Below are 41,775 nucleotides of genomic sequence, written 5' to 3'. Positions count from 1 at the left end.
GGGGGGGGCTCGTTCGGATGGGTTGCGCAGGACCGGCAAAATGCCAATACCCTACTTGCCGTCGTCCTGCTGCAGGCTGTCCTGTTCGCTGAGGCGCGCCTGCCTGCTGGCCATGCGTGCGGGCTTGTCGGGATCGGGAACGGCCGTGGGCATGGGCTCGTCGACATGACCGCCCCACCAGCCGCCCACAAAGTTGAGCGTGTGGAACACGTTGATCACGGCGCCGGGATCAACGTCGCACACCAACTTGATAATGTCCTGGCTCTCGTAGGTCGAAACAACGGTGTTCAGCAGGTACATCTTTTCGCGGCTGTATCCGCCGACGACCTCGGCGCAGCTAATGCCGTGCTGAAAATGGTTTACGTAGGCAGTCATGACCTCGTCTGCCTTGCGCGTCGTAATCTGCAGCGTCACGCGATCGTAGCGACGATAGAAACTGTCGATGGTCTTGGTCGAAATAAACTGGAACACGATGGAATACGCCGCCTTGTCCCAGCCAAACATAAAGCCAAAGATCGCCAGGATAAAGCAGTTGAAACCAAAGATGACGCCCCAGATGGTCTTGCCCGTGTGGTTGGAAACCCACAGCGCGATAAAGTCGGTGCCGCCGGTGGATGCGCCGGATTTAAGTGCGATGGCAGCGCCCAGACCCGAGACCACGCCGCCAAAAATGATGAGCATGATCTTGTCGCCCAAAAATGGAGCGAAGTGAAAGACGTTGAGGAACAGCGACGAGAGCACGACCTGCATCATCGAGAAGATGACGAAGCGCTTGCTAATGCCGCTCCAGCATAGGAGCGCCACGGGGATGTTGAGCGCGAGCATACCGAGCGAAATGTCGATGTGAACGCCGCCCAGCGAGGTAACGCGATCGAGCAGGACCGCAACGCCGGTGAGGCCGCTCGGAAGCAGGTCGGCGGGCTGAATGAACGCCTGGATCAGGAATGTCTGGAGGACGGCAGAAATTGTGACCGCCACGGCAGTAATGGCACGGCGGACGATGGTGAGGCGGCCGAGCATGAGCACGCGGTCCGTGAGCTGATCGATGGCGTTCGCCACGTAGGCTCCTTTCGAAGGCAGATGTGGTTGTGGGGCATGCCCGCGATTGTAGCATGGAGCGTGCGGGGGCGCTTCAATTCAACCTCCCTCGACAACCAAAACGGGACCAGCAACCCCCACGACCAAAGGGCAAAATTCCAAGTGAGTAGACTTTTTACGATCTGCCGAGCACACCCAAAACCGCCACCCCTGTGACCTGCGGTTTTACAAAGGAAGATATGCATTGTGCTCGGCCTGCGCCAAAAAGTCTACTCACTTAGTCCGAATCGAAGCCAAACGGATCAAAATCGAAACCAAATTGAGCCAGTCCACCGCAAAAAACGTTTGAACCCGTGCTTCTCGCGGCGGATTGACACTACAAAGCGGCCAAAATGTCGGTCAGATTATCAATAACGGCATCGGCTCGCGATTGATCGAGGTTGACGCCCTCGTGCGGACGCAGTGCCAGGACGCGGGCGCCGGAACGTTTGCCAGCCTCGATCCCCAAAGGCGAATCCTCGATAACCAGGCACTCGGCAGGCTCCACCCCCAGCGCCTCCATGGCACGCAGGTAGATCTCGGGGTCGGGCTTAAACGCGCTGCACTCGTGACCGCTGATGGTGTAGTCCAGCACGCCGGCGATACCGGCAATCCCCACCAGCTCGTCGATCAGCTCGCGATAGGACGAGCTCGCGATGGCGCACTTCACGCCGCGCTCGTGCAGCTTGCGCATCACCGGCTCCGTCTGCTCATTGAGCAGCTCGGCATACGGAACGGGATGGTCCGGGCTGTAGACCTGCTTATACTCCACGCGCAGGCGCTCGCGCAGCTCAACATCGTCGGGCACCAGCGCCTCCCAAATGGCAGGCTCGTTAGACCCCGAAAGATCGGGGATCTCGTCAAAGTGGAACCCCTTCTCTTCCATAAACGCCACGCGGCGACGGTTGTAGAACCACTCGGTATCGACCAGCACTCCGTCCATGTCAAACAGCACTGCCTTGATCATACGCATCTCCTCCCACCTGCCAAAAAGGGACAGGTTTATTTTGGTAGGTTTTATCCGGGGTTTTATGGCGCGACAGACACGCCTTCCCCAGAGCAAAAAAGGGGATGGGGCACAAACCCCATCCCCTCTCAATCAACCCGTAAGGTCTACTTACTTGTGATTAGTAGGAAAGCTTCCACATGTAGCGACGCATGGTCAGCGGGTGCTGACGGGCCTCGGCGATCTGGTTGCCGTACTCGCGCATAACGGCGAGGTGCAGCAGCGGGTTGAAGTAGGTGACGACGCTCGCGGGCACGGCGTCAGCCAGGCCGTAGTCCTTGGAGTCGATCAGAGCGACCTTGGCGCCCATGCGCTCAAGGAAGGTGAGGGCGCGGGCGTCCATCGGACGGGTAGCGCCATCGGACATGAAGAAGACGTAGGGCTTACCCTCGGTGGAAACCTCGAACGGGCCGTGGAAGTACTCGCCGGTGTTGTAGGCGGCGGCGTCGATCCACTGCATCTCGGTGAACAGGAAGGCGGCGTGAGAATAAGCCATCTTCTCGGAGGCACCGGAAGCCATGAAGTAGATCATCTTGTCGTCCTTGAAGTCCTCGGCGAACTTCTTGGCGAGCTTCTTGCAGTGCTGAGCGGCGTTCTCGCAGAGATCGAAGACGTTGGTGAGGCCGGTGATCATGTCCTCGTAGTGGTCATAGCCCTCGGTCTGCTGAAGGATCTCGACAGCAAGAGCGATGGCATAGCCGGGCTTCTCGCACTTGGCAGCGTAGTTGGCGTGGAAGCCGTGAACGATGACGTGGTCGGCGTCGACGGTCAGAGCGGAGCCAGCCTTGTTGGTGAGGGAGACGACCGGGCAGTTGTGCTTCTTGGCGGTCTTGTTGGCCTCGACGGTCTCGGGCGTGGAGCCACCGAGGGAGCAGGTGATCACGAAGGTGTGCTCGTTGACCCAGGAAGGCGTGTCGTAGTTGAACTCGTTAGCGGTGAAGATCTGAACGTTCAGCTTGTCCGTGTTGTTGGCCAGGAAGTACTTGGCGGGGTAAAGGTCGGACATGGAAGCGCCGCAGCCGACGAAGGCGACGCTGTGGATCTCGTGGTTGGACAGGACGTCAGCGACGATCTGCTTAGGGAGGTTAAGGTCGATCTCGTACATCTGACACATTCCTTTCGATTTTTGCGGCGCCACATTGCCGGGCGCTCGCAGGGTTACCGTGGTTTGGACCGAGTCGCCGGCCCGTTGAGGATGTGACAAAGAGACTGTCCCTTTGTCACATTTTGGGGATGGAAGCCTGCCTGGGGTATGGGATGCCAGGCAGGCCCCCGGGGGAAAGCGGTTAGACGCTTGGTCGCGACTAGGCCAGGATGCCGGCCGCGGAGAGGGCGATGCCGCCCACAATGGCGATCACGAGAAGCCAACCGGTGTTGACGTTCTTCTTGATGAGCCAGTACATAAGGCCGGTGAGGCCGAGGGAGATCATCTGGGGCATCATGCCGTCCAGGATGTCCTGGATAACGACGGTGCCCTCAGCGAACTGCAGCTGGGTGGTAGCGCCGATCAGCGTAGCGATCATGCCGCCCACGGACATAAGGCCCACGATGCCGCAGACATACATGAGCTTCTCCATGAGGTCGCCGCCCTGAAGCTTGCTCAGGTACTCGTGGCCGCCCTGATAGCCCATCTTGGCTGCGAACCAAGTGATCAGCACAGAGGGGACGATGGAGATGAGCATGGCCAGGATCGGGCCCATGATGGAGCCCTGCTGAGCCAGCTGAACGCCCAGGCCAAAGGCGATAACGCGGATGGTGCCCTGGAAGAAAGAGTCACCGATGCCGGAAAGCGGACCCATGAGGGAGGTCTTGACCGCGTTGATCGAATCGGGATCGAAGTTCTCGGGATCCTTGGCGTACTCCTCCTCCATGGAGGCGGAGAGGCCCAGGATGAAAGCGCTCGTCTGCGGGGTGCAGTTGTAGAACGCCATGTGACGGTGGTAAGCCTCTTTCTTAGCAGCGAGCTGCTTGGGGTCGGACTCATCCGGATAGAGGCGATCGAGCGTGGGAACCATGCCGTAGAGGAAGCCCATGTTCATCTGACGCTCGTAGTTCCAAGAGGCCTGGATGGCCCAGGAGCGCCAGAAGAACTGGCTGACCTTCTTGTTCAGGGACACGTCCTTGGTTGCGGTTGCCATAGTGTGTTCCTCCTTAGTCTTCGTCGTCTTCGAGCGGATCGTAGTCGGAATCGACACCGGCGGCTGCATGGGAACCGTTGAACTTGAAGCCCATGAAGACGACAGCCAGGCACACACCGATCAGAGCGACCGCGATGACGGACAGGTTGAGGTAAGCGGCGAGCAGGAAACCGATGAACAGGAACGGAGTCATACCCTTCTTGATCATCATGGTGAGCAGCAGGGCCAAGCCGTAGGCGGTCATGATCTTGGTCGAAACGTTAAGACCAGTGGACAGCCACTCGGGAACCATGTTGACGATGGCCTGAACCAGGTCGGTGCCAACAAAGACGGCGAGGAAGATCGGCAGGAAGTACATGACGGCGTACAGACCGGAGCCGGCGCAGATGTGCATACGGTAGGCGGTCTTGAACTTTCCGTTATCGATCGCGTTATCTGCCACATGGGTGAGGGCGGCGATGATGGAACGGAACACGATGCCGAGGAGCTGACCCAGGACGGCGACCGGGATGGCGATCGTCATGGCGGTCTCGGCGGAAGCATCGGTCAGGCACGCAAAGGCAGCGGCCACGATGCCGCCCAGGACCATATCGGGCGGAACGGCAGCGCCGACCTGCACCAGGCCCATGGACACGAGCTCGACGGCGGCACCGACGGCAAGGCCGGTGGGCACATCGCCCAGCAGCAGACCGACGAGCGTAGCGCCAACGAGGGGCTGCTCGAAGTTAAGACGACCGAGCAGGCGGGAGTCCCACATGCAGAACACGCCGACGAGGCCGACGAGCACCGCACTGATGAACGTATTCATACCCTTCTCCTTTCAGTCAGGCAAAAGCCTGGTTGATTACAGCTTGGCGTCGATGTCGACGCTCTGATACGTAGGGGTCTGCTGGACATAGAGCTTGATGCCCATGTCGAGCAGCTGGTTGACGTCGGCCTTCTGGGTGGCGTCGAGGAAGACGGAGCTGTCCTTGCCGCCAATCTGATCGGCACCGTCGTGGTTGGCGGTGGCGCCCAGGTTGATGGCGTCGAGCTTGTAGCCCTGGCAGAACTGCAGCATCTCGGCCGTGTTGCCAAAGACGAACATGACGCGCTCACCGAGGGTGTTGAGCTTGTCCATCTTGGCGAGGGCACGCTCGACGGTGAAGACGTTCAGGCGCACGCCCTGGGGCTTGGCCAGCTTAAGAGCGCCCTTCTTGATGTCATCGTTGGCGGCAGCGTTGTCGACGACGATGATGCGCTCGGCCTGAACCTTGGTGGTCCAGGTAAAGACGACCTGGCCGTGCAGCAGACGGTAGTCAAGACGTGCGAGGACGATCTTGGCGGGACCGGAGCTGTGACGGGATGCCTTGGCCTTCTTGGCGGGAGCCGCGGCGGCCTCGACCGGTGCGTTGGGGTTGGTCAGACCGGTGCGGGCCTCGTTGATGAGGGCTGCGAGCTCGGCACCCTTGACGGGAACGGGGCTCATAGCAAGCGTGAGCGCCAGCGGGATGTTGAAACCGCTGACAACCGTGAACTTCGTGCCGTTCTTGGAAAGCTCGACCATGTTGTTGTTGACCGAGCTGCCGAGCATATCGGTCAGCACATAGACGGTGTCGTCCGCGTTGAACGTGGCGATCATGGCGTCCACCTTATTGGTGATGGGCTCCTTGTCGTCACGAGCAAGCGACACAACGTGGACGTTCGACACGTCGCCGAGAACCATCTCGAGCGTGTCTTTGGCGCCTGCGGCCAGGCCGCCATGAGATGCGAGAATGATCTGATTCATCTTGCCTCCTCCTTTTCGTTATGGTCATTATAACGTCTTATACGTTGCGGATATTGCTAATTAGTATAAAGACCGTTCGCGGGTGAAAAACGACCGTTGACGGGTTTAACGTACTCGTAACGTTGGCGCAGGGAAGGCCGGCGCTGGCCAGGCGGTGCCCGATCAGACGCCGCGCCAATCCCTTATCGCACGAAGTACCAGGGGCTTTCCTGCACGGTGGGCTCCAGCGCGATGCCGGTGCGCTCCTTAAACAGATCCATGTCCTGCGATTTTTCGGTCCACCACGCATTGGGCTTAAAGGTCATGCTCTCAATGACATGACCGACAAACACACTGTTGCGCAGCTTGGAGAAGTCGGTGTTCATAATCAGGATGGACGCGAGCACCAGCACGATGCCCAGGACTTTGATCGCGCCGGCGGGCTCGGCATAGACACCAATGCCCACCAGTACGGTGACGACCGTCTCGAATGACATTACGACGGGAACTTTCGACGTCTCGAGCCCCATGGATAGACCCTGCATATATAAGATATAAGCCACGGCCGTGGGGATGAGTCCAAAGCCAAGGAACAGCAGCAGCAGCTGTGGCGACATTGCCGCGGCGACATCCGGCCACGGAGCCGCGATAGCCGCCATAACCGCACCGCCAAAAACAAAGCCCCAAAACGTGACAGCCAGCGGGTGGACCGTCTTGGTTGCTATTCGGCTAAACACCGCGAGCGACGCACCGCAAAAGCCTGCAATCACGCCCGACGTGACGCCCCAAACCGAAAAATGAAAACCGGAAAGGTCGCCATTGGTCACCGCAAGCACGCAGCCAACGATGTTAAAGACAATGGCAACGAGCTTGTTGGGGGTCACGTCCTCGCGATAAAGCACGCGGCCGAGCATGACGCCAAACACCGGCGAGGTGTAGAGCAGCACCGAGGCCGTGGACATGCCCACCTCGCCCATGCACTCGTAATAGCAGGTGTTGGCGGCGGCCAGACCGACGATACCGACAAGCGCGCAGGGAACAAGCTCTTTAGGGCTTGCCTTGAACAGGGCCAGCGGGCCCTGAGCCACGGTAGACCCCTCACCCGGACGGCAGCCCATAAACATCAGGACCGGCGCCAAGATAAGCGCTCCGACCAACAAGCGAAAGGCAGCCATGCTCTGGGACGAAACGCCCATGGCCGAGATGCCGTTTACAAAGATTCCGATGCTGCCCCACATAAGCGCGGCGATCAGCACCAGCACATAGCCCAGATTGCTCTTCTTCAACGCAGCCTCCTCGGTATTGTTTCCAATATGTTTCGTACTACGTTATAGTCGTTATATACATTTTTCAAGACACAAATCGGCGAGCGGATAAGTGATCCGTTTTCCTCCGCCCCCAGCGGATTACTGGGCGGTTGCGGTGAAATAGTTCCTAAATAGAGGCTTCAAGCCCCCAAGCAGGAACTATTCCACCGCAACTTATGAGGACATCGAGCTGTTAGGCCGCTCTATCCCCTAGTAGTCCAGCTTCCACATGTAGCGGCGCGTCATGTAGTCCTTGTGGGTGACGGCAGAGAGCGCACGCATGTACACGTTGTTGAGGATCGGGGCAAAGATCAGGTGATTGAAGTACTCGCTCACGCTGTCCTTGATGTCGTTGAGGCCGAGCTCCTTGGCGTCGAGCTGATAGACGCGCTCGCCACCGTACTGGTTGACGAAGCGGATGCCGCGCTCGTCGTTGCAGCGGCTGCGGCCGACGCTGATGAGCTGGAACAGCGAGGTGCGCTTGTCCAGGATCTCGAAGGGGCCGTGGAAGAAGTCGCAGGTGTTGATGGTGCAGGAGTCGATCTGCAGCATCTCCTGCACGTTGCAGATGCTAAAGACGTAGGCGGCACCAAAGAGCGGACCCTGAGCCATCACGTTGATGCAGGGCTTGTCGGCGTTTTGCTCGGCCCACTTGGCGGCGAGCGGACGGGTGTACTCGACGGCCTTGCGATAGATGGGGTCGACCAGGTCGAAGGCGGCCATAGCGGTCTCATACTCGGCATAGCCCTCGGTCTGCTGCGTAAGCTCCATGGCGATCATGGTCACGACGGCGGAGTTGGTACGGCCCATGCAAGACTCGTCGACGGCCAGGCTGTCATACTGGATCTTGTAGTCGCAGACCTCGGTGAGGCCGGACTCGTCGACATAGATGGCGATGGTGCTGGCGCCGTGGTCCTTGGCGACCTGGGCGGCGACGATGGTCTCCTTGGTGCCGCGCATGGACACGACGACGGCCAGGGTGTTCTCGTTAACGTAGGCGGGCGTGGCGTGCACGAACTCATTGCTGGTGTAGCTGGAGCTCACGACCTGCGTGGCCTCGTGCTCCATAAAGTACTGGGCAGGATAGTTGCCGCCGTTGGATCCGCCGGCGCCAATCCACACGACGCGCTTGATGCCGCCCTTGTCTGCCTTGTCGGCCAAAACCTGGGAGACGACGTCCTTAACCTGTTCCTGAGTAGTCATCGTGCATCAGCCTTTCTTCTCGTTTGATGCTCTCGATGGCATACAAGTTACATACATGTTTTGGTTATGTCGACTAGTTGTATGCTATATTTGTCTTAAAAAATTTGCTGATACGGTTTTCGATAACTTGATACCAGCGGTTTTGTTGTTGTATTGAATACATGCTTGATTAGATACGCATACAGGTTAGATACAGGTTGATCGCATGAACGCTTCATCTAAAAAGAGACTGACCCAATACGAGCGCTTGGCGGGCATGCTGCGCGACCGCATCGCCTCCGGCACCTACGCGCGCGGAGACAAGCTGCCGTCCGAGATGGAACTCATGGACGAATCGGGGCTGTCGCGTAGCACCGTACGCCACGCCCTTAAGGTGCTCGTTGACGAGGGCCTGGTGCGCACCGAGCGCGGGCGTGGCGCCTTTGTGGCCGACACGCCGGCGCTCCACGAGAACAACCTGGTGTTTTCGAGCTACACGACACAGGTCCAGGGTCAGGGTATGAAGCCCACCACGCGCACGGTGGACTCGGGCTTTGCCAAGGCCGCGGGCAATGCGGCCAAGTTCTTCGATGTCGCCGTGGGCAGCAAGCTCGTCAAACTTGTCCGCCTGCGTTATCTGGACGATGCGCCGCTGTGCCTGGAGACCACCTATCTACCACCGAGCTTTGAAGCACTCATCGATCGCGATATCAACGGTTCGCTCTACGCCACGCTGCGCCAGGAATTCCATCGCGCGCCGGCACAGGGACATAAGACCTTTGAGGTGTGCTATGCCTCGCAAAACGAGGCGTTTTTGCTCAACGTTGGGCGCGGGCAGGCGCTGATCCTGATCACCGACTACGTGTACGACACCGACGGCCGACCGCTCCATGTCTCCAAGCGCATCCAGCGCACCGACCGTGCCAAATACACCGAGCCCATCGGCTAACCTGCCAAAATAAACCTGTCCCTAAATGGTAGGTTTGGGGAGGTCGGGGAACCAGGTTGGTTTGGGTTGGTTGGGGACGCGCTCGGCTAGGACCAACTCCATCCAGCACATGTCGTACCAGCGGCCGAACTTTTGGGCGCAGCGGTCAAAGGCGCCCACCAGGCGATACCCCATATGGGCATGGAAGTCCTGGCTGTTGTGCGTCAGGTACTCATCGTCCTTGTCGTGCGGCACGGCGATGAGGGCGCACATGTTGGTGATACCCATCGCGATCAGGCATTGCTTAAGCGCGTCATGCAGCTTGCGGCCCAGCCCGCCGTGGCGCACATCACGCGCCAGGTAGATCGATGTCTCGACCGACCAGTCGTATGCCTCGCGGCTGTTGAGCGGACTCACATAGGCATAGCCTACCGGACGCCCGTCCAGTTCCATCACCAGATACGGATAGCGCTTGAGCGTGCGCTCGATGCGCCCGGCGAACTCCTCAACGCTCGGCACCTCATATTCGCAGGTAATCGCCGTCTGGCGCACATACGGCTCATAGATGGCAAGCAACGCCGGCGCGTCTTCGGGCGTCGCCAGGCGAATCGTCGGCTCGGACATCTCGGTCATACAACCCTTCTCCCCCAAAAGCAAAGGCCGCCCTGCGCCAAGCTCAGGCGCAGGGCGGCCCCTTGTCATTACATCAGGCTACAGGACAGCCGCCAACGCGTCGATGTCCTCCCGCGTCGTGGCCCAGCTGGTGCAAAAGCGCACCACCGTGTGGGTCTCGTCGTACTTTTCCCAGTACTCGATCGCCGCATGCTCGCGAATGCGGGCCATGTCCTCGTTGGGCAGAATCACAAACTGCTGGTTTGTGGGCGTCTCCAAAAAGAACTGGTAACCGCGCTCGTGCAGCACACGACGTAGCGCCCGGGCCGTCTCAATCGCCTGTCGACCAATCTCAAAATACAGGCCATCGGTAAAGAGCGCCTCAAACTGCACACCCGTCAGGCGGCCCTTGGCGAGCAGTGCGCCATGCTGCTTAATTCGCGGAATGGGGTGCGCCGGGGCGTGCATGCCACAGAACACCACAGCCTCGCCGCAGAGCGCACCACACTTGGTGCCGCCGATGTAGAACACGTCACACAGCTGCGCCAGCTCGGGCAGGGTAATGTCGCACTCATCGGCCGCCAGCGCATAGGCCAGGCGAGCACCGTCCACAAACAGCGGAATCTCGCGCTTCTGGCACACCGCGTGAATCGCCGCGAGCTCGGCCTTGGAGTACAGCGTGCCGTACTCGGTCGATAGGCTCACATACACGGCACCCGGGAACACCGTGTGCTCGTAGCTCTCGTTTTCGTAGAACACCTGGATATAGTTCTCGAGGTCCTCGGCGTGCATCTTGCCCTCGTAGCCGGGGATGGTGAGCACCTTGTGGCCGCCAAACTCGATAGCGCCCGCCTCGTGACAGGCGACGTGGCCAGTCTCAGCAGCAACGACGCCCTCGTAGGGCGCAAGCAGCATGTCGATCACCGTCGCGTTGGCCTGCGTGCCGCCCACCAGAAAAAACACGTCGGCATCAGGGGCCTGGCAGGCCTCGCGAATAAGTTGCTTGGCGCGCTCGGTGTGCGCATCGGTACCGTAGCCGGGCTGCGGCTCCATATTGGTGTCGACGAGCGCCTGCAGCACTGCCGGATGTGCGCCGTGGGAATAATCGTTGTTAAACGCGAGCATGGCAATCCTCTCTTACCGGGTATCGGCCAGATGATTCAAACGGAGCTATTGTACGCCGTTGGGATAGGCAATGCGCGCGGCAAGGCACTCAAGTGCCAGTACCAGGGCAAAACCGCAGCTCACGTCACTCAAAAAGTGCGCACCTATCACGATGCGCCCAAAGGCGACGAGCGCCGCGATCACAGCCGCCGCCCAAAAAATCACGCGGCGACGCGACGGTTTTTCCTTAAAGGCTGCCGCGGGAAGCCCGGCGAGCATAAGGCCGATCGCCGCATGCGCCGTGTGTCCGCTCGCAAACGACTTGAACCCGTCCTTGATCACGCCGGCGGCGATATAGGTCCACTTGTCGGGATTGCCGATCACCCACCACGGCTGAAAATTGAGCCCCGGCGTGACCTCGATCACGCGCATGCGCGGGCGCGACCACAGTGGCTTGACGATCACGTTGAGGATGATGGCCTGAGCGATCCACACGGCAAGCACCATCAACGCCCAGCGCGTGAGTTCGTCGGGCTCGGTCGTGCGCGTGAGGCGATAGACGATAAGGTTGGCAGCGATGACCAGCACAAACGTCAGCACCAACTGAGCCGCAATGAGTTTACCGCCAACCCTCAGGGACGAAACGATCTCGTAGCCGGTCAGGCCAACGTTGACGAGGATGCCGAGCGCGGCAAGCCATTTGCTGCCCCTGGAGTCGGGACGCACCGCGCGCACGAGCATAACGCCCGCGATGCTCGCCGTCAGCTCAAACGGCAACTCGCCAGCGGCCTCGATAAAGCGGCCGTACATGCTGCCGATGTTGAACAGCGCGCTCGAGATCTGATAATCGAAGAAACTGCCCACGCCCAGACAAAGACACAGGACAACCGCGATAGCGGCGGCGTCTTTCTTGTAGATGTACCCGAACATGCTTTCCTTTCGATGGGGCTGGAATCAACCTGCGAGGTGGCGGGCAAAGAACAACTGGTAGCTCTGCCCCGCCACGCCCCTTACTTGTTAGTCATCGTCGCTCGCGCCTAATTGCTGCAGCAGCATGAGTGCCGCGGCCACGGGGCCGGTGCCGTCGTTGGCGTCGAGACCGCGACCCAGGCCGCTGCCCGCGCCGGCGCCCGCCTTGTAGGGCACCGACAACTTGCGGCTCTTGGGGAAGTTCACCGCGCCATAGCGGGTCTTAAGCTCAAAGGCCACCTTCTTGGGCACGTCGACGCCCAAAAACGTGATGCGACCGCCGCTGAGCGTGACGCTCTCGAGCCCCAGGCGCTCGCCGCGAATGCGGATGCGCGCGCGATTGAACAGGTTGAGTCCCGCCAACGGCAGCTCACCATGCGCGGCCTCGGTCTCTTCCTGCACCTCGTCAATGCTCTCCAGGTCCTCGGCCGCTGCGAGCTTACGGTACACGAGCACGCGCTGGTCCACCGCCGGCAGGTACTCCTCGGACAAGAAGTAGTCGGCCGGCAGGTTAATACCCACGCTCGCCGCCTCCACACCGGCGTCGTCATCGCCGCGCGCCTCGGCCACGGCCTGGCCCAGCATCTGCGTAAACAGATCAAAGCCCACGCTCGACAGGTTGCCGTGCTGCTCGGCTCCCATAAGCGAACCGGCGCCACGGATCTCTAGGTCGCGCATGGCGATGCGCATGCCGCTGCCCAGGTCCTGGAACTCGGAAAGTGCGGTCAGGCGCGCCGTTGCCTCCTCGGTGAGCGGCAGCTCGCCGGGGAACATAAAGTACGCGTAGGCCTGCGTGGCAGAGCGGCCCACACGGCCCTTGAGCTGGTAGAGCTGCGCCAGGCCAAGGCGCTGCGAGTCCTCGATGATCAGCGTGTTGGCCGTTGCGTTGTCGATGCCGCTCTCCACGATGGTCGTGGCGATGAGCACATCGATCTTTTTGGTCGCGAACTCAATCATCACGTCCTCGACCTCGCGCGGGCTCATCTTGCCGTGTGCCACGCCCACGCGCGCCTCGGGCGCGGCCTCATGCACGCGCGCCACGGCGTCATCGATGGTCTTAACGCGGTTGGACACGTAGTACACCTGGCCGCCGCGGCCCACCTCCAGGCGAATCGCCGCGCTCACCACATCGGGGTCGTACTCCCCCACGTGCACGATCACGGGACGACGCCCGGTCGGCGGTGTGGTGATCAGGCTCATGTCGCGCACGCCGCTCGTGGCCATCTGCATGGTTCGCGGAATAGGCGTTGCCGAAAGCGTGAGCACGTCGATTTGCTCGCGCAGGTTCTTGAGCTGCTCCTTGTGCTGCACACCAAAGCGCTGCTCCTCGTCGATGATCACCATGCCCAGGTTCTTGGGGTTCACGTCGGCAGAAAGCAAGCGGTGCGTGCCGATGAGCACGTCGATCGTGCCCTCGGCAAACGCCTTAAGCGCGCGCTTTTGCTGCGCCGGGGTGCGGAAGCGGCTGAGCACTTCGACCTCGAGGCCAAACGGGGCAAAGCGCTCAAAGAACGTCTCATAGTGCTGCTGGGCCAGAATGGTCGTGGGGCAGAGCACCATGACCTGGCGGCCGGAGTCCACGCACTTAAACGCCGCGCGCAGGGCAACCTCGGTCTTGCCAAAGCCCACGTCGCCGCACAGCAGGCGGTCCATGGGCTTGGGCGCTTCCATGTCGGCCTTGATGTCGGCAATAGCCTCCAGCTGGTCGCGCGTCTCGTCATAGGGAAAGCTCTCCTCCATCTCGATCTGCTCGGGCGTGTCGGGCGGGCAGGCGATACCGGTAATCGACGAGCGGCGTGTATACAGGTCGACCAGGTCAAACGCCAGCTTTTTGGCATTCTTGCGCGCCTTGTTGGTAGCCCGCGTCCAGTCGGCGGTGTTGAGCCTGGTCAGGCGCGGCTTGTCGCCGTCGGGGCCAACATAGCGCGTGATGCGGTCGACCTGCTCGAGCGGCACGTAGAGCTTGTCGCCGTCGGCATATTCCAGCAAAAAGTAGTCGCGCTCCTTGCCGCCCACTTCCTGGCGCGCGATCTCGCTAAAGAGCGCGATGCCGTGAGTGGCGTGCACCACGTAGTCGCCCGGCTTAAACGGAAACGTGATCTGCGTAATGTCCACCTTGCGGCGGCTGCGCGCGCGGTTGGCATCCATACGGGCGTTGAGGTCGGCGATCGAGAACACGGCCAAATTGGCGTCGGGCACCACCACGCCCTGCGGCAGGGCAGCGTCAACAAAGGTCACGCGCCCGCGCGAGATGGTGGGCACGGCAGCGCCGGCGGCAGCCTGCGCGGCGCCCGCCTCGAGCGAGCGGGCGTTGAGCGCGTCGGCCTTACGCTCGCGAATGGAAGCATGGGCCTCCTGGCGTGCGGCACGGTCGGCGGAATCCGCCGCTGCCACGCGCACGCGGTCGCCGATAGCGCCGACATTTTCGGGCGCCGCGGTCAGCGATTCCTCAAAGGTAATGCCCTCGTCGCCAAAGGTGAGCTCCATCGACTCGCGCGCACCGCGGTCGGGGATGGCAAACACGCAGGCGTAGCGCTTGCCCACGACTTCCTGAATGCGCGTCATAAAGCGATTGTCCGAGCCCGCAATGGCCGGCTGCTCAATCTTGAGCTCCGCCGTCACCGCGCCGCCGGCACGGATCAGGCTCACGTAGTTCAGGCGCTGCTGGGCACCAAAATCGAGCTGCTGGGCACGTACATACAGGCCATCCAGCCGGTCAATCCCTGCCTCGCCAGCACGCGCCTCGATATCCTCGTAGGCACGCAGGCAATCGTCGAACAGCGAGCGCGGCTCGGACAGAACCACGAGTGCCTTGCCGCTCACGTGCGCCAACGGGCTTACGGTCTGGCCGTACATCACCGGCAAAAAGCGGTCGAGCTCGGGCGTGACGATGCGCGTATCCACCATCTCGAGCAGCGCCGCCAGCTTGCTGTCGTCCTGGCTGGCACGGTAGAGCGCCACGTGCATGTTGTGGACGGCATCGTCGGTAAGCGCCAGCTCGCGGCAGGGGAAGATCTCGATACTGTCCTCGTTGCCGATGGTTTGGCCCGTGGAGCTCACCATACGGCGGATGCGGTCAATCTCATCGCCGAAAAACTCAATGCGCACGGGCGCCTTTTCCTGCGCGGGAAACACCTCGACGGTGTCACCGTGCACGCGGAACAGACCGGGCGCATCGGCGGCACCGGCATTGGTGTAGCCCATGCCCACCAGGCGCTGCGGCACCTCGTCAAAGGGAATCTCCTCGCCCACCGCAAAGGTCGTGGACTCCCAATAGTGGCTCTCGACCGGCGGCACACAACGCAGCAGCGCGCGAGCCGAGGCGACCATGATGCAATTGTCTCCGCGCACGATGCGTCCCAGTGCCTCGCAGCGCTGCGCCACCACGGCATCGTCGGGCGCCTGCTCGCGCCACGGATAGTCCTTGCGCTCGGGAAAACGGCACACGTGCGCTAGGCCCACGTAGGCGGCAAGGCTGCGCGCGGCGCGATCGGCCGCATCCTCGCCACTCACAATGTAGACCGTGGGACGCGGGCGGCGCGCAAACTGGGCGGCCGCCATAAGCGTGCGGCCCGACTGCGACACAGCCAGCGTCACGTCCTCGCCGGCATCGAGTCCGGCCTCGACGGTCTGCAGCGCCTCGGCAGTGTAGAGCTGCGCGGCTATACGGTGAATGAGCATGCTGTTCCTCCGGCATTGCAACGCCAAAAGCCCGCCGGGGCAAGCTCGGCGGGTCGTACGTCAAATACATTGTCTGTCATGGTAGCGCATGGAGAGGACTCCGGCTCAAGGGCAAACCCAGCCCCGCAAAAAACGCCAGACGAAGATGCGTTCCGCCCTACCCCGCTACGCGCACGCTGGGGCACAAATCTGCCAGCGGGCACTCGTCACACTTGGGTTTGCGGGCGTCGCAGATCTCGCGACCGAAGGTGATCCACTGATGGTTAACCGACTCCCAATACTCGTGCGGCAAAATCTTGAGCAAATCCTGCTCGGTCTTGAGCGGCTCCTTTGCATGCGTCTTGGGACTCAGCATCAGGCGGTGCGCAATGCGGTTGACATGCGTGTCCACCGCAATGCCCTCCACGATGCCATACCCCACGTTGAGCACGATGTTCGCCGTCTTGCGTCCCACGCCCGGCAGCTTCACGAGTTCCTTCATGTCGGCCGGCACCTCGCCGCCATAGTCGGCGACGATCATCTGCGCGGCCTCGACGGCATGCTTGGCTTTGCTCTTGTAGAAGCCGAGTGACTTGATGGTGTCTGCCACGTCAGCCACGCTCGCCCCGGCCATGGCCTCGGGCGTGGGCCACTGGGCAAACAGCCGCGGCGTCACCTTGTTGACCTGTGCATCGGTCGTTTGCGCCGAAAGCAGCACCGCGATCAGCAGGCGGAAGGGATTCTCGTGGTCCAAAAAGCACTCGACCGGGCCATAGCGACGGTTGAGGCGCTCACATACCTCGATGGCGCGCTCGCGCTTGGCGGCATTGGTCTCGCGTGGCATAACGACTCCTCGGCTCAACGGCACAATAAACTTATGGGCACAATTGTCCCACGTCCGAGACGCTTACGCCTCCAAGAATGCGCCGGTCTGACGGCTCCACAGGCTCGCGTACTCGCCACCCGCCTCGACGAGCTGCGCATGCGTGCCGTCCTCGACGATCTCGCCATCGGCCAGCACCACAATGCGGTCGAGCGCCGCCACGGTGGACAGGCGGTGCGCCACCACAATGGAGGTACGTCCACGCATCAGGTTTTCGAGCGCCTCCTGCACCAGCGCCTCGGACTCGCTGTCGAGGGCAGAGGTCGCCTCGTCGAGCACCAGAATCGGCGCGTCGGTTAGGATGGCGCGGGCGATAGCCACGCGCTGACGCTGGCCGCCCGAGAGCTTGACGCCGCGCTCGCCCACCATGGTGTCAAAGCCACGGGGCAAGCGGTCGATAAACTCCAGGGCGTTGGCCAGGCGCGCGGCCTCGCGAATCTGCTCATCAGTGGCGTCGGGGCGGCCGTAGGCAATATTCTCTCGAATGGAGCGGTGGAACAGCAGCGCCTCCTGCGGCACGTAGGCAACCTGGCGGCGCAGGCTCTGCTGCGTACAGCGCGAGACATCCTGACCGTCCACGAGCACGCGGCCGCCCTGAACATCGTCCAGGCGCAGCAGCAGCTTGGTGAGCGTCGTCTTACCCGAACCCGATTTGCCCACCAGGCCCACGCGCTGGCCCGCCGCCACATGAAGTGTCAGGTCATCGAACACGCTCTCGCCCGCCGCAGCGTCACGGTACGCAAAGCTCAGGTGCTCAAAATCAATCGCGCCCTCGGTCACTTTGAGCTCAGGGGCGTCCGGGTCATCTGCCACCAAACGTGGCTCGTCCAGCACGCGCGTCATCTCGGCCGCATCGCCCAGCGCGCGGTTAATGCGCTGCATCATGGAGCTTACGTAGTTCAGGCGCATGGTGAGGTTATAGGTGTAGGTAAAGATCATGACGAGCGAGCCGGCCGAAATGCCAAACCACGCGTTGCCGCCCGCCACGAACACACTCACCACGGCCATGGTGATGACGATGAGGCCCGAGGTCGTAAAGTTGCGCTGCATCATGGCGTGCATCGAGACCGTCTCGGCGTCGCGCGCGGCACGATCGGCGGCGTCGAACAGATCGCGTTCAAAGTCCTCGCGCCCGCAGGTCTTGACGGCCAAGATGTTCGTGACCGCGTCGGAGAGCACGCCCGAGAGCTTGTTCTGCGCGGCGGACGTCGCGGCCGAAAGCGGCATGATGCGCTTGTACATAAGCCAGACAAACGCAATGTAGACGACCATGATGCACACCAGGATCACGGTAAACGTCGGTACCACCGGGGCGAGTGCGGCCACGGTGCAGATGACCGAGGTGATGGTGGGGATGAGCGAATACACCGTCACGTCGACCAGACCCGTGTAGCCGCTCATAAAACGGCTTGTCTGGCTCACAAGCGATCCGCCAAAGCGGCTGGTGTGAAATGTCATGGATTGATTGGAGAGCGTGTCGAAGCACAGGCGCGCCAGGTGATAGTTGCCCGCAATCTCGAGCTTGTAGACGGTGTAGTCCTGCAGCTTGGAGAGGATTTGGCCCACTAGGTTAACGAGCACGAGCGCCAGAATGTAAGGACCAAAGACCTCAAACACCTGGTCGCCTGCCACGGGACCGGCCTGGACGCGGTCGACGATGAGGGCCATCACATAGGTGTTGGCAAACGTGAGCAAAAAGATGTAGCCCGCCGACGAGAACACCGAGAGAAAGACGATCAGCGGCTGCGTGCGCGTGACGTCCCAAAAACGCTGCAGCGTGCGACGCACGGTGGAGCGTTTGAGCGGACTGGTGTTTCTCTGAGACATGGGCTTCCTTTCGCGTCTGATAGGGCGAAACGCCATTGTTGCACACTAAAGCGCACTTCAGGCAAGTGCGACGCGAAAAGCGCCCGCGCCCCGCGCTTGCGCAGGCGCCCCGCCGTCAGATGAAGCTAGTCCTCGTCTTTTTGGTCTGCGAGCAAGCTCGCAGACGTAAGCCCCAAGATCTCGTCGGCCTCCTCGGCATCTTCCAGGGCGTCGATGTCCTTGAGCTTGCGCTCCATGACGTTGGTGCGCGTGGTGATGATGCCCTCGACCGTTTTGCCCGCGGTCTCGATCTGCTGCTGGGCGCGGCGCAGCGCCTTTTGATAGCGCGGCAGCTCGGCCTTGACAGCGGAGAGCACGCGCAGTACATCGTCGGTGCGTTTTTGCAGCTTAAACGTTTGGTAACTCATCTGCAGGCTGTTGAGAATGGCCGCCATGGTGCTGGGGCCGGCAACGTTGACGTGATAGTCGCGGCCCAGGGTCTCGATAAGCCCGGGGCGGCTGACGACCTCGGCGTACAGTCCTTCAAACGGCACGAACATGATGCCAAAGTTGGTCGTTGCCGGCACACTCAGGTACTTTTCGCAGATATCCTTGGCCTCGCGCTTGACCATGGTGTCGAGCGTCTTGCGCGCAGCCGCCACGGTCTCCGCATCGCCCGACTCCTGCGCGTCGAGCAAATGCTCGTACGCGTCGCCCGGAAACTTGGAGTCAATCGGCAGCAGCACGGGATCGCCCTCGTCCACCGGCAGCTTGACGGCAAACTCAACGCGCTCCGAGGCGCCGGGCTTGGTGGCGACGTTTTCCAGATACTGGTCGGGTGTAAGAATGTCCGCCAGAATTGCACCCAGCTGCACCTCGCCCAAAATACCACGCGCCTTCACGTTGCCCAGCACGCGCTTAAGGTCGCCCACGCCGGTGGCGATGGACTGCATGTCGCCCAGGCCCTTGTACACGGCCTCGAGCTGGTCGCTCACCTGCTTAAACGATGCCGACAGGCGATCGTTGAGCGTGCGGGAGAGTTTCTCGTCCACCGTCGCGCGCATCTGATCGAGTTGCACGTTGTTGTCTTTGCGGATAGCACCCAGCTGGGCATCGACCGTCTCGCGCACCTTGTCCAGGCGGTGCTCGATGCCCTCGCGGTTGGCACCGAGCTGTTGGGCCGTCTCGCGGCGAAGGTCATCCATCCGGTCACCAGCTTGCGAAAACTCACGTGCAATGGTCAGGTAACGTTGCTGCCCCACGGCCGCATCTGTCGTCTGCTGCTGCGCGATGGCGTTGGCCGTGCGGCGAGTTTCGGCCAGCGCGACGTTCAGGGCATCGAGCGCGTTGTTGGCCTGCTCGAGTGCTGCCAGCGTTTCCGCGCTACTGTCGCCACGCTCCCGCAACTCGGCACGCAGGCTCTTGAGCTGGAGGGCGCAAGCCACAGCAACCCCCACCGCCACCAAGGCGATCACAACAAGCACGATATCAATAGCAGACATAGACTCCGCCCAACAAACTCAATCGGTCATCAATCAAAACCGCGATCAATCTTACCCCGCCACACGCACGGATCACCCACTGCCTTGCAGACAAATTTCTCTTAGAGCCGCGGACGCTAAAACGCTAGCTCTCCCAGCCGGTGCGAATGGTTGTCATGACGTCGCCTAGGCGCTGGCCCAGGGCTGACAGATGTTGGAGCACTTCGCCGGGCGAAGCACCGTTGAGGATGCAGGTGAGCGCATACGAGACCAAGAAAATCGCCGCAAGTCCTAGCGGAATGAGCACGATCATCGCCAATGTGCGCAGGCGCTGGCCCACGCGGCGACGACGCGTGCGGCGTTTGTCGAACGCAAGCTCCTGCGCATATGAATCTTGTTGTACGGAATAGTTCTCTGGCGCCGATCCGCCCGCAGGCGAAACCGCAGGCGTGGCATTTTGCGCAGGGGGCTGGGCGGCTACCCCTTGCATTTGCATCTCCATAAGCCGTTGCTGTTGGCGCAACATGCGCTCGGCTTGTTGCTGCGGAGTCTCAAGAAACAGATCCATGCTGGCCTCCAAAATCGGAGCATTCGACGCTTACGACCAGCATCCCGCACCGCCATGACCGCGACAACGCAATCGCCGGCAATAGCCACAAAGTTTCTTCTGCTCAAAAGCTGTCGAAAAGCTCAACAACTCCCCTACCAGCACTTTCTCTGAGCTTTTTTCGCCAGCAATCTTTTGGCCTTCCACCCTTACGCCAACTGACCAAAATCTAACCAAAAGCTTGACGAAAATTGTGGAGACCGGGACCCCACACAAAAAGTGCCGCCCCAAAGGGGCGGCACACAAACCAATCTATTAGCCAAAACTCGTTGGCAAGCCCGCGTCGTCAGACCCGCGGCGCATGCCTTTGCCTCGCGTGACTCTGCGAAGCCGTGAGCGAGAGGGAAAGGGATGCGCCGCGGGTCTGACGTCCGGAGCGGTGAAACCAGCAGTTGCCCTGCGCTCCGTGGTCGGTGAGGACAGACTACATGCCCGCGAGACCGCGGGCGGCGGTGGCGCACATAAACGCCAAGGCTAAAATCACGAGCGAGCCCGCAATGTCTGCCAGCACGCCCATTGCACGACGCTCAAACAACCAGCTCTCAAAGTGCGGGGCGACGTTGCGCCAAACACGCCACAGCAAGATGCCCATACCGATGACGCCTGGGATATTGAGCAGTAGGATCTCGGAGCACAAAAGACCGATCAGGTTGCCGGCGGCAAAACCAGCGTCGCCCTCGCAGTATTTGCGATAAATCATGTACAACATGTACGCCACAAACGGCTGCAGGCACGCAGAGATAAACGTAACCACCATCGAGGGGTCCTGAGAAAAGACATCGGTGAGTTTATCGACACTCGTGGCATCTTTCGAAGCCAAGAACAAGCCAATGACCACCACGGGCACCACGCCCAAGATAACCTCGACCAGAGTAAACAACTTAGCAGTCAGATCCTCGCTAGCCGTATTGAGGTGAGGCGCCCACTCAGGATGAGCATGCGCGCCAACCTTCTTGTCCTTCTCGACACGATCGACCTTTTTACCCTCGGCAACCCGACGACCAGGATCCTTGCGAGTCCCCGCCGCAGCAACCCGAGCCCGAGACTTCTTACCCATAACCAACACCTCACAAGAGGAAACGAATAGCCAACGCTACCCAGTGTACCCTCTAAGCAACGTCACCGCCCCAACCGGCCCCCACAAAAACGTGCCGCCCCATAAGGGGCGGCACACAAACTTTTTTATCAGCTTTTCTGTAGCGAGCACGCGACGACCCAAAGCGGGCCGGGAGGGCCGGACTACCTTCCCTCAACGCGACCCTGCGAAGCCGTGAGCGAGGAGGGAAGGTAGTCCGGCCCTCCCGGCCCAGCTCACGCTAGCGCCACGCGCTAGTAGTTCACCACCTGCTCCTCAAAGTACGCCTTCGGGTGGTTACACACCGGGCACACCTCAGGCGCCTCGGCACCAACGTGCAGGTGCCCGCAGTTCAGGCACTTCCACACCTTCACGCCCTCACGCTCAAACACCTCGCCCGACTCGATGCGCTCGACGAGTTTGTTGTAGCGCTCCTCGTGGGCCTTCTCGACGGCGGCGACACCACGGAACTTCTCGGCGATCTCGACAAAGCCCTCCTCCTCGGCGGTCTTGGCAAACTCGTCGTACATCGTGGTCCACTCGTAGTTCTCGCCCGCAGCGGCGTCGCGCAGGTTGTCCAGAGTGCCCGGAACGGCGCCGTCGTGCAGATACTTAAACCACAGCTTGGCGTGCTCGGACTCGTTGCCCGCCGTCTCGGCAAAAATATTCGAGATCTGAACGTAGCCGTCCTTTTTGGCCTTGGATGCATAGTAGCGATACTTGGTGTGTGCCTGGGACTCACCGGCAAAAGCGGTCTCGAGGTTCTTCTTGGTTTGGGAATTCTCAAAATCCATAGGTGTACTTCCCTTCAACGCATGCCGCCCACAGACTTTGAGCGGCCTTGCTTTAAGGATGCCCTCATGCCGAGAATTTAAACCTTACAATCCCGTTCTTCAGATTCGAGTGAGCTACACACTCAGCCAACGATCGCCCTCGGAGCCGCAAAAGCCCTCGCGCTCCAGATCGGCAAGAATGCTTGCGACCAGCTCGCGCTCGACCGGCTCTCGGCCGGCTGCCGTCTCCATCTCGTTAACGCCTGCAACGGCTTCATCGAGCGTAATACCTGCCGGTTGTCCATCGCGCGCCGCCAGCAGCATGCGCACAATGTGGGCGCGCTTTTGGCGACGCGAGCCCTCAAACTTGGACTGACGACTATAGCCCGCCGACCGCCTGGACGGATTGGGCAGCGTCTTTTTAAGATACGCGCCGTAATCCAGCAACGCGTAATACCATGCGCGCGGCGTGTCGGCATCGTCTTGAGGCACGGCAAAGGGCGCAATCTCATCCGCCGCCGCACCAGGGGCCGCCGGACAGGCGGCTTGAATCAGCGGCACCAGCTCGCGATCGGGAACGGCCGGCACATCGGGAAAGAAATGATGCAAAAAGACCGTGCGCACATTGGTCTCTAGATACACGCCTGGAAGATCAAACGCAAACGAACGGATGCCCTGCGCCGTTGCCGGGCCAATGCCGGGCAGAGCGACCAAGTCACGCGTCTCACGCGGAAACTCCCCGTCCCAGTCCTCTACAACGCGCTGAGCGGCCCCATGAAGCGCCAGAGCGCGTCGGTTGTAGCCCATGCCCTGCCAAGCGTCCAAAACATCGGAAGGCGCGGCCTGGGCAAGCGCCTGCACAGTCGGAAAACGATCGAGCCACACCGGCATGCGCGCCTCCACACGCGGCACCTGCGTTTGCTGCAGCATGACCTCAGAAAGCCAAATGATGTACGGATCGCGTGTGCGGCGCCACGGAAGGTCGCGATAACGCAGGACCCCTTCCGAACGAATCATCGAACGAAAGGGGTCCTGAATCATGGCTATGCTCCTTATGCGGCGCTATTCCTCCCGGTAAGCGCACGCGCAGGTGGCGTACTCGGGAAACGCTTCGCGGTCGGCGAGCTTGGGATCGACGGCCGGGAACTGGCGGTGAGCGACGATGTCGCCGAGCGAAACGGAATCGAGGTAGTCGCGCATCAACGCCTGGGCTCCGGCCCACAGGGGATGATAGCAGCACGCGCCCATGCGCGCACAGTCACCATCGGGCGCGGTGCAATCGTTCATAACCATAGGACCCTGAACGGCCTCGACGACCTGGCGGATAGTGACGTCGTCCGGACTGACCTTGAGACGCATGCCACCGTGGACGCCACGCAGGCTCTCCACAATACCGGCCTGGACCAAACCGTGCTGAATCGAGCGGGCAAACGAATACGGGACATTGACCTCTTCGGCAGCGGTGCGAACAGAAAGCAAACGCTCCGGATCCTCGGCAAGCATCGCCAGCATGCGAAGGGCGTAATCAGTCTTCCTCGATATGTCCATTTTTCCCCTTTCAAGGAATACGAACAGCTCGAACGAGCTCCGGGGCCGAGCTTGTGTCGAGACGCTAAATGACCGCCAGGACATCCAAATGGTAAATCGGATATCCACTGAGTGCCGCGCTTGGAGCGAAATGCATCAGATGCGGCGCACAGTGCAATTTAGTATAACCTAACCCCCTGTCTCGTAGAACAGGTGTTGCGCAACAAAGCTGTTGTTCAGACAGATATACTTATTAGATTTTACTTGCGTTCCCGAAGGCGCGGGGATTCTGGGCGAAGATGCACCAGGGCGATCGTTCTATCGAAACAAAGTGCATCAAACGCAAAAAGCCACGTCCGAAGACGTGGCTTTAATTGCGTTGGCGGGAAGTACGGGGCTCGAACCCGCGACCTCCGACGTGACAGGCCGGCGCTCTAACCAAACTGAGCTAACTCCCCAGACAGACGTTCGCGTTTGTTTCCGCTCGCGTGCGCTGCGGGGATTAGTATACACAGAAGTCTGTCCGGCGCGCAACAACTTTTTTGAAAAAATTTTTCGGGGTCATCCGGGAGGGTCTCCGGGGCTGAGGGCGGGGGTTAAGTTTGCTGCTCTACAGTCCTGCGCAAGACGGAAAGCACATTAAGTGCTTTCCTTTGCGTGCGGAACTCGCGACAAACTTAACCCCCGCCCTCAGCCCCGGAGACCCTCCCTGCCGTCACTTTGTCCAAACAGTTCTTGCTCCTCGCCGCTTCCGCGGCTCGAGGTCCCCGTTCTCCTCGGTGGGGTTGGTCTGATTATTCTTGTTGAAACTCCGCCTTTGGCTCATAAAAAACGGGAGATGCGATTTTACATCCCCCGTTTTTGTTGTGATTACTCTAGGTCAATAAACTTAGTGCTTAGGATCTTGCCGTCTTTTACTAGCATTCTGGCCATGGTGGGGCCTCGGGTGCCTCTGGGGTAGCTGGCGCTGCCCGGGTTGAGGACTAAGCAACGGCCCACTTGGGCTTCTTTGGTTACGTGGGTGTGGCCGTTGATGGCTACGTCTACGGATCCCACCGGAAGGTCTTCGCGGTAGTGGGCTACGGCGAATTTAAGGCCTTCGTAGGTAAAGAGCGCAAGACGGTCTACATCGGGGCCGTAGTCGCGGTAGTAATCGTTGTTACCCAGTACGGCCCGCACGGGGGCGATGGTGCATAGGTGCTCGTAGTCCATCTCTGACGTGAGGTCGCCAGCATGGATGATCAGGTCTGCGCCTTCAAGCTCATCCAGGAGCGCAGGCGATAAATAGCCGTGGGTGTCCGAGATGATGTCGATACGCTTGGCGCTTGCACTGTTCATGGGATCCCTTCCGCAAAAAACGATTCGGCAGATACATACAAAAAGGCCCCACGGCTCCGCAGACGATGGGTCTACAGGGCTGCGGGGCCAGTGTGCTAGAGACTCAGAGCCTTCTTGAGCGGCACGACGCGGCGGCGCGAAACCGGCACGCGTTCGTCGACGCCCGTAATGCCCAGCTGGATGGCGCCCGAGGGCACCGTCTCCACATCCGTGACGCACGCCAAGTTGACGATATAGCGGCGGTGAACACGGAAGAAGCCAAAGTCGCAGAGTTTGGCCTCAAACTGCGCCAGCGAGGTCGTCGACAAAAAGCGATCATCGACGGTATAGATGCAGGAGTAATCGTCCTTGGCCATGATAAAGCGAATGTCGTCCACGGGAATGAGCACCTTGCGGCCGCCCTTTTCCACCGGGATACGCTCGATGGTCACCTTGCTGTCCGTAACCGGCTTGGTGCGTTGCATGACCTTCTCGATCGCGCGATCCAAGCGAGCTTCCTCGACCGGCTTCATCAGATAATCGACGGCATCCACGTCGAATGCCTCGACCGCATGGTCACTATACGCAGTCACAAACACGATCGCCGGCGGATTTTTGAGCTTATGCAGCGCCTCGGCAAGTTGCAGGCCCGAGGCACCGGGCATCGAGATATCGAGAAACACGACATCCACGCGACTTTCCATAAGCATCTCGATGGCGGAGCGGACGCTCGACGCCTCCGTGATCGTGCCGATCTTGCCCGTTTGCTCGAGCAGGAAGCGAAGCTCCGAGCGAGCCGGCGCCTCATCATCCACAATCATCGCACGCAGCATAGGGATAAAACCTTTCGTCAACTAACTACGCCGGGCATCCGTCGCATGACGTTGAGCCCGTAGCCTTTTATTTTACTCTTGAATGTCGAAGATGCTCTCTGACAAATCAAGATGAAGGAGTACTTTGGTGCCCTTGCCCGGCGCCGATTCGACACGCGTATAGGAGTGCGGCCCATAAAAGCGATGGATGCGCTCCGAAATATTGTGCATGGCCACACCGGCGCCGCCACCCTGGGGAGAGCTGGCGTCGGGACGGGCAGAACGCTCGTCAAACAGTCTGGCGGCGGTACCCTCATCCATGCCCACGCCATTATCGGCCACGGCAATCAAGATTGCATCCTCGCCGTCTTGGTGAACGGTCACGTCGATCCTCAGGGCGTCGTCATCGCCCATACCATGACGTACGGCGTTCTCGACAATCGGCTGGATCACGAACGCCGGCACCAGCGTATCTTCCACGTCCTCGGACACATCGAACGTCGCAAGCACGCGGTCCTCGCCAAAGCGGGCCTTCTCAAAGGTAAGGTAGCGCTTGGTCTGTGCGACCTCACGCGAGACCGGAATAAGCGATCCCGAGTTGTCGAGCGTGGCACGATAGAACGATGAGAACTCACGAAGCAGTTCGCGGGCCCGCAGCGGGTCGGTGCGCGTAAACGATGCAATGGTGTTCAGCGTGTTGAACAGGAAGTGCGGGTTAATCTGCGCCTGCAGCGCACGCACCTCGGCGCGCGCCGTGAGTTCCTTTTGCACCTCGAGCTCGTGGATGGCGAGCTGTGTGGACAAGATCTCGGCAAAGCCCGAGGCAAGCGCATACTGGGTACGGTCGACGGCGCGCGGGGTCTTGTAGTAGAACTTGAGCGTGCCGACGGTACGATCGCCCACCTTGATGGGGGCGATAATGCCGGCGGGGACTTGGTTGTGCGAGCCGTCCGAGCCCACGACATCCACCATACGGTTGAACGACTGCACGATGCCATGTTCGATAACGTAGCGTGTGGCAAGCGTGTGGATGGGAGTATCGGGCAGCAGTTTTTCCTCAAACTCGCCCGCGCAGGCAAGCACGTTGTCCTCGTCGGTGATGGCCACCGTCATGGCGCGCGTCTCGGGCAAAATGCGCCGGCACACCAAACGTGCCGACTCCTGCGTCAGACCGCCCTTAATGTCCTCGAGCATGGCCGAGGCCACCGAGAGCGTCTCCTCGGTGTACTGGGAACGCACCGAATCGGGATTGAGCGTCAAAAAGATAAAGATGCACAGAAAGATGCATAGCAGCGCGCAGGCAATCACCGTGGCGATCGGCTCGATACCGGTCACCAAGGCAAAAATAAAGTACACCAGCACGCAAATGGCGCAGGCGACGGCAATGATGCGAAAGATTGATATTGAACTATCGCGCTGGGCGCGGCGGTCGATCATTCGGCCCCCTCCAGGATACTGATCAGTTGTGCGTCACGCCAAAGCCCGTCCATGATCTTGGGCCAAAAGCTCTGGAAACGCAGGTAGCTTGCAGCGTTTTGGCGCGCATAGGCCTTTGCCTCGCCGATACCATGGCGCCAAATGCGCAGGTAGCCCTCATGCTCGCGGGTAAACACGCTGCGGACCATAGCGGTCTTGCGCACGCGGTCGTCGAGCTCGCGCGAAATCCACGGGCCCGGGTAGGGCATGAGCGATGCCGCCGTAACGGGAATGAGCTCCTTTTGATGCGCGGCGAATGTCAACTTGGCCCGTTCGTAGTACCAACGGTATACATCCTGCATAAAGCGCGGTGAGCGCTTTTCGGACTCCGGAGGCAGATGGCGCACGGTCCACTCGTTATCGAACCACACGTCGTAGCCAAACATGCGCATGTTAAAGAGGTAATCCAAGTCCTCGCCGCGGGTGATAAACGGGTCAAAGGCTACACGCGTAAAGGCGCGGGCGTGCAGGGCCATCAGGCCGCCGCACACGTAGTTGGATCGCGAGATGCGGGTGCCCGAGAGCGCCTTTTTCATCCAACGGTTGAACTCGATGCGCTTGGTCCACCAACGATGGCAGATGCCCGCCTTGTCCGTGGGAGCCAGCGGCGAGCCGTCGCGATCGTAGAAATAGCCGCTCTTGACCAAGATCGGCAAGCCCTGACGCGTCTGCTGCCCCAACGCATAGGTCGCGCGCTTCATAAAGTCGGCGTCGATGACAGTCTCATCGTCATCCAAAAAGATAACCGCGTCATGACCCAGCACAGCGGCACAGGCTAGCCCCATGTTGCGGATGGCACCGTAGCCTCGCAGGCTCACGCACTCGCCCGAACCCTTGGGCGCGATCTGAGCAACCCGGTCTGCGATGCGCGAGGCCTGGGTGTTGGTGACAACGGTGACCTTGAGCGTGGGATGCGCGTCGACAATCTCGCGCACGCGCAGCGACACATCGGCTGTGGCAGAAACGGGACAGACCACCAAAAGGATGATGCGCGGGATGTCACGTACCTGCTCAAGCGAGGCCAGACAGCGGTCGAGTTCGGGATTGTCGGAGTTGAGTCGCGTCGAATGGTCATAGGTGCCAGGGGCGTTTGCGCAAGCGTCATCGCCCGCCCAATACGTTGGAATCACGACTGTGGCGTTCATGCCTTACCCTCCCTGCAACACAAAAACGGGACGCCGCCAAACACAGGCGACGCCCCGCGACCTAGCTGATTCCATCATACCCACTTGGGCAAATCATTGCTCGCAAGTCGCAATGTTTATTGCGGATAACCCCAAAAGAGTACCGTGGACAGGCACAATAGCCGCTCGCTCCTATGCGGCATGCTCTGCTGCCCGAGTCATGCGGGACAGGCGAACCAGCAGCATAAAGCCAACGATCAGCAGCACGCCAATAGAAAGGACGCCCAGCGACGGGTTGCCGGTCAGCGAGGTAACGACCGACACTAGGAAGGTACCCATGACGCTTGCATAACGACCAAAGATGTCAAAGAAGCCGTAGTACTCGTTGGACTTTTCCTTGGGGATAATGCGACCAAAGTAGCTACGGCTGAGCGCCTGCACGCCGCCCTGGAACAGGCCGACCATAATGGCAAGCACCCAGAACTCAAAGGCGGTCTTTAGGAAGAACGCGGCGAACAGCACAATGCCCATGTAGGCGGCGACCGCCACCAGGATCATGTTGAGCGTGCCCACGCGTCCGGCGAGCTTGCCGTAGATGATGGCGGACGGAAAGGCCACGAACTGCGTAACGAGCAGCGCCAGTACCAGCTGGGTCGAATCGATGCCCAAAGCCGAGCCGTAGCTGGTAGCCATGGAAATGACCGTGTGGACGCCATCGATATAGAAGAAGAACGCAATCATGTAGACCAGCACGGTCTTGTTGTGGGCGATCTCGCGCATGGTGTGTCCGACCTCGGAGAACACACCGCCAACGATGTGGCCGATGGTGTCCTCGGGACCGCGCTCACGACCATACTTTTGCTTATAGGTGTGAATGAGCGGCAGGGTAAAGATGAGCCACCAGGCACCAGTGATGATAAAAGACAGACGCGTTGCCAGCATGGTGGGGACGCCAAGAGCGGGGCCACCCATGATGAGCGCCAGGCAGATGACGAACGGCACGGTGGAACCGATGTAGCCCCAGGCATAACCCGAGCTGGACACGGCGTCCATGCGCTCGTCGGTGGTAACGTCGGGCAGCATGGCGTCGTAGAACGTCATAGAAGAGTTAAGGCCGATGGTGCACAGCACGTACACGGTCAAAAATGCCATGGCGGACATTGGGATAGCCTGCGCCAGGCAAAGAACCAGGCCCGTGAGGAAAAAGCCCAAGAAGAACTTGATTTTGTTGCCAGCGTAGTCGGCAAGTGCGCCCAGAATGGGCATGAGCATGGCGATGACCAGCGAGGCGATCGTCTGTGCATTGCCCCAGGCGACCACCAGGTCGGCCGAGGAAGCGCCGGTATTGATGGCGTTAAAGTAAATGGGCACCACCGAGGTATTGAGCAGCACGAGGGCCGAATTGCCCACATCATACATAACCCAGTTACGCTCGAGCTTGGTGTATTTCATGGACAGGGACCCTTCGTATTCGCCCGATATGCAGTTAGTTCATCGTACCCCAATTGTCCAGAACCGCCGGTAAGGATTCGGCAAAGGGGCACGCACGGGCCCTATTCCTCGCGGTCGAACTCCTCATCGGCATTGAGCACGCGACCGCTGTAGTTGACGTGACTGGTCACGGCATCCATGTCACCGGTCTCGATAAAACGTGCGACCGTGCACTCGTAATCGCCCAGCGCGCGATCAAAGACCTCGGGGAAACTCTCGTTCGAGACCTCGTCGGTAAAGGGATTCTTCCATGTCAGATGGCCCAGGTTACCGGTGCGCTCGGGCAACTCCGTCGTCACGCGATGAGCAAGGCCGTCGAGCAGCGAGTAATCGTGCACCAAGCCCTCAACCAGCGAGATCGCGCGCGTCTTTGCGGAGCCGGCCGGCTCAATCGCGCGGTAAAGTCGCTGCATATTGGCAACGGCAGCACCGTACTCCCCCGCCGGAATGTCAATGCCGTACACGCGTCCGGCAACATAGCTCATCAGCACGCCGGCCACGCGATTGATGCGATCAGTGGTGACGATCTCGCCCGCCGGCGGGTAATCGTCAACCGTAGCGCCATCGCGGTTAAGCTGCAGCATCAGCACATCCAGGTCGCTCTCGATCACGGCATGGACCTGACTGCTCGAATCCTCAAGCTCTGAATCGGACTCGACAATGCCAAACTGCTGCTCATAGACAAAAGGATGGGCGTTGCGGTCGAGCACGTAATGAGACAGCAGGCCCAGCGCAAAGGCGCGACCCAAGCTGGCGTCGCGCGGCAGCAGATGCGACACGCCGTCGCGCAGGCACGCGAACTGGCGAGACATGCGCGACCGATGCATGACCTGCGCCAGCAGCGTGCAGTCGGAAACACGCGGTGTCAGAATGTGAAAGAAAAACGGGTCGGGGCCTTGGTTGCCCAAGATAAAGGCAATGCGCTCTTCATCGGACGTGATGACGCCCTGCGGAAGACGGTCGATGCTTTCCTCGCCAAACAGATGATGGGTGATAAGCGCGGGCATAATGATCCTTTCGATTTCATTCGATGCCACCCATTATGCCCACCGCGCGCCCATGCCAAACCTGCTATGGTAAACGACGGCACGCAGACCGTCTACGCAAGCCCCAAGTGTGCTTTAACCTCGGCGGCACGACGACGGGACACCGGCACCGTCGAGCTCACGCGGTCAAGCCTGAGCTCCATCAACCCCGTGGAGCCAATCTCAACATTGTGCACGTCTTCCAAATTGACCAGATAGCTGCGATGAACGCGAATAAAGCCCTCGGAGACCAAGCGACGCTCGAGCGAAGAGATCGACTCATTGATCAGGTACGTTCCCTCGGCGCAGATGGCATTGCAAAAATCGGCACGCGCCTCAAAGTAGCAGACGTCTGCGGCGGGAATGAACACCTTTTTGCCCCCGCGGTCCACCGTCAGACGCAAAGGCTGGCGCGGAGCGTGGATAACACGACGGACACCCAAGGCTGCCTCGATCTTGTCGAGTGCCTTTGACAGGCGTGCGTCCTCGACCGGCTTGACGACATAATCGACGGCATCGAGGTTATAGGCATCAGCCGCATACTCGGCAAACGCCGTCACAAACACAACCACCGGCGGCGTCTTTAGGTTCTGCAGCGTCTCGGCAAGCTCAATTCCCGAGCGACCGGGCATGGTAATGTCTAAAAACAGCACGTCGGGCTTGTTCGACAGAATCGACTCCACGGCTTCGGTGACATTGCCCGCCTCGGCAATCTGGCCCACACGCGTATCCTTTTCCAACAGATAGCGTAGCTCAGCCCTAATGGGAGGTTCGTCATCAACCACCAAGATGTTCCAGCCTTCGGACATATGTGCTTCCCCTCTTTTTCTCTCAATCCAACCGCGTGCTACGCCGTCAACGGCGCGGGCTCATGCGGCTCGCCGTTCAGCTCGACGATGACCTGCGTTCCCACGCCCTCCTGGGACTTCACGCGCATGCCGGAATCTTCTCCGTAAAAGAAATGGATGCGCTGAAGCACGTTGAAGAGCGCCAGGCCGCAACCTCGCTTGACGGAGCCGTCGGCGGTAATGCTCTCGGGCTCCTCCAGGCGATGTTGCTCAAACAGATGCGCGCAGACCTCTTCGCTCATACCGATGCCATCGTCCTCGACGATGATCTCCAAACCGTCATCGGTCTCGAAAGCCCTAACATGAATAGAAAGCGGCTCGGTCTCGCGCTGCGCATGCTTGATGCAGTTTTCGAGCAACGGCTGCAAGATAAACGGCGGCACCATGCAATCGCGCACCTCAAAGTCGATATCGACCGAGACGCGCAGACGGCCGTCGCCATAACGAGCCTGCATAAGATTGATATAGCGAGTGCCCTGTTCCACCTCGTGCTCGAGCGTTGTGAGGGTATCGGAATCAGAAAGCGTCTGACGGTAGTAGTTGGAGAAGTCGATCAGCAGCGATCGCGCCTTGTCGGGCTCGGTTCGAACGAGCGACACGATCGTGCTAATGGTATTGAATAGAAAATGAGGATCGACTTGCGATTGCAAGGCGCGCAGCTCCACGCGGGCCGTAAGCTCGTCCTGGCGCTCGAGCTCAAAGCTCGCAAGCTGCGTGGAAATGAGGTCGGCAAAGCCCGAGGCAAGCGCCGTCTGGCGCATATCGATGCTGCTCAGACGGGGATAATACAGCTCGAGCGTGCCCACGCAATGCCCGCGCACGGTAAGCGGTGCGACAATACCGGCGCGCAGGCGCGGAAAGTAGCCACCTGTCTCGGTCGAGGCATCGCGCGAGAACACGCTTTGCTCACCGCTGTTGATTACGTTGAGCGTAGTCCGCAGTACCACCGGGGTGCCCGCGGGGCATTTTGCCGAGTCCTCGCCCCAGCTCGCCAACACCTGCCTGCCGTCGGTAAAGCAGATGGCAGAGGCGATAGTTTCGGACAGGATGATCTTAGAGGCGCCCAGAGCAGCTTCGGGCGTAAGGCCGCGCGACGTGTAGGCGAATATTTTTGATGCGATGGCGAGCGTGCGGTCGGTTGCGCTCGATGTGAGGTCGTCGGGAACGACAAAGACGTACGAGAAGAAGAAGCACAGCATGACCAAGCCGGCAATGACGACAACGGCCGGAACGGGATTGGGATTATCGGTTAGATCCCAGATGAGCAGCAGGATAAGCAGTGGAACGACAATACCGAGCAAGATGGCTTGAACCACATGCTGAGCGGTACGAAAGACCTTGGTAGAGTTGTAGCTCTTGCCCAGAATCAGCCTATTGAGATCCACTGTCATCCCCTTCTTACTGACGCACCCCATAGCAATAAAGAGGGCCGCAAGCGACCCTCTCCATTGCATTATGCAATCAAATACTGTGTTTTACATCAAGCCATCGATGAACGGTAGCTTAGGCGCTGTACTTGTTTGCCTCGCCGAAGGTACCGGCCTCGACAATCCAGCCGTCCTTCATGATGACGTCCATGTTGTCGGTGTTGAGCACGTGGATGTCGGCGGCGACGTCACCGTTGACGACCAGCAGGTCGGCGCACTTGCCGGCCTCGATGGAACCGGTCTCGTCCTCGATGTGGCACATCTTGGCACCGTTGAGGGTGGCGCAGGTGATGGTCTCGACCGGAGTAAAGCCGATCTTGTCGACGAACTCGTACATCTCCTCGATGGAGCAGGTGCCGTACGGGGTGACGAAGGAGAAGGAGTCGGAGCCGATCGTCATGACGACGCCGCGCTTCTTGGCCTCGCGCAGGCAGTCGTAGTTGCGCTGCAGCTCCTTCTCGACCAGGGTGCCCTCGTACTTGTCGTGCAGCTCGGGAACGTAGACGGGCGGATAGGTGGCGTACCAGGTGGGCAGGAAGGCGATCGTCGGAGTGAAGAAGGTGCCCTGCTCGGCCATGAGGTCCATGGTGCGCTCATCGATATCAAAGCCGTGAATCAGCTGCTCGCAGCCAAAGCGAACGGAATCGTAGGCAGCGGCGTGGTTGTTGTAGCAGTGGCTCCACACGGGGATGCCGACCATCTTGGCCTCTTCGACCACGGCCTGAATCTCCTCGGAGCAGTAGTGCTGGTCGCGGCCGGAGTCCCAGCGCCAGATGCCGCCACCGGTAGCCCAGATCTTGATGGCATCGGGGTTCTCGCGCAGGCGACGACGGACGGCCTTGCGCAGATCCCAAGGACCGTCGACCTGATCGCCCCAGGGGTGCGATTCCTTGTTGAGCTCCTGGCTGCAGTGGTGAGAGTCGCCGTGGCCGGCAACGCGGCAGAAGCCAAGGCCGGTGGCCAGAACGCGCGGGCCCTTGAAGACGCCCTTGTCGATGCAGTCACGGATCTGGATACCAAAGCGGCCGATCTCGCAGACGGTGGTGAGGCCGTGGGTGAGGCAGTCGTAGGCCTGCTTGACTGCGACAGCCTGCTTCTCGAGGAGCGGCTGCATGACCCAGTCGGTGTCATCGTCGGTCAAGTTGCCCGAGAAGTGCAGGTGGGTGTCGATCAGGCCGGGAAGGACGGTCTTGCCGGCGGCGTCGATAACCTCAACGCCCTCGGGAAGGTCCTGCATAGCACCGGCGTACTCGATCTTGCCGTTGTCGTCGACGAGAACGAGGGAGTTCTCGACCGGCTCGGCACCGGTACCGTCGATGAGCTTACCGCCAACGATTGCATACTTAGTGGACATGGTTCCTCCTTATGGATCCATATAGTGGGCGAGGCCGTGTTGGGTTAAGGCCTCACAAAGCTACCCAAGTGGCGCCGGGTTCGGTGCGCGGAAGAGAGGGTCCCGCGCACCTGATCCGCCCCGGCTAGGCGTTACTTTTTGCGGGAATTGGTGAAAGCCATGAGGGCCAGGCCAATAGCCAACCAACCGATCACGATGCTCCACTCCACCATGTTGAGGGAGGCGGGAGAGAACGGAATCACGAGCAGGCCGATGATGATGGCGCAGGCAGCGATAGCGAGGCCGATGCCAAACTTGCCGCCGGGCACCTCGTAGGGACGAGGCAGGTCGGGCTCGGTGAAGCGCATACGCAGGCAAGCGAGGGCGACCATGCCGCAGGAGAAGATGAAGGCGAGAGCCGACACGTTGGTCAGAGGGATGAGCATGTTCTTGCCCAGGAACGGACCGACGACGGTGATGACGCCCAGAACGACGCAGGCGAGCTTGGGAGCGCCGGACTTGGGGTCGACCTCGGCGAACTGCTCGGGCAGCTGGCCCTTGCGGCCCATGGCGAGCATGATGCGGCTCGTGGCGCCGTAGAAGGAGTTCATCGGACCCATGGGTCCAAGCGTGGCGATGACGAGCATGGCCAGGTACAGAAGCATGTTGATGCCCTTGAGGCAGGCAAGCGCGGGAACCGGGCTCTTAACAAACTCATGCCAGTCGAGGATGGTGCCAAACGAGTAGATGCAGACCATGTAGAAGCCGCCAGCGGCCAGCAGGGCCAGGGAGATGATCTTGCCGAACTTGTTCCAGTTGAGGCCCTCGGCTGCTTCCTCAGCCTGCTGAGGAATGGTGTCGAAGCCGGCGTAGAAGAACGGGGTCAGAACCAGGACCGACACGATGCCGGCAAACAGGCTGGTGCTCTCGGTAGCGGCCTTGCCGCCGCCAGCGCCGGTGACCTGGGAGAACACGGGCATGGCGTTGTCCGGCGAGCCGGTGAACAGCGAGACGCCCATGGCGAGCAGCATGCCGCAGAGCAGAGCCTTGGTCAGGAAGGCCTGGAGTTTGGCGGCCGAGCTGGCACCGCGGAAGTTGAGGAAGATGACGTAGACTGCAAAGCCGAGCGCGATCAGCGTCGGAAACAGGTAAACGTCGGCCCCCAGGATGGTGTAGAGCTTGATGGCGCGCAGCCACTCAAGGCCGGGCAGGCTACCGAACATCTCGGACACGAGGGTCGAAATGGCAATGGCCTCCCACGGGCACAGGATGCCGTTGCCCAGGGCCAAAAGCCATCCGGTGATGTAGCTCAGCGTACGGCCAAAGCTACGATCGACATACTCGACGATGCCGCCCGAGATGGGGATAGCAGCCGTGAGCTCACCGAAAACAGCTCCGACGGGCACGAGGAAGATTGCACCCAAGAGGAATGCGATCATAGCGGGAACGGGACCGCCGCCCACGACCATCCAGTCACCGACCTGCAGAACCCAACCGGTACCGATGATGGCACCGAAACCGATGGTGAAGAAGTTCCAGAGCGAGAGCGTTTTCTTCATGCCGCCGTTATCCTCGACTGCAACTTCTGCGTTCTTGTCCGCCATTGTTCCCCTCCTTTCCTATTTGACGCCCTTGGCGTCACCCCTTGCGCGGTCCGTTTTGCCGCGCGCTTTTATTCCATGGCTTTAAGATACGGCCTTGGCGCAGCAGCGCCGCTCGCAGCTCGACCGAAGGCAGAACTGCAAAACGAGCGGCGCTGTTTTTGGGACGAACGGCGGGAGACGTCATTCGTCTTGGACGCCTTCATCTTGTCTGCTTTTGAATACCTGTTGCCGTGACGCTTGGCGCGCGGCGCGGCAACGTTCATACCATTTGTCAGGCTTTTGGCGCACATACCCATGTGTCGTGCATCTTTTTATGTAGGATAGACAAGTTACACATGAGGCAAGGTGATTCGAATGGCATACGGATACAATGACGGCGGCCAACGGCCACAAAGCGTGCGCCTTGCCGGCCGCACCACGCCAACGCCCAGAAGCACCTCCGACAACGACAACCCGCAGCGCCCCCAAGAGCAGCCCGGGGCTTCTTCGCGGCAACAAAGCCGTACCGCGCAGCAGTCAGACCGTGTGAGCACGAGCACACGCCAACGTCAGACCGACACATTGCAACCACGCCGCTACGATCGCCGTAAGACCGACTACTACGTCAAGCGCTCCTTTTCGCGACCTCAACGCGATCGCGGCAATTCCGCCCCTCACCCCGCGTCGCACACCACAAGCCACGCGCTTCCGACCCGCCGCCTACGCCTTGCGCTTTGCTCCATCGCCGCCTGCCTCGTCTTTGTGTTTTTGGGATCCTGTATCTCCCACGGATCAGCCGGTCTTGAGCCCACTGCCGAGGACAAGCTGCTTAAAGCTCCCGTCGCGCCCGGTTACTCCTTTGCGTTCTCGACCCCACGCTCGCAATGGCAGGCCGGCGCCATGCCCCACATCTACCAAATTGACCCCGCATGGTCGGAGCTGCCCTATGCCGGTGGCACTATTCGCGAAAACGCTTGCGGTCCCACTTGCCTCACCATGGTCTATATCTTTAAGACCGGCCACACCGATAAGACGCCGGTCGATATATGCGCACTGGCCGAAGCCGGCAACTACGCCCCCACTGGTGCCACCGAGTGGTCGTTTATGACAGGCGGTGCGTGGCAGCTAGGGCTCAACGGAACACAGCTCTATAACGATCGCGAATCGATTACCCAAGCACTTCGCTCGGGTGCGCCCGTCATCGCCGCAGTGCGCCCCGGTACGTTTACCAACGTAGGCCACTACATCGTGCTCTACGGCATCGACGATGCCAATCAGATTGGCGTCTACGACCCCAACTCGGCCAGCCGCAGCGCCCGCCGCTGGGGCGTCGTAGAGGTCCTCAACGAAGTCGAAGCCATGTGGGCCTACTACTAGTCGTTTAAGAATGTCCCCAATGACTAGGTGAATAGCAAAAGCCCCGCAGCCGGAGCGGACTGCGGGGCTCATGAAGAGAGGCTAGTTTGCGGGCGCTTTGCCTGGCGCCCACGAGAGAGGCAACAGAGTAGAGACTACTCGTGAATGCGGGTACCGGAGAGGCCAGCCATGGTCTCGGCGGCCTTGTCCAGGGCGCCGATGATGCAGGTGCGGCCCTTGCGGGAACGTGCGAACTTGATGGCAGCGCGGACCTTGGGCTCCATGGAACCCTTGCCGAACTGACCCTCGTCGGCCAGGCGCTCGGCCTCGTCGGCGGTGAGGTCCTCGAGCTCCTCCTGGTTGGGCTTGCCAAAGTTGATGGCGACATGCTCAACGGCGGTCAGCAGGAACAGAACGTCGGCGTCGCAGTCCTCGGCCAGCAGCTCGCCGCCCAGGTCCTTGTCGATGACGGCGGGAACGCCCTTGTAGCAGCCCTTGTTCTCGTAGTCGCGGACGACGGGGATGCCGCCGCCACCGCAGGCGATGACGATGAACTCGTTGTCGAGCAGGTTGAGGATGGAGTCAGCCTCGACGATCTTCTTGGGATCGGGGGAAGCGACGACGCGACGCCAGCCGCGGCCGGAATCCTCGACGAAGACCTTGGAGGGATCCTCGGCCATGAACTCCTTGGCCTGCTCCTCGGTGTAGAAGGGGCCGATCGGCTTGGTCGGGTTCTTGAACGCGGGATCATCCGGATCGCACTCGATCTGGGTGACGACGGTGGCGGCGTGCCAACGCTTATAGCGCTTGTGCATCTCGCGGCCGATGCCCTGCTGCAGGTGATAACCAATGTAGCCCTGGGACATGGCGCCGCACTCGGGCAGCGGCATCTCGGGGGTACCGATGGCATCGTGGGCAGCGGCGAAGGCGTTCTGGATCATGCCGACCTGCGGGCCGTTGCCGTGGGTGATGATGATCTCATTGCCCTGCTCGATGAGACCGAGGAGAGCGTGAGCGGTGTTGCTCACGGCCTCGATCTGCTCGACGGGGTTGTTGCCGAGGGCGTTGCCGCCAAGGGCGACGACAATACGATCGGGCTTGCCAAGAGGCTTAGACATTGCTGGAATCCTTTCTGTAAAAGGCCTACAACCCATTAATAACCCGCGTCCGTGCGATACGCGAGTTTATTAAGGTTTATATTCTCTTTATCGCTCATTTTATTCATTTTGAAAATAGCGGAACGGTGAACGGTCGTTTTTGTCCGCTCAGCGTACAGAACTCCAGCTTAGACATATCTACGTAATTTACGTGCGACTTTATTTAAATGAAGCGAGGATTATGTTGGATTATGCAAACTACATCTCTGCTAAACACAAAACGGACAGCGCAATATCTTACTCGCGCTATACGAGATTCTATGCACTTATAAGTCGAGTATGCACCCCTGCAAAAACAAGGGGCTTTTCATCCAGCATAAGGAATAAAGAAGGGCTCAGAAAAGGCGGCAACAGCCAAGTCCCCCATCCATCCCCAAAGTGGCGCGAGGTTTCGCGGCAAAGCCGCGAAACAGCGAAGGGAACGGAATACCCGGCCAGCTACGTCCTTCATCCGCCCACACAATCCGAGGACGTAGTCGTAGCAGGATCTGAGGGCTAACCTTCGCGGACACTCCGCAGGACGAAAGAACCCCCGCCGCACGTAGTGCACAGCGGGGGTTCTTTCATGTCCGAGGACGTCCGCGAAGGTCAGCCCTCAGATCCTGCGGTGAGAGACCTAGGCCTCGTTGTACACCGTCTTGAGCTTCAGCAGGTGAGCATAGCGGTCCATAGCGGCCTGCTCGTTCTCCTTGAAGAGCTCCTCGGCGCGCTCGGGGAAGGAACGCGTCAGCGAAGCGTAACGGGCCTCGTTCATCAGGAACTCCTGATAACCGCCCGCGGGCTCCTTGGAATCGAGCGAGAACTTCTTGCCGGCAGCAGCCTCGGGGTTGAAGCGGAAGAGGTTCCAGTAACCGCACTCGACAGCCTTCTTCATCTCGGCCTGGCAGTTCTGCATGCCGCCCTTCTTGATGGAGTGCATCTCGCAGGGGCTGTAGCCGATGATGAGGGACGGGCCGTCGTAGGCCTCGGCCTCGTGAATGGCCTTGAGGGTCTGAGCCGGGTTGGCGCCCATGGCGACCTGCGCCACGTAGACGTAGCCGTAGCTCATGGCAATCTCGGCCAGGGACTTCTTCTTGGTCACCTTACCGGCAGCGGCGAACTGAGCGACCTGGCCCAGGTTCGAGGCCTTGGAGGCCTGACCACCGGTGTTGGAGTAAACCTCGGTGTCGAAGACGAAGACGTTGACGTTGTGGCCGGAAGCCAGGACGTGGTCCAGGCCACCGAAGCCGATGTCGTAGGCCCAACCGTCGCCGCCGAAGATCCAGAAGGACTTCTTGGTGAGGTAAGCCTTGTCGGCGAGGATCGCCTTGGAAGCGTCGCAGCCGCACTTCTCGAGCTCGGCAACGTAGGCAGCGGCAGCGGTCTTGGAAGCCTCGGCGTCGTTGACGGAGTCGATCCAAGCCTGGCCGGCAGCCTTGAGCTCATCGGACGGGCCATCGGCAGCGATGATGTCCTGGGTAGCGGCGATCAGCTTCTTCTGGACGGCCTCGTAACCGACGGCCATGCCCAGACCGTGCTCGGCATTGTCCTCGAACAGGGAGTTATTCCACGCCGGGCCGTGACCGTCCTTGTCCTTGCAGTAAGGAGCGGTGGCAGCGGGGTTGCCCCAAATGGAGGAGCAGCCGGTGGCGTTGGAGATGAACATGCGGTCGCCGGCAACCTGGGTCACCAGACGTGCATAGGCGGTCTCGGCGCAGCCGGCGCAGGAGCCGGAGAACTCCAGGTAGGGCTGCTTAAACTGGCTGCCCTTGACGTTGGCCGCGATGAGCTCCTTCTTCTCGGAGACGTTCTCGACCATATAGTCCCAAACGGGCTGCTGATCCATCTCCTGCTCGGTGGGAACCATCTCGAGGGCGCCCTTGGGGCAGACCTTGACGCAGTTGGTGCAGCCCATGCAGTCGAGCGGGGACACGGCCATGGTGAACTTCATGCCCTTGGCCTTGGGGCCCATGGCGTCGAGCGTGCGGGTAGCCTCGGGCGCGGCGGCAGCCTCGTCCTCGGTCATCGCGAACGGACGGATGGTGGCATGCGGGCACACATAGGCGCACTGGTTGCACTGGATGCACTTGGTCTCGTCCCAGTGAGGAACGACCACGGCGACGCCGCGCTTCTCGTATGCGGAGGCGCCCAGCTCAAACTGGCCGTCGGCACAATCGACGAAGGCGGAAACGGGCAGGCTGTCGCCATCCATGCGATCGATGGGCTCGAGCAGGTTCTTGACCTGCTGGGCAATGGCGGACTTGGTCTCCTCGGAGAGCTCGACGGGAGCGGCATCCTCGGCAGTTGCCCAGTCGGCCGGAACCTCGAACTTACGGAAGGCGGTAGCGCCGGCATCGATGGCCTTATGGTTGGCGTCGACGATGGCCTGGCCCTTCTTCATGTAGGACTTGGTAGCCGCGTCCTTCATGTACTGCAGGGCGTCCTCGGCGGGCAGGACCTTGGCCAGCGCGAAGAAGGCGGACTGGAGCACCGTGTTGGTGCGCTTGCCCATGCCGACCTTGGCGGCCAGGTCGATAGCGTCGATCAGGTAGACGTTGACGTTGTTGTTCGCGATGTAGCGCTTGGCCACGGCGGGCATGTGCTCGGCGAACTCCTCGTCGCTCCACTGGCAGTTGACCAGGAAGGTGCCGCCCGGCTTGACGTCGCGGACCATCTTGAAGCCCTTAACGATGTAGCTGGGGTTGTGGCAAGCGACAAAGTCGGCCTTGGTCACGTAGTACGGCGAACGGATCGGGGAATCACCAAAGCGCAGGTGCGAGACGGTGACGCCGCCGGTCTTCTTGGAGTCGTACTGGAAGTAGGCCTGGACGTACTTGTCGGTGTGGTCGCCGATAATCTTGATCGAGTTCTTGTTGGCGCCGACGGTACCGTCGCCACCCAGACCCCAGAACTTGCACTCGATGGTGCCGGGGGCTGCGGTGTTGGGCGCATCCTCGGCCTCGGG

The 41,775-nt window shown here is 60.5% G+C and carries 34 protein-coding genes and 1 tRNA gene (1 of these 35 running past the window's edge); 2 read left to right on the top strand and 33 right to left on the bottom strand.

The window, feature by feature from the left end:
- Window positions 1-51 precede the first annotated feature (51 nt).
- The 8 genes from ABHT90_RS03695 to ABHT90_RS03660 form a co-directional block, all read right to left on the bottom strand.
- Window positions 52-1,059, bottom strand: coding sequence for a YitT family protein (locus ABHT90_RS03695; RefSeq protein WP_022095157.1), 1,008 nt, complete (start codon window positions 1,057-1,059; stop codon window positions 52-54).
- A 355-nt stretch (window positions 1,060-1,414) separates the two neighbouring features.
- Window positions 1,415-2,044 (bottom strand): HAD family hydrolase, encoded by a 630-nt coding sequence (locus tag ABHT90_RS03690; protein ID WP_022095158.1) that lies wholly within the window; start codon window positions 2,042-2,044, stop codon window positions 1,415-1,417.
- Window positions 2,045-2,204: 160 nt separating this feature from the next.
- A complete protein-coding gene (locus ABHT90_RS03685) occupies window positions 2,205-3,188 on the bottom strand; it encodes an SIS domain-containing protein (protein ID WP_226812387.1) in 984 nt (327 codons plus the stop codon).
- Window positions 3,189-3,387: 199 nt separating this feature from the next.
- Window positions 3,388-4,221: a PTS system mannose/fructose/sorbose family transporter subunit IID gene (locus ABHT90_RS03680; RefSeq protein ID WP_346981659.1), complete on the bottom strand. Its 834-nt coding sequence runs from the start codon at window positions 4,219-4,221 to the stop codon at window positions 3,388-3,390.
- Between the two features lie 13 nt (window positions 4,222-4,234).
- On the bottom strand, window positions 4,235-5,029 hold the full coding sequence (locus ABHT90_RS03675) for a PTS mannose/fructose/sorbose/N-acetylgalactosamine transporter subunit IIC (protein ID WP_055310098.1): 795 nt from the start codon (window positions 5,027-5,029) through the stop codon (window positions 4,235-4,237).
- A 36-nt stretch (window positions 5,030-5,065) separates the two neighbouring features.
- Entirely contained in the window at window positions 5,066-5,989 is a 924-nt protein-coding gene (locus ABHT90_RS03670; protein WP_117646618.1) for a PTS sugar transporter subunit IIAB, read from the bottom strand.
- A 182-nt stretch (window positions 5,990-6,171) separates the two neighbouring features.
- Window positions 6,172-7,254 carry a DMT family transporter gene (locus ABHT90_RS03665; RefSeq protein WP_346981658.1) on the bottom strand — a complete coding sequence of 361 codons (1,083 nt, stop codon included), beginning with the start codon at window positions 7,252-7,254 and terminating at the stop codon, window positions 6,172-6,174.
- 231 nt (window positions 7,255-7,485) lie between these two features.
- Window positions 7,486-8,478, bottom strand: a complete 993-nt coding sequence (locus ABHT90_RS03660) for an SIS domain-containing protein (protein WP_006235139.1) — start codon at window positions 8,476-8,478, stop codon at window positions 7,486-7,488.
- A 205-nt stretch (window positions 8,479-8,683) separates the two neighbouring features.
- Between ABHT90_RS03660 and ABHT90_RS03655 the strand changes: the two genes are divergently transcribed.
- Window positions 8,684-9,406 carry a GntR family transcriptional regulator gene (locus ABHT90_RS03655; protein WP_006235140.1) on the top strand — a complete coding sequence of 241 codons (723 nt, stop codon included), beginning with the start codon at window positions 8,684-8,686 and terminating at the stop codon, window positions 9,404-9,406.
- Window positions 9,407-9,427: 21 nt separating this feature from the next.
- Here the strand turns inward: ABHT90_RS03655 and ABHT90_RS03650 are convergent, their stop codons facing one another.
- From ABHT90_RS03650 to ABHT90_RS03540, 23 genes are all read right to left on the bottom strand, one after another.
- Window positions 9,428-10,018: a GNAT family N-acetyltransferase gene (locus ABHT90_RS03650; protein ID WP_346981657.1), complete on the bottom strand. Its 591-nt coding sequence runs from the start codon at window positions 10,016-10,018 to the stop codon at window positions 9,428-9,430.
- Between the two features lie 78 nt (window positions 10,019-10,096).
- Window positions 10,097-11,122: a threonine aldolase family protein gene (locus ABHT90_RS03645; protein WP_346981656.1), complete on the bottom strand. Its 1,026-nt coding sequence runs from the start codon at window positions 11,120-11,122 to the stop codon at window positions 10,097-10,099.
- 45 nt (window positions 11,123-11,167) lie between these two features.
- Window positions 11,168-12,031: a phosphatase PAP2 family protein gene (locus ABHT90_RS03640; protein ID WP_117746787.1), complete on the bottom strand. Its 864-nt coding sequence runs from the start codon at window positions 12,029-12,031 to the stop codon at window positions 11,168-11,170.
- Window positions 12,032-12,118: 87 nt separating this feature from the next.
- Window positions 12,119-15,751: a transcription-repair coupling factor gene (gene mfd / locus ABHT90_RS03635; protein WP_346981655.1), complete on the bottom strand. Its 3,633-nt coding sequence runs from the start codon at window positions 15,749-15,751 to the stop codon at window positions 12,119-12,121.
- Window positions 15,752-15,908: 157 nt separating this feature from the next.
- Window positions 15,909-16,574 carry an endonuclease III gene (nth, locus tag ABHT90_RS03630; protein WP_035136768.1) on the bottom strand — a complete coding sequence of 222 codons (666 nt, stop codon included), beginning with the start codon at window positions 16,572-16,574 and terminating at the stop codon, window positions 15,909-15,911.
- Window positions 16,575-16,637: 63 nt separating this feature from the next.
- Window positions 16,638-18,440, bottom strand: coding sequence for an ABC transporter ATP-binding protein (locus tag ABHT90_RS03625; protein ID WP_346981654.1), 1,803 nt, complete (start codon window positions 18,438-18,440; stop codon window positions 16,638-16,640).
- 125 nt (window positions 18,441-18,565) lie between these two features.
- A complete protein-coding gene (locus ABHT90_RS03620; protein ID WP_346981653.1) occupies window positions 18,566-19,921 on the bottom strand; it encodes a DNA recombination protein RmuC in 1,356 nt (451 codons plus the stop codon).
- Window positions 19,922-20,045: 124 nt separating this feature from the next.
- On the bottom strand, window positions 20,046-20,468 hold the full coding sequence (locus tag ABHT90_RS03615; protein ID WP_195625246.1) for a hypothetical protein: 423 nt from the start codon (window positions 20,466-20,468) through the stop codon (window positions 20,046-20,048).
- Between the two features lie 463 nt (window positions 20,469-20,931).
- Complete coding sequence (locus tag ABHT90_RS03610; RefSeq protein WP_117746790.1) at window positions 20,932-21,564, bottom strand: hypothetical protein; 633 nt, start codon at window positions 21,562-21,564, stop codon at window positions 20,932-20,934.
- A gap of 272 nt (window positions 21,565-21,836) precedes the next feature.
- The gene (gene rbr, locus ABHT90_RS03605) at window positions 21,837-22,376 is read right to left on the bottom strand and encodes a rubrerythrin (RefSeq protein ID WP_055285276.1); all 540 of its coding nucleotides are present in this window, start codon (window positions 22,374-22,376) and stop codon (window positions 21,837-21,839) included.
- A 114-nt stretch (window positions 22,377-22,490) separates the two neighbouring features.
- Window positions 22,491-23,396, bottom strand: a complete 906-nt coding sequence (locus ABHT90_RS03600; protein ID WP_055285277.1) for an HhH-GPD family protein — start codon at window positions 23,394-23,396, stop codon at window positions 22,491-22,493.
- Window positions 23,397-23,417: 21 nt separating this feature from the next.
- Window positions 23,418-23,903, bottom strand: a complete 486-nt coding sequence (locus ABHT90_RS03595; RefSeq protein WP_346981652.1) for an RrF2 family transcriptional regulator — start codon at window positions 23,901-23,903, stop codon at window positions 23,418-23,420.
- Window positions 23,904-24,262: 359 nt separating this feature from the next.
- Window positions 24,263-24,340 (bottom strand) — tRNA-Asp (locus ABHT90_RS03590).
- Window positions 24,341-24,752: 412 nt separating this feature from the next.
- The gene (locus ABHT90_RS03585; RefSeq protein WP_006235155.1) at window positions 24,753-25,220 is read right to left on the bottom strand and encodes a YfcE family phosphodiesterase; all 468 of its coding nucleotides are present in this window, start codon (window positions 25,218-25,220) and stop codon (window positions 24,753-24,755) included.
- Between the two features lie 95 nt (window positions 25,221-25,315).
- On the bottom strand, window positions 25,316-26,032 hold the full coding sequence (locus ABHT90_RS03580; protein WP_022094115.1) for a LytR/AlgR family response regulator transcription factor: 717 nt from the start codon (window positions 26,030-26,032) through the stop codon (window positions 25,316-25,318).
- Window positions 26,033-26,104: 72 nt separating this feature from the next.
- Window positions 26,105-27,448, bottom strand: a complete 1,344-nt coding sequence (locus ABHT90_RS03575; RefSeq protein ID WP_006235157.1) for a histidine kinase — start codon at window positions 27,446-27,448, stop codon at window positions 26,105-26,107.
- Window positions 27,445-28,632: a glycosyltransferase gene (locus ABHT90_RS03570; RefSeq protein ID WP_346981651.1), complete on the bottom strand. Its 1,188-nt coding sequence runs from the start codon at window positions 28,630-28,632 to the stop codon at window positions 27,445-27,447. Before ABHT90_RS03570 ends, ABHT90_RS03575 begins: the two co-directional genes overlap by 4 nt.
- Window positions 28,633-28,803: 171 nt before the next feature.
- A complete protein-coding gene (locus ABHT90_RS03565) occupies window positions 28,804-30,063 on the bottom strand; it encodes an MFS transporter (RefSeq protein WP_195363431.1) in 1,260 nt (419 codons plus the stop codon).
- Between the two features lie 101 nt (window positions 30,064-30,164).
- Window positions 30,165-31,109 carry a zinc dependent phospholipase C family protein gene (locus ABHT90_RS03560; RefSeq protein ID WP_346981650.1) on the bottom strand — a complete coding sequence of 315 codons (945 nt, stop codon included), beginning with the start codon at window positions 31,107-31,109 and terminating at the stop codon, window positions 30,165-30,167.
- Between the two features lie 92 nt (window positions 31,110-31,201).
- Window positions 31,202-31,936: a LytR/AlgR family response regulator transcription factor gene (locus tag ABHT90_RS03555; RefSeq protein ID WP_195241109.1), complete on the bottom strand. Its 735-nt coding sequence runs from the start codon at window positions 31,934-31,936 to the stop codon at window positions 31,202-31,204.
- 38 nt (window positions 31,937-31,974) lie between these two features.
- Window positions 31,975-33,366, bottom strand: a complete 1,392-nt coding sequence (locus ABHT90_RS03550; protein WP_346981649.1) for a sensor histidine kinase — start codon at window positions 33,364-33,366, stop codon at window positions 31,975-31,977.
- A gap of 112 nt (window positions 33,367-33,478) precedes the next feature.
- On the bottom strand, window positions 33,479-34,756 hold the full coding sequence (locus ABHT90_RS03545; RefSeq protein ID WP_117633809.1) for a metal-dependent hydrolase family protein: 1,278 nt from the start codon (window positions 34,754-34,756) through the stop codon (window positions 33,479-33,481).
- 131 nt (window positions 34,757-34,887) lie between these two features.
- Complete coding sequence (locus tag ABHT90_RS03540; protein WP_346981648.1) at window positions 34,888-36,339, bottom strand: APC family permease; 1,452 nt, start codon at window positions 36,337-36,339, stop codon at window positions 34,888-34,890.
- A gap of 354 nt (window positions 36,340-36,693) precedes the next feature.
- Here ABHT90_RS03540 and ABHT90_RS03535 point away from each other — a divergent pair, with 354 nt between their 5' ends.
- The gene (locus ABHT90_RS03535; protein ID WP_346981646.1) at window positions 36,694-37,695 is read left to right on the top strand and encodes a C39 family peptidase; all 1,002 of its coding nucleotides are present in this window, start codon (window positions 36,694-36,696) and stop codon (window positions 37,693-37,695) included.
- Window positions 37,696-37,829: 134 nt separating this feature from the next.
- Here ABHT90_RS03535 and arcC read toward each other — a convergent pair whose 3' ends face one another.
- Together arcC and nifJ are read right to left on the bottom strand one after the other, a co-directional pair.
- Window positions 37,830-38,792 carry a carbamate kinase gene (arcC, locus tag ABHT90_RS03530; protein ID WP_006235166.1) on the bottom strand — a complete coding sequence of 321 codons (963 nt, stop codon included), beginning with the start codon at window positions 38,790-38,792 and terminating at the stop codon, window positions 37,830-37,832.
- 655 nt (window positions 38,793-39,447) lie between these two features.
- On the bottom strand, window positions 39,448-41,775 hold the 3' portion of the coding sequence (gene nifJ / locus ABHT90_RS03525; RefSeq protein WP_346977128.1) for a pyruvate:ferredoxin (flavodoxin) oxidoreductase. Its footprint extends 1,212 nt past the window's final position; only the last 2,328 of its 3,540 coding nucleotides appear in the window; its start codon lies off the right edge, out of view — the gene reads right to left on this strand; the stop codon is at window positions 39,448-39,450.

The sequence above is a fragment of the Collinsella aerofaciens genome, from assembly GCF_039758815.1.
In the GTDB taxonomy this organism is placed as follows: domain Bacteria; phylum Actinomycetota; class Coriobacteriia; order Coriobacteriales; family Coriobacteriaceae; genus Collinsella; species Collinsella aerofaciens_BP.
The sequence above is the reverse complement of the archived record's forward strand: the minus strand, read 5'-3'. Positions and strand labels throughout refer to the sequence as shown.

Bases quoted from the DNA above. Each gene is read 5' to 3' on its own strand.
- ABHT90_RS03575 (WP_006235157.1), bottom strand. From the start codon at position 27,448: ATGATCGACCGCCGCGCCCAGCGCGATAGTTCAATATCAATCTTTCGC.
- ABHT90_RS03565 (WP_195363431.1), bottom strand. From the start codon at position 30,063: ATGAAATACACCAAGCTCGAGCGTAACTGGGTTATGTATGATGTGGGC.
- ABHT90_RS03555 (WP_195241109.1), bottom strand. From the start codon at position 31,936: ATGTCCGAAGGCTGGAACATCTTGGTGGTTGATGACGAACCTCCCATT.
- ABHT90_RS03675 (WP_055310098.1), bottom strand. From the start codon at position 5,029: ATGAATACGTTCATCAGTGCGGTGCTCGTCGGCCTCGTCGGCGTGTTC.
- ABHT90_RS03625 (WP_346981654.1), bottom strand. From the start codon at position 18,440: ATGTCTCAGAGAAACACCAGTCCGCTCAAACGCTCCACCGTGCGTCGC.
- ABHT90_RS03640 (WP_117746787.1), bottom strand. From the start codon at position 12,031: ATGTTCGGGTACATCTACAAGAAAGACGCCGCCGCTATCGCGGTTGTC.
- ABHT90_RS03660 (WP_006235139.1), bottom strand. From the start codon at position 8,478: ATGACTACTCAGGAACAGGTTAAGGACGTCGTCTCCCAGGTTTTGGCC.
- ABHT90_RS03670 (WP_117646618.1), bottom strand. From the start codon at position 5,989: ATGAATCAGATCATTCTCGCATCTCATGGCGGCCTGGCCGCAGGCGCC.
- arcC (WP_006235166.1), bottom strand. From the start codon at position 38,792: ATGTCTAAGCCTCTTGGCAAGCCCGATCGTATTGTCGTCGCCCTTGGC.
- ABHT90_RS03560 (WP_346981650.1), bottom strand. From the start codon at position 31,109: ATGCCCGCGCTTATCACCCATCATCTGTTTGGCGAGGAAAGCATCGAC.
- ABHT90_RS03655 (WP_006235140.1), top strand. From the start codon at position 8,684: ATGAACGCTTCATCTAAAAAGAGACTGACCCAATACGAGCGCTTGGCG.
- mfd (WP_346981655.1), bottom strand. From the start codon at position 15,751: ATGCTCATTCACCGTATAGCCGCGCAGCTCTACACTGCCGAGGCGCTG.
- ABHT90_RS03685 (WP_226812387.1), bottom strand. From the start codon at position 3,188: ATGTACGAGATCGACCTTAACCTCCCTAAGCAGATCGTCGCTGACGTC.
- ABHT90_RS03650 (WP_346981657.1), bottom strand. From the start codon at position 10,018: ATGACCGAGATGTCCGAGCCGACGATTCGCCTGGCGACGCCCGAAGAC.
- ABHT90_RS03680 (WP_346981659.1), bottom strand. From the start codon at position 4,221: ATGGCAACCGCAACCAAGGACGTGTCCCTGAACAAGAAGGTCAGCCAG.
- ABHT90_RS03595 (WP_346981652.1), bottom strand. From the start codon at position 23,903: ATGGACATATCGAGGAAGACTGATTACGCCCTTCGCATGCTGGCGATG.
- ABHT90_RS03535 (WP_346981646.1), top strand. From the start codon at position 36,694: ATGGCATACGGATACAATGACGGCGGCCAACGGCCACAAAGCGTGCGC.
- ABHT90_RS03550 (WP_346981649.1), bottom strand. From the start codon at position 33,366: ATGACAGTGGATCTCAATAGGCTGATTCTGGGCAAGAGCTACAACTCT.
- ABHT90_RS03620 (WP_346981653.1), bottom strand. From the start codon at position 19,921: ATGTCTGCTATTGATATCGTGCTTGTTGTGATCGCCTTGGTGGCGGTG.
- rbr (WP_055285276.1), bottom strand. From the start codon at position 22,376: ATGGATTTTGAGAATTCCCAAACCAAGAAGAACCTCGAGACCGCTTTT.
- nth (WP_035136768.1), bottom strand. From the start codon at position 16,574: ATGCCACGCGAGACCAATGCCGCCAAGCGCGAGCGCGCCATCGAGGTA.
- ABHT90_RS03600 (WP_055285277.1), bottom strand. From the start codon at position 23,396: ATGATTCAGGACCCCTTTCGTTCGATGATTCGTTCGGAAGGGGTCCTG.
- ABHT90_RS03570 (WP_346981651.1), bottom strand. From the start codon at position 28,632: ATGAACGCCACAGTCGTGATTCCAACGTATTGGGCGGGCGATGACGCT.
- ABHT90_RS03645 (WP_346981656.1), bottom strand. From the start codon at position 11,122: ATGCTCGCGTTTAACAACGATTATTCCCACGGCGCACATCCGGCAGTG.
- ABHT90_RS03615 (WP_195625246.1), bottom strand. From the start codon at position 20,468: ATGGATCTGTTTCTTGAGACTCCGCAGCAACAAGCCGAGCGCATGTTG.
- ABHT90_RS03610 (WP_117746790.1), bottom strand. From the start codon at position 21,564: ATGGGTAAGAAGTCTCGGGCTCGGGTTGCTGCGGCGGGGACTCGCAAG.
- ABHT90_RS03580 (WP_022094115.1), bottom strand. From the start codon at position 26,032: ATGCTGCGTGCGATGATTGTGGATGATGAGGCGCCGGCTCGCTCGGAG.
- ABHT90_RS03585 (WP_006235155.1), bottom strand. From the start codon at position 25,220: ATGAACAGTGCAAGCGCCAAGCGTATCGACATCATCTCGGACACCCAC.
- ABHT90_RS03690 (WP_022095158.1), bottom strand. From the start codon at position 2,044: ATGATCAAGGCAGTGCTGTTTGACATGGACGGAGTGCTGGTCGATACC.
- ABHT90_RS03540 (WP_346981648.1), bottom strand. From the start codon at position 36,339: ATGGCGGACAAGAACGCAGAAGTTGCAGTCGAGGATAACGGCGGCATG.
- ABHT90_RS03545 (WP_117633809.1), bottom strand. From the start codon at position 34,756: ATGTCCACTAAGTATGCAATCGTTGGCGGTAAGCTCATCGACGGTACC.